Origin of the sequence: Clostridium septicum (assembly GCF_003606265.1) — a bacterium.
Classification (GTDB): Bacteria; Bacillota; Clostridia; order Clostridiales; family Clostridiaceae; genus Clostridium; species Clostridium septicum.
Genome location: NZ_CP023671.1, coordinates 3,171,931 through 3,229,601, shown reverse-complemented (window position 1 = coordinate 3,229,601; position 57,671 = coordinate 3,171,931). Strand labels below are relative to the sequence as shown.

The 57,671-nt window shown below is 27.8% G+C and carries 51 protein-coding genes, 1 pseudogene, 1 riboswitch and 1 other annotated feature (2 of these 54 only partly in view); of the genes and pseudogenes, 5 read left to right on the top strand and 47 right to left on the bottom strand.

The window, feature by feature from the left end; all coding sequences use genetic code 11:
• Positions 1–652, top strand: a pseudogene (locus CP523_RS14870) (IS1182 family transposase) (its annotated part extends 689 nt beyond the left edge of the window); the annotation flags it as partial.
• 156 nt (positions 653–808) lie between these two features.
• Here the strand turns inward: CP523_RS14870 and ychF are convergent.
• Positions 809–1,906, bottom strand: a complete 1,098-nt coding sequence (ychF, locus tag CP523_RS14865) for a redox-regulated ATPase YchF (protein WP_066676100.1) — start codon at positions 1,904–1,906, stop codon at positions 809–811.
• Positions 1,907–2,091: 185 nt separating this feature from the next.
• Between ychF and pdaA the strand changes: the two genes are divergently transcribed.
• Positions 2,092–2,880 carry a delta-lactam-biosynthetic de-N-acetylase gene (gene pdaA / locus CP523_RS14860; protein WP_066676101.1) on the top strand — a complete coding sequence of 263 codons (789 nt, stop codon included), beginning with the start codon at positions 2,092–2,094 and terminating at the stop codon, positions 2,878–2,880.
• Between the two features lie 42 nt (positions 2,881–2,922).
• Here the strand turns inward: pdaA and CP523_RS14855 are convergent, their stop codons facing one another.
• The 15 genes from CP523_RS14855 to hydA all read right to left on the bottom strand — a co-directional run bounded on the left by CP523_RS14855 (position 2,923) and on the right by hydA (position 17,341).
• Positions 2,923–3,570, bottom strand: a complete 648-nt coding sequence (locus CP523_RS14855) for a cyclodeaminase/cyclohydrolase family protein (protein WP_066676102.1) — start codon at positions 3,568–3,570, stop codon at positions 2,923–2,925.
• Positions 3,571–3,582: 12 nt separating this feature from the next.
• Positions 3,583–4,731, bottom strand: coding sequence for a glycosyltransferase (locus tag CP523_RS14850; protein ID WP_066676103.1), 1,149 nt, complete (start codon positions 4,729–4,731; stop codon positions 3,583–3,585).
• A gap of 6 nt (positions 4,732–4,737) precedes the next feature.
• The gene (locus CP523_RS14845; protein ID WP_066676105.1) at positions 4,738–6,015 is read right to left on the bottom strand and encodes a glycosyltransferase; all 1,278 of its coding nucleotides are present in this window, start codon (positions 6,013–6,015) and stop codon (positions 4,738–4,740) included.
• 8 nt (positions 6,016–6,023) lie between these two features.
• Positions 6,024–7,559 (bottom strand): murein biosynthesis integral membrane protein MurJ, encoded by a 1,536-nt coding sequence (gene murJ / locus CP523_RS14840; RefSeq protein ID WP_066676154.1) that lies wholly within the window; start codon positions 7,557–7,559, stop codon positions 6,024–6,026.
• Entirely contained in the window at positions 7,556–8,287 is a 732-nt protein-coding gene (locus tag CP523_RS14835) for a WecB/TagA/CpsF family glycosyltransferase (RefSeq protein ID WP_066676110.1), read from the bottom strand. Before CP523_RS14835 ends, murJ begins: the two co-directional genes overlap by 4 nt.
• A gap of 184 nt (positions 8,288–8,471) precedes the next feature.
• A complete protein-coding gene (locus CP523_RS14830) occupies positions 8,472–8,933 on the bottom strand; it encodes a DUF1097 domain-containing protein (protein WP_066676111.1) in 462 nt (153 codons plus the stop codon).
• Between the two features lie 124 nt (positions 8,934–9,057).
• Positions 9,058–10,293, bottom strand: coding sequence for an NAD-dependent dihydropyrimidine dehydrogenase subunit PreA (gene preA / locus CP523_RS14825; protein WP_066676112.1), 1,236 nt, complete (start codon positions 10,291–10,293; stop codon positions 9,058–9,060).
• Positions 10,293–11,546, bottom strand: a complete 1,254-nt coding sequence (locus CP523_RS14820; protein ID WP_066676117.1) for an FAD-dependent oxidoreductase — start codon at positions 11,544–11,546, stop codon at positions 10,293–10,295. The genes preA and CP523_RS14820 overlap by 1 nt, the downstream gene beginning before the upstream one ends.
• 272 nt (positions 11,547–11,818) lie before the next feature.
• A complete protein-coding gene (locus CP523_RS16090) occupies positions 11,819–11,992 on the bottom strand; it encodes a hypothetical protein (RefSeq protein ID WP_162926004.1) in 174 nt (57 codons plus the stop codon).
• A 144-nt stretch (positions 11,993–12,136) separates the two neighbouring features.
• A complete protein-coding gene (locus CP523_RS14815; protein WP_066676119.1) occupies positions 12,137–12,529 on the bottom strand; it encodes a hotdog fold domain-containing protein in 393 nt (130 codons plus the stop codon).
• 42 nt (positions 12,530–12,571) lie between these two features.
• Complete coding sequence (locus CP523_RS14810; protein ID WP_066676121.1) at positions 12,572–13,021, bottom strand: beta-alanyl-CoA:ammonia lyase; 450 nt, start codon at positions 13,019–13,021, stop codon at positions 12,572–12,574.
• Between the two features lie 54 nt (positions 13,022–13,075).
• Positions 13,076–14,266 carry a CaiB/BaiF CoA transferase family protein gene (locus CP523_RS14805; protein ID WP_066676123.1) on the bottom strand — a complete coding sequence of 397 codons (1,191 nt, stop codon included), beginning with the start codon at positions 14,264–14,266 and terminating at the stop codon, positions 13,076–13,078.
• A 52-nt stretch (positions 14,267–14,318) separates the two neighbouring features.
• Complete coding sequence (locus tag CP523_RS14800) at positions 14,319–15,458, bottom strand: acyl-CoA dehydrogenase family protein (RefSeq protein ID WP_066676125.1); 1,140 nt, start codon at positions 15,456–15,458, stop codon at positions 14,319–14,321.
• 28 nt (positions 15,459–15,486) lie between these two features.
• Entirely contained in the window at positions 15,487–15,945 is a 459-nt protein-coding gene (locus CP523_RS14795) for a DUF1097 domain-containing protein (RefSeq protein WP_066676127.1), read from the bottom strand.
• A gap of 10 nt (positions 15,946–15,955) precedes the next feature.
• Positions 15,956–17,341 (bottom strand): dihydropyrimidinase, encoded by a 1,386-nt coding sequence (gene hydA / locus CP523_RS14790; RefSeq protein WP_066676129.1) that lies wholly within the window; start codon positions 17,339–17,341, stop codon positions 15,956–15,958.
• Between the two features lie 198 nt (positions 17,342–17,539).
• Between hydA and CP523_RS14785 the strand changes: the two genes are divergently transcribed.
• Complete coding sequence (locus tag CP523_RS14785; protein WP_066676134.1) at positions 17,540–18,859, top strand: M20/M25/M40 family metallo-hydrolase; 1,320 nt, start codon at positions 17,540–17,542, stop codon at positions 18,857–18,859.
• A 166-nt stretch (positions 18,860–19,025) separates the two neighbouring features.
• Here CP523_RS14785 and CP523_RS14780 read toward each other — a convergent pair whose 3' ends face one another.
• The 10 genes from CP523_RS14780 to CP523_RS14740 all read right to left on the bottom strand — a co-directional run bounded on the left by CP523_RS14780 (position 19,026) and on the right by CP523_RS14740 (position 30,747).
• Positions 19,026–19,778, bottom strand: a complete 753-nt coding sequence (locus tag CP523_RS14780; protein ID WP_252655309.1) for a DegV family protein — start codon at positions 19,776–19,778, stop codon at positions 19,026–19,028.
• A gap of 107 nt (positions 19,779–19,885) precedes the next feature.
• Complete coding sequence (locus tag CP523_RS14775) at positions 19,886–20,926, bottom strand: galactose ABC transporter substrate-binding protein (protein WP_066676136.1); 1,041 nt, start codon at positions 20,924–20,926, stop codon at positions 19,886–19,888.
• A 26-nt stretch (positions 20,927–20,952) separates the two neighbouring features.
• Positions 20,953–21,930, bottom strand: coding sequence for a substrate-binding domain-containing protein (locus tag CP523_RS14770; protein WP_066676156.1), 978 nt, complete (start codon positions 21,928–21,930; stop codon positions 20,953–20,955).
• Positions 21,930–23,738, bottom strand: a complete 1,809-nt coding sequence (locus CP523_RS14765; protein ID WP_066676138.1) for a sensor histidine kinase — start codon at positions 23,736–23,738, stop codon at positions 21,930–21,932. Before CP523_RS14765 ends, CP523_RS14770 begins: the two co-directional genes overlap by 1 nt.
• 10 nt (positions 23,739–23,748) lie before the next feature.
• Positions 23,749–25,359 carry a response regulator gene (locus CP523_RS14760; RefSeq protein ID WP_066676140.1) on the bottom strand — a complete coding sequence of 537 codons (1,611 nt, stop codon included), beginning with the start codon at positions 25,357–25,359 and terminating at the stop codon, positions 23,749–23,751.
• 210 nt (positions 25,360–25,569) lie between these two features.
• Positions 25,570–25,716 (bottom strand): hypothetical protein, encoded by a 147-nt coding sequence (locus CP523_RS16085; protein WP_162926003.1) that lies wholly within the window; start codon positions 25,714–25,716, stop codon positions 25,570–25,572.
• Positions 25,717–25,735: 19 nt separating this feature from the next.
• A complete protein-coding gene (gene mglC / locus CP523_RS14755; RefSeq protein ID WP_066676142.1) occupies positions 25,736–26,758 on the bottom strand; it encodes a galactose/methyl galactoside ABC transporter permease MglC in 1,023 nt (340 codons plus the stop codon).
• 15 nt (positions 26,759–26,773) lie between these two features.
• A complete protein-coding gene (gene mglA, locus CP523_RS14750) occupies positions 26,774–28,273 on the bottom strand; it encodes a galactose/methyl galactoside ABC transporter ATP-binding protein MglA (protein ID WP_066676144.1) in 1,500 nt (499 codons plus the stop codon).
• A gap of 73 nt (positions 28,274–28,346) precedes the next feature.
• Positions 28,347–29,393 (bottom strand): galactose ABC transporter substrate-binding protein, encoded by a 1,047-nt coding sequence (locus tag CP523_RS14745; RefSeq protein WP_066676146.1) that lies wholly within the window; start codon positions 29,391–29,393, stop codon positions 28,347–28,349.
• A gap of 160 nt (positions 29,394–29,553) precedes the next feature.
• Positions 29,554–30,747: an acetate/propionate family kinase gene (locus CP523_RS14740; protein ID WP_066676148.1), complete on the bottom strand. Its 1,194-nt coding sequence runs from the start codon at positions 30,745–30,747 to the stop codon at positions 29,554–29,556.
• A gap of 124 nt (positions 30,748–30,871) precedes the next feature.
• Between CP523_RS14740 and CP523_RS14735 the strand changes: the two genes are divergently transcribed.
• Positions 30,872–31,885 carry an IS6 family transposase gene (locus CP523_RS14735; protein WP_120140999.1) on the top strand — a complete coding sequence of 338 codons (1,014 nt, stop codon included), beginning with the start codon at positions 30,872–30,874 and terminating at the stop codon, positions 31,883–31,885.
• 347 nt (positions 31,886–32,232) lie between these two features.
• Here the strand turns inward: CP523_RS14735 and CP523_RS14730 are convergent, their stop codons facing one another.
• From CP523_RS14730 to CP523_RS14660, 15 genes are all read right to left on the bottom strand, one after another.
• Positions 32,233–32,967, bottom strand: a complete 735-nt coding sequence (locus CP523_RS14730) for a hypothetical protein (RefSeq protein WP_066678846.1) — start codon at positions 32,965–32,967, stop codon at positions 32,233–32,235.
• Between the two features lie 161 nt (positions 32,968–33,128).
• Complete coding sequence (locus CP523_RS14725) at positions 33,129–34,217, bottom strand: ribose-phosphate pyrophosphokinase (protein WP_066678848.1); 1,089 nt, start codon at positions 34,215–34,217, stop codon at positions 33,129–33,131.
• Between the two features lie 224 nt (positions 34,218–34,441).
• Positions 34,442–35,131 (bottom strand): radical SAM protein, encoded by a 690-nt coding sequence (locus tag CP523_RS14720; RefSeq protein ID WP_066678850.1) that lies wholly within the window; start codon positions 35,129–35,131, stop codon positions 34,442–34,444.
• Between the two features lie 9 nt (positions 35,132–35,140).
• The gene (locus CP523_RS14715; RefSeq protein WP_066678852.1) at positions 35,141–35,707 is read right to left on the bottom strand and encodes an ECF transporter S component; all 567 of its coding nucleotides are present in this window, start codon (positions 35,705–35,707) and stop codon (positions 35,141–35,143) included.
• 20 nt (positions 35,708–35,727) lie between these two features.
• Positions 35,728–36,708, bottom strand: coding sequence for a nucleoside hydrolase (locus CP523_RS14710; protein WP_066678854.1), 981 nt, complete (start codon positions 36,706–36,708; stop codon positions 35,728–35,730).
• Positions 36,709–36,890: 182 nt separating this feature from the next.
• Positions 36,891–36,935: riboswitch (PreQ1 riboswitch) on the bottom strand.
• Positions 36,936–37,085: 150 nt separating this feature from the next.
• Positions 37,086–37,316, bottom strand: coding sequence for a hypothetical protein (locus tag CP523_RS14705; RefSeq protein ID WP_066678855.1), 231 nt, complete (start codon positions 37,314–37,316; stop codon positions 37,086–37,088).
• Positions 37,317–37,601: 285 nt separating this feature from the next.
• On the bottom strand, positions 37,602–38,696 hold the full coding sequence (locus CP523_RS14700; RefSeq protein WP_176712700.1) for a tetratricopeptide repeat protein: 1,095 nt from the start codon (positions 38,694–38,696) through the stop codon (positions 37,602–37,604).
• Between the two features lie 105 nt (positions 38,697–38,801).
• Entirely contained in the window at positions 38,802–40,529 is a 1,728-nt protein-coding gene (locus CP523_RS14695; protein ID WP_066678857.1) for a phospho-sugar mutase, read from the bottom strand.
• A 128-nt stretch (positions 40,530–40,657) separates the two neighbouring features.
• The gene (locus CP523_RS14690; RefSeq protein ID WP_066678858.1) at positions 40,658–41,242 is read right to left on the bottom strand and encodes a 50S ribosomal protein L25; all 585 of its coding nucleotides are present in this window, start codon (positions 41,240–41,242) and stop codon (positions 40,658–40,660) included.
• A gap of 249 nt (positions 41,243–41,491) precedes the next feature.
• Positions 41,492–42,661 (bottom strand): M15 family metallopeptidase, encoded by a 1,170-nt coding sequence (locus tag CP523_RS14685; RefSeq protein ID WP_227909515.1) that lies wholly within the window; start codon positions 42,659–42,661, stop codon positions 41,492–41,494.
• Between the two features lie 95 nt (positions 42,662–42,756).
• Positions 42,757–43,800 carry a hypothetical protein gene (locus CP523_RS14680; protein WP_066678862.1) on the bottom strand — a complete coding sequence of 348 codons (1,044 nt, stop codon included), beginning with the start codon at positions 43,798–43,800 and terminating at the stop codon, positions 42,757–42,759.
• Positions 43,778–44,251 carry a 2-thiouracil desulfurase family protein gene (locus CP523_RS14675; protein ID WP_066678863.1) on the bottom strand — a complete coding sequence of 158 codons (474 nt, stop codon included), beginning with the start codon at positions 44,249–44,251 and terminating at the stop codon, positions 43,778–43,780. Before CP523_RS14675 ends, CP523_RS14680 begins: the two co-directional genes overlap by 23 nt.
• A 73-nt stretch (positions 44,252–44,324) precedes the next feature.
• Positions 44,325–46,682 (bottom strand): endonuclease MutS2, encoded by a 2,358-nt coding sequence (locus tag CP523_RS14670; protein WP_066678864.1) that lies wholly within the window; start codon positions 46,680–46,682, stop codon positions 44,325–44,327.
• Positions 46,683–46,704: 22 nt separating this feature from the next.
• Positions 46,705–47,064: a hypothetical protein gene (locus CP523_RS14665; protein WP_120140998.1), complete on the bottom strand. Its 360-nt coding sequence runs from the start codon at positions 47,062–47,064 to the stop codon at positions 46,705–46,707.
• Between the two features lie 13 nt (positions 47,065–47,077).
• On the bottom strand, positions 47,078–49,426 hold the full coding sequence (locus CP523_RS14660) for a U32 family peptidase (protein WP_120140997.1): 2,349 nt from the start codon (positions 49,424–49,426) through the stop codon (positions 47,078–47,080).
• Between the two features lie 206 nt (positions 49,427–49,632).
• On the opposite strand from CP523_RS14660, the gene CP523_RS14655 reads away from it, so the two are divergent.
• Entirely contained in the window at positions 49,633–49,839 is a 207-nt protein-coding gene (locus tag CP523_RS14655; protein WP_120140996.1) for a hypothetical protein, read from the top strand.
• 501 nt (positions 49,840–50,340) lie between these two features.
• Here CP523_RS14655 and CP523_RS14650 read toward each other — a convergent pair.
• The 6 genes from CP523_RS14650 to CP523_RS14625 form a co-directional block, all read right to left on the bottom strand.
• Positions 50,341–51,579 carry an IS256 family transposase gene (locus CP523_RS14650; protein WP_120140384.1) on the bottom strand — a complete coding sequence of 413 codons (1,239 nt, stop codon included), beginning with the start codon at positions 51,577–51,579 and terminating at the stop codon, positions 50,341–50,343.
• A 129-nt stretch (positions 51,580–51,708) separates the two neighbouring features.
• Entirely contained in the window at positions 51,709–52,353 is a 645-nt protein-coding gene (locus tag CP523_RS14645) for a cell division protein ZapA (protein ID WP_066678659.1), read from the bottom strand.
• Positions 52,354–52,493: 140 nt separating this feature from the next.
• Positions 52,494–53,300: a DUF368 domain-containing protein gene (locus CP523_RS14640; protein WP_066678660.1), complete on the bottom strand. Its 807-nt coding sequence runs from the start codon at positions 53,298–53,300 to the stop codon at positions 52,494–52,496.
• A 184-nt stretch (positions 53,301–53,484) separates the two neighbouring features.
• Positions 53,485–55,863 (bottom strand): phenylalanine--tRNA ligase subunit beta, encoded by a 2,379-nt coding sequence (gene pheT, locus CP523_RS14635; protein ID WP_066678661.1) that lies wholly within the window; start codon positions 55,861–55,863, stop codon positions 53,485–53,487.
• Positions 55,864–55,878: 15 nt separating this feature from the next.
• Complete coding sequence (gene pheS, locus CP523_RS14630) at positions 55,879–56,898, bottom strand: phenylalanine--tRNA ligase subunit alpha (protein ID WP_066678666.1); 1,020 nt, start codon at positions 56,896–56,898, stop codon at positions 55,879–55,881.
• Between the two features lie 86 nt (positions 56,899–56,984).
• Positions 56,985–57,212 (bottom strand) — a binding site (T-box leader).
• Positions 57,213–57,279: 67 nt separating this feature from the next.
• On the bottom strand, positions 57,280–57,671 hold the 3' portion of the coding sequence (locus CP523_RS14625) for a TrmH family RNA methyltransferase (protein ID WP_066678668.1). The gene runs 391 nt beyond the window's last position; only the last 392 of its 783 coding nucleotides appear in the window; its start codon lies beyond the right edge, outside the window; it ends in the stop codon at positions 57,280–57,282.

Genomic DNA, 57,671 nt, shown 5'->3' with positions numbered 1-57,671 from the left:
AACTGTAGATAGTAAAAATAATATTATTATGGATGTACATGTTACCCCTGGTAATGTCAGCGATAGCGAGCCAATACTAAATAGAATAGATAGAATTAAAGAAGTATTTAGTATAAAGCCAAAATATCTTGGTTTAGATGCAGGATATTCAAGTAATCCTATTTTCAAGGGGATTGTAGATAGAGATATAACACCAGTAGTTGCATATAGACGTTCTCCTCATAAAAAAGGAATGTATACTAAGAATAAATATATTTATGACTATGATAAAGATATCTATATTTGCCCCAATAATGTTGCGTTAATATATAAAACTACGACTCGCGAAGGCTATAGAGAATATAGATGTTTTGAAGAAATTTGTATGTATTGCCCTCATAAAGATAAGTGTCTTGGAGAAAAAGCTAAATATAAAACAATTAGACGACATGTTTGGGAAAATCATAAAGATGATAATAAGAACTTTCTTAAAACTGAAAAAGGAAAGGGAATTTACAATAGAAGAAAAGAAACAGTTGAGCGAAGCTTCGCAGATTCAAAAAATTTGCATGGGCTTCGCTATGCTCGCTTCCGCGGACGCGAAAAAGTATCCGAGCAATGCCTACTAACTGCAGCAGTGCAGAATATGAAAAAGATAGCAACAAGACTATCTTTGCTACTTTTAGATTTTATTCGTATTATTTTGGATGATATTTTAAATATAAGTTTTATTCATAATTAATAATAGAAAAACCCTCTGTTTTTTAACAGAGGTTTTTCAACAAACTGAGAATTGGTTAAAAACCAATTCTCTAAATTTCTTTTAATTTTAAACATTAAATCTAAAGTTAACAACATCTCCATCTTTCATTATGTAGTCTTTTCCCTCTAATCTGTAAAGACCCTTTTCCTTTGCTGCTGCCTCTGAACCACACTCAATTAAATCATCATACGCAACAACCTCTGCTCTTATGAATCCTCTTTCAATATCTGAATGTATTTTTCCTGCTGCTTGTGGAGCCTTTGTACCTTGTTTTATTGTCCAAGCTCTTACCTCTTGAACACCTGCTGTTAAGTAACTCATAAGTCCTAATAACTTATAACTTGCTCTTATAAGTTTATCTAATCCTGATTCTGTAAGACCATATTCAGCTAACATCTCAGCCTTTTCTTCATCTTCAAGTCCTGATAACTCTTCTTCAAGCTTTGCACAAACAACAACTACTTCTGAATTTTCAGCTTCTGCATATTCTCTAACTTTTTGAACATATTCATTATTAACATTTCCACTCATCATATCATCTTCTGAAATATTACATGAATATAATACTGGCTTTGAAGTTATCATAAATAACCCTTTTACTAATTCTTCTTCGTCTTCATTAAACTCCATTGTTCTAATCGGAAGATTTTTTTCTAAATGAGCTTTAACTCTCTCCATTAACTCATATTCTTGCTTAGCTTTCTTATCACCTGATCTTACTTGCTTCATTGATCTTTCCATTCTTCTTTCTAAAACTTCTAAATCTGCAAATATAAGTTCTAAGTTTATAGTTTCAATATCTCTAATAGGATCAACTGAACCCTCTACATGAACAACATTTTCATCTTCAAAACATCTTACTGCGTGAACTATAGCTGAAACTTCTCTTATATGAGATAAAAATTTATTTCCTAACCCTTCACCTTTTGATGCACCTTTAACTAATCCTGCAATATCATAAAACTCTACTGATGTATAGATTTTTCTCTTTGTATTATATATTTTTTCTAAAACATCCAATCTCTTATCTGGAACACTAACAACTCCTACATTTGGCTCTATTGTACAGAATGGATAATTTGCTGATTCTGCTCCTGCTTTAGTTATAGCATTAAATAAAGTACTTTTACCTACATTAGGTAATCCAACAATTCCTAAATTCATCTATGTACATTCCTTTCTTTCCATAAATCATATCTTTAAAATTATACTCCACAATATTAATTATTTCAACATAGAATGACATAAGACAACTCCAATTTATACAAATGCTACTTTAAATTACTAAGTTTAATGTATCTATTTTTGTTAATAATAATTATGAATAATAAATAATAGGCGGTGATATAATGAAAAAACTAAAAATAATTATACCTTTATTTTTAGTAGCATTATTAATTTTTATGCCAAGCTTTACTGTAGCTAACGCATTAATTTCTGATGATGCAGAATTAAATTGGTACTTTGTTAATAGGAATGATGGTAAAACTCCTGAATGTCCAAAAGAATCTGCAGATTTTTTTGAAGACCTAGATGCATATTATGTAGGTGATACTAATAAAAAGGTATTATATCTTACTTTTGATGAAGGATATGAAAATGGAAACACTCCAAAAATATTAGATATTTTAAAGGAAGAAAAAGTTCCAGCTGCTTTCTTTGTAGTGAAACCTTATATAAAAGATTGTCCTGACATAGTAAAAAGAATGGAAGAAGAAGGACATTTAGTATGTAATCATACTTCTCATCACCCTTCTATGGCTAAAATAACAGATGCAGAGAAATTCAAAAAAGAATTTACTGATGTAGAAGATGAATTTAAAGAATTAACTGGAAAAGACATGCCAAAATTTTTTAGGCCACCAATGGGAAAATACTCAAAAAATTCTTTAAAGAAAACTAAAGATTTAGGATATAAAACCATCTTTTGGAGTTTTGCTTATAAAGATTGGCTTGTTGATAATCAACCATCTGAAGATGCTGCCATAAAGAAAATAACATCTGGCGCTCATAATGGATCTATTATGTTATTACACGCTGTGTCAGATACAAATGTAAAGGTGTTAAAAACAGTTATTGAACAATTAAAATCAGAAGGTTACGAATTTAAACCTCTTACTGAATTACCTGAACATTAAAAATAGACTACCTATGGGTAGTCTATTTTTAATAGTCTATTTTTAATTTGCATATATAACATTTTCTACTTCTAAAGTTAATTTAACTTTTTTATTTAAAGATTCTTTTATAATCTCATTACACTCTTTATCTATTACATAAAAAAACTCTTCGTTTCTTAATGAGTTCAAATTTATTTTCACATTCATTATAGCACTTTCTATTGCTGAATTTAAAAGTATAGCTGCTACACCTGCATCTGATATTAAATTTTTGTTTCCAAACTTTATAGCAAATTCAATATTATCATAAAACCTTAATGATTCTCTTGCTAGATTTAAAGGAATATTCATAGCCTTTATTGTATGTTCTTTTATTTTTTTATTTCTAGTTATTTTTTCTTCTTCTGTTTCTTTAGATAGCTTAAAAGCAGCCATTAACTCTACAAACTCTTGTCTATCTTTTTCCATAAACTCTTGTGAAATTTCAGTAAACTTATAAGCTTGTTTTTGAAAAAAAAGCATCTTCTCTTTTTTATCATTATCTAATTTATCAAAAGACTTTTTGTCAACTGTCAACGAATAAACCATTGAATTTAAACTTGATGCTAATGCTGAAACTAAAGCTGCCGTACTTCCACCACCTGGTGATGGATCATCTGATGATAATTCTTCAATAAATTGATTTATGCTATATTCTTTAAATAACATTACTACACCCCTTTATAAAGTTTTTAAAATTTCTTCATATACTTTTATTATTTCCTTTACTATTACTTTTTTACTAAATCTATTTTCACAACTTTTTCTTATTTCTTGTGAGTCGTATTTAGAAAGATTTTCTTTAATATATTTCATTGCATTTTCTAACTCTTCTATATTATCAACTTGAACAAGTAATCCATTGTCATTATTAATAATATCTTCTGCTCCACCATTAAATGTACCTATTATAGGCTTTCCTGAGGCTAAAGCTTCAATATAAACAACGCCAAAAGTTTCATATCTTGATGCTAAAACAAAAGCATTGCATTCAGACATTTTATTAGAAACTTCTTCTCTTGTTAAGGCTCCTAAAAACTCAACTTGACTATCAATACCAATATTTTTAGCTAAATTTATAAGACTTTCTTTTTGACTTCCTTCTCCTCCAATTTGTAATATACAGTTTTCTCCCTTAAAACCATTTCTAAATGATTTTATCAATGTATCCATTCCCTTTTCACCTTCCAAAAAGGCTAAAGAAAAGAATTTAAACTTTTCATTTATATTATTTTTACTTATTTTAAATAAATCAAAAGGAATTAAATTATGAATAACTACTATGTCATTTCTACCACTAAATTGTGAAATTTCCTTTTTTAATCCATTTCCTACAACAATTAATTTATCTGCTTGTTTATAAGATTCTTTAATACTAGGTTTATAGCTTTCTTTAATATATATCCCCTTCTTTATAGAAGAATGTTCTGTTATAATTAAAGGTATATTATATTTTTTAGCTACATAAGCTGCACTTATTCCACCCCAAAGTGATGATTGGGCATGTATTATATCTACTTTACCTTCTCTCTTAACAATTTCTTTATAAAGCTTTTCCATTCTTTTATTAAAAACCTTAAACATTAATGGGTTTTTAGGTATAAAATTATAATTTTTATATCTAAAAGTTTTTAGACCTTCTTCTACATTTATATTTAAGCCTTTTTTCTCATTAACCTTTCCAAGTAAAGTTAATGGCCATATTTCATTATATGCTATTGAAATTTTTATGCCTTCTTCTTGTAAGGCTAAAGCTTGCTCTTTAAAGAAACTACCATGAACCTTATTCCTAATATTATGATACCAAGAAGGTACAAACATTACATGCATAAATCACTACTCCTTTAAAATTTCATTTAATCTTTTCGAAATTTGTTTCCATTCATATTCCTCAACGGGAAATGTTTTTTCTCCTTTTTCAACTTTTAATGATAATTCCATTAAAAATTTTTCTATTTCGTTTTCATGGTTTAAAACCACTCTACATTTTTCTTTATTATTTACAACATTAATTATAGGATCCTTTTCATCTCCTAATATAACAAGAATATATCCGTAGCACCCAAAATAATCATATATTTTAGCTGGTATTTGCTTAGAATTTTTATTACCAAACAAAAGTAATATATCTCCATTAACCATATATTTCAATGCTTCCTTATATGGTATTCTGTCTGAAACCTTAGCTATAGATATATTTTTTAATTCTTCTTTTATATCATCATTATCTATATTCCCAAAAAACAATACATTTAATTTTTCATAAAAATTATTGTTATGTTCTTTTATTAAGTTCAAGGCCTTTATAAATGGTCGTATATCTCTAAGTTTTGTAAAAATTTCTCCAGTGTAAACTAAATTTATTTTATTGTCATTGATTAATTTAGGCTTTTCTTCTTTTTCTATTTCTTTATACGTCTTTTCATCATAACCTCTTGTAATTACAAAAGTCTTTTCTTTTTCTATATTGTAACTTTTTATATAATCATCTCTATTATCTTCTGTTACAAATATAAATTTATCTGATAATGATATAACTTTTTTTTCTAAGTTTGATTCTATACTTTTTCTTATAACACCAGAATCTTCTCTAGTAGAATCATTAAGCCAAGGATCACTCCAATATGTTATCCAAGGAACATTCCTATTTTTCTTTTTAATATTGTAAGCACAAATATGACTTGATGGTGGCTCATGCATAGAAAAAATAACATCAAAATTTTCTTTATCCATAAGAGCATTTCCATATTTAGATGCTTTTAACGCCCAATATAAATACATATCTGGAACAGCAAAAATCTTCTTTATATTTTTTAAAATACCTTTTAGCTTAGAAGAGTTTGATTTATTAATGTTTTTTTTATCTGCTATGATTTTTTTAGGCATAATTTTTTCAAATATTTTACCACCTGATATTATGTGAAGTTTAACTCTCTTATCTAACATATTAAAAATATATTCATCATAATATATTGAATTTGAAGGAAAATTTACAGTTAATAAATGTACTTCATTCTCTTTAATTTTCACCAAATTATTTAAATATTGAAGTGTTTCTATTGATGCTGAATTGTTTATAAGTGGTGAGTAACACGCAATAAATAATATTTTCATTTTTCCTCCTATTCCCTTCCTTTTATCAATCTATTTTTTATCATATAAAGCACCTCATTAAGTTCATCTATTTTAAGTATAATACACATACCTAAGAATATTAAAACCCCCACAAAAAAATCCATAATTATAATAAATAATGAATTATTTATATTTACATATATATTCATTATATATAATACAAAAACCATTATAAGTGAAGAGATTAATATCTTAAATAATTTTAACATCATTGAACTAATATTAAATTCACCTATTATCTTTTTTGTTGAGTTAAATAGTAATATAGAAGTAACTGCTGCTGAAATTGATGTAGCAATAGCTATTCCTAAAACCCCTATATACTTAGATAGAATTATACTTAATAATATATTTACACATACACCAATTACTCCATTTATAGTAGTTACCTTTGTTTTTTGCATTGAAAATAATGATGAATTTAACATATCTCTAATTCCAAAGAAAGGAAGTTGAATAGAATATCCTAATAAAGCTGCTGATGTTAATAAAACTGCTTCTTTATTAAAAGCTCCTCTAGAATAGAACACATTAATAATATCTCCTCTTAACAATAAAAACGCCATCATTATTGGTAATAAAAATAAACTTATAATAACTATTGACTTAGATAAATAATCTAAAAACCCTTTTTTATCTCCTGCATTTAATCTATTTGCCATAACAGGATAAATGACTGACACTATAGAAGTTGTAATTGCTGTGTTTGCAAAAACTATTATTTTTTGTGAATACTCTAAAGCTGAAATACTTCCTGACACTAATCCAGACGCTAAATTTTTATCTACTATCATATTTAAAGAATTTGCTCCGGCTCCAATAATTACAGGTATAATAAGTATAATCATTCTCTTTATTCGTTCATCATTTAAATCTATAAATAATGATATTCTGTACCCTTGTTTATATAAAGATGGGATCTGAACTAAAACTCTTAATATATTTCCAAGTACATTAGCTATAGTCAATCCTAAAATACTTACATTATTAAATAATAAAAGATATAAGATAATAGGCAAATTAAAAAATACTCCAAGTATTGACGGCATTATAAAATCTTCACAAACTTGAAGAATTGATAAAAAACAAACATTTACACATAAAAACAATAAATTAATTAAACTTATTCTTGTTAAAGAAATAGTTAATTGTATTTGTTCCGAATTAAATCCTGGCACAAAAACATTAACAATATTTTCTGTAAATACCATCCCTAAAAGAAATACTATTAAAGATAGTATTCCTAAAATTGTAATGATATTATTAGAAAGTTTAAACATTTCTTCTTTACTTTTTTTATGCTTAACTTCACTTAACATAGGAATAAAAGTAGTTGATATAGCAAGACCTATTATCATGAAAACAGAATCTGGTATTGCAACAGCTGCACTATATATATCATAAGTTTCACCTGCTCCAAAATGATATGCCGCTAAAATATCACGTCCAAACCCTAAAAATCTGCTTATTATAGTCATTATCATTACAATAAATGTTGCTTTAAATACCTTATTCTTATTCATTTTTTCACCTTTTTCTCTTTTATAACTAACCATAAAAATTTAGGAATACTTCCAAGTCTTTTTATTCTCCAAGGTTCTTTAGCTACACGATAAAACCATTCTAAACCTATTTTTATCATCCATTTTGGCGCTCTTTTAACCTTCTCACCAATAACATCAAAGCTACCACCTACTCCCATAAATACCTTTACATCTAAATAATTCATATATTTAGTTATAAATTCCTCTTGTCTTGGACATCCCATTGCAACAAATATGGCATATGGCTTATTTTTATTAATTTCTTCTAATACTTCTTTAGCATTATTCATATCAAAAAAACCATTTCTATATCCAACAATATTTAAAGCTGGATAGTTAGTTACTAAATTTGCAACACAGGCATTTAAACTCTCCTCTGATGCTCCAAGTAAATATATTCCTCTTTTATTTTTTTCACAATTTTTAATTATTGCTTTCATAAGCTCTATGCCTGCTATTTTTTCTGCAATATCTTTCTTTAGAATTTTAGCAGCTAATTGAGTGCCAACACCATCTGGTATAATTAAAGAGTTGTTAGATTTAAAATTATTAAGCAAAGCTTCATTATTTAATCCTGTATATAAAACCTCTGGATTCCCAGAAACTATATGAACCTTTGGAAAAGTTTCTATATATCTTAAACACTCCTTTAAAGTTTTCTTATAAATTCTATATCCTAAAATATCAACAAAATCTTTTTGTTTCATATATACTCCCTTAAATATCAAATAAATTCAATTTAAACTTTATATAATAATTATAATACCATATTTTTAATAATAACTGAAACAAATCTTATATTATGTAAAAATAACCTGTCTTAAATTTAGACAGGTTTCTTATTATGTATTTAATTAATTTTAAATAAATATATTATATATTTTAAGTATCCTATTTACTCTTTAAATGTTCTGATAGCTTATATAAATATTGGCCTCCCTTATCTGATAAATATCCTAGAACTGCACCGCATAATAAAGCAATAATTACTGCCTGCCACTCTCCTCCTGTACCAAAGATACAACAAGCTCCACAGAATGCACCTGGTATGAAGTCTAATTTTTTGTATTTTGCTTGAATACACATAACAAATGAAAAAACTCCTGTAAATATATATGACCAATAAGAAGCCTCAAATTGTGAAGAGCATATTATAATACACATTCCCCAAAATACACCTGTTATATTTGCATAAATAGATTTTTTAAATCCAACAAATTCTCCTCCTGATGCATAATAACTAGTACATCCTATAAACCCAACCCATGTAATAAGTCCTAAAGATGCACTTACAAATCCCCACACTCCTGATAATATACCTACACTTATAGATATCATTGTTAATAAATCCATTCTTATCCTCCTGAATATTAAGTAAATATTTAAAAAGCCATTTTGTAAATAAATTTTACGAAAACAATAAGAGCACCCTTAAGAGCACCCTTATTAATGGTAATTTATATGCTATACAATGAAATTAGAAAATTATTTTTTTCTCTTTTTCTCCATTTTTAAATTCTATTTCCCCCTTTGAAATACTTTCAGTTGGGCATACATTTGCACATAAATGACATCCTACACATTTATCTTTATTTAACATAGGCTTCCTATTTTCATTATTCCATTTAATAGCTTGATGTCCACCATCATAACATGATATATAACATCTTCCACACCCTACACATGTTTCTTCATTAAACTTAGGGTATATTATATATCCTCTATCTAAATCTTCTGCTGGAATTACATTTTTAACTGCTAATCCAACCATATCTTCAAGTTTGTCAAAACCCTTTTCATCCATAAAATGTGATAATCCACTTATCATATCTTCTACTATTCTATATCCATATTGCATAACTGCTGTAGTTACTTGAAGGTTACTTGATCCTAATAATATAAATTCAAGAGCATCTTCCCAAGTTTCAATACCACCTATACCGCTTATAGGAATGTTTTTCAATTTTTCATTCTTTCTTAATTCATATATGAATCTTAAAGCTATAGGTTTTACTGCTTTTCCTGAGTATCCTGATACCGATGACTTACCATTTATAATTGGAAGAGCTGTCATTTTATCAAAATCAATTTGAGTTATGCTCTTTATTGTATTTATAGTAGCAAGTCCATCTGCTCCACCTTCAATTGAGGCTATAGCAGGAACTGTCATGTCTCCTATATTAGGAGTCATCTTGGCTAATATAGGGAGATTAGTTCCCCTTCTTACTGCTTTACAATAAGATTTAACCAATTCCGGATTTTGTCCTACATCTGATCCCATATCATGGCTAGTCATTTGTGGACATGAAAAATTACATTCTATTATATCTGATCCTGCTTCTGTCACAAGTTTTGCAAGTTCTTCCCATTCTTTTTCATTTTGGCCCATTATTGATGCAACCACAACTTTAGTTGGATAATTTTCTTTAAGTTTCCTTAAAGCATCTAAATTTTCCTCTAAAGAATGTTCCGCTATTTGCTCCATATTTTTAAATCCAATAAAGGATGTAGATTCTTTTCTTAAATTTGTAAAACGAGGTGAAACTTCATTTGGTTTAAAGAATCCTATTGTTTTAAATACTACTCCTCCCCAACCTGTTTCAAATGCTTTTGCACACATTTCATAGCAATTTCCTACTGGTGATGATGATAGAAAAAATGGATTTTCACATTTTACTCCACAAAATTCTATTGATAAATCCTTTTTTTTCATTATTTGGCACCTTCCTTCCTACTATCTGCTTTTCTTAAATAATTATCTATAGCCTTAGCAGCTTCTTTTCCTTCTTTAAGTGCAAATACAACAGTTTTATCTCCTTCTGTTATATCTCCTGAAGCAAAAATGCCTTCTATATTTGTTTTATAGTCTTGTGTAACTATAACACCACTATCACTAATATTTAAATTCGCTATGCTATCTACATTTGTAGGCTCTTGACCTATTGCAAAAATAACATTATCTGCTGGAAGCTCTATTACTGAATCGTCAAACATACCAACAGCTTTAAATCTTTCAACCTTGTTTCCTTTTCCAATTATTTCCTTGGGTTTAAATCCTGTAAATATAGGAATATTTAAACTTTGAAGATATTCTACGCTAGCTCTATCTGCTGGCATCTTGTCTATAGTTCTTCTATATACTAATTTAACATCGCATCCTAAAATATTAGCAGTTGTTGCACAATCAATAGCAACATCACCACCACCAATAACAATAACTTTGTTTCCTAATCTATTTTTATTTAGAACTTTAACTTCGCTTAATAAATCTGTACCATTTATTACACCTTCTAAATTAGCACCAATAATATCTACTTTTCTATTTTTTTGCATTCCTACTGATACTAATATAGCTTTAAATCCTTCTTTTTTTAATTGTTCAATAGTTTTATCCCTACCTATTTTACAATTTGTTTTAAACTCTACCCCTAAATTTCTTATATAAGAAATTTCATTTTCTATAACCTCTTTAGGTAATCTTTCTTCTGGAATACCATAAGTTAACCAGCCTCCAAGCTTATCTTTTTCTTCAAAAACAGTAACATTATATCCTAAACTTACTAGCTTAGTTGCAGCACCTAACCCACTTGGTCCTGAACCAATAATTGCAACTTTTTCTTTGTTTAGATTAACTTTTTCTAATATTTGAAGACCTAACACCTTTTCATAATCTGTTAAATACCTTTGAATCTTTGCAATTTCTATTGGTCTATCAATTCCTGATCTACTACAAGCACCTTCACAATATTTAGCTGTTGGGCATACTCTTGCACATATACCCCCTAAAACATTATTCTCTCTTATAGTTTCTACTGCACCTTTTAAATTTCTAAATCTTAATGATCTAATAAATTTTGCTGGATCTGTTCCAACTGGACAAGCTTTTGAGCATGGAGCATCATGACATAATAAACATCTTGCTGATTCCTCAATAGCAAAATATGGTGTTAACATTTTCTCACTCATTTTTTACTCCCCCTAAAAAATTCCCATTCTTTTATACCAATACTAGTTTTGATTACGTTTACTGGCAAATTATATCATCATTTTTTAAATTTGTCTATATTTTACCCTATAAATCTACGATTTATTTATACAAATTTAGACTTTTATTTATTAATAATAAAAAAATATTATTAAATAGATTTCTTTTTTATATAAATTAATAATGTTTTTAAAATTTTAATATATTTTGTGTTAATTTTTATTTCCATTTTCATTAACTTTTCATAAATATACTATATTAAAATAGAAAATATAAGCAATATAATTCCAATTATTAAAATCCATCTATTATCCTCTACATGGCAAACTCCTGGTAGTAACAAAGCTTCCATTTTATTAATTCTATAATATCCTAAAATCCCCATAACAATTCCAGAGTAAAATAACCAATTAGATAATTTTTTCATATTAAAGCTAACTCCTTCTATAATAATCATTTTATATTAAATAAAATTATATATTATTAGAAATTAATTTTCCATATCACTAAAAAGATCCAAATAAAATCTTTATTTTTTATTTGGATCTTTACTGCTGGTTATATTTTGCTTTTACCTTGATTCAAAATATCCTACAAATGATGATGATAATGTAGGTTCTTCATATATTTCTATTGAACTTTTAAATTTAGGCTTTTCTGGTATAGCTGCAATTTTATAAGATCTACATTCTATTTTAGCAATCTTTTCATCAATTTCTACCACTCTACCTATAAATTCTATATAATCTCCTGCAAATACTGGCGCATGTAATCTAACATTTTCTAACTCTATACATCTACCAAAATTCCCATAAATCTTGCACATAAGTTTTTCAGCCACATCTCCAAGCAACGTGATTGAACGAGCTCCATTTACTATTCCTCCACCATAATAAACATCTCTTGATGACATTCTATAACGAATTTTTGTTTCATAATTTTTTTCTAGTTTTACAAAACTCATTTTATTTCCTCCTAAACCACTCTTATTTAAGCATTTAACTTATTAATATTGAATTTCTCTCCAAGGATTTTTAACAATACCATCTGGTTGAATTCCCCTTTGAACTTCCTTCTTAACTACTAATACAACATCTGCCTCACCAACCAATTTTGGAGTATCATAATAAATAATATCAGTAGACTTAGCATTTATAACACCTGCATTTTTAGCTGAAGTTGCAACTTTAAAAGTTTGAAGCTTACATTTACGTGATGTATTTCCTACTTTAACTAAAGTAGCCTTAAAATCTATTTGATCTCCACAATATATATCTTCATAAAATTTAACATTTGAATACCCTAAACATAATGATTCATCTCCATCATTTAATATCATAAGTTCTGTTTCAGCATCTCCCCACATATCAAACTGTCTTCCTATTGGAACTATTCCTCCTGGATTATTTGCATCTGCAGTAGTCATCTTATAGCTTAATACTGCTTCTTTTCTCATAAACTAACACTCCTTAAATTTCTATTTATTTTATAGTAATTATAAAATCTCTTTTTAAATTACTCCTTGTTTTCTTAATTTTTCTAACTTATTTTCATCAATTCCAAAATTCTTATAAACTTCACTATTATGCTGCCCTAAAGTAGGTGCTGGTGTATCTACACCTCCTGGTGTTCTTGATAATTTTATTGGAACACCTTGAAAGTACATGTCTCCAATAAGAGGGTGTTCCATATGAACCATCATTTCTCTCGCTTGAATTTGCGGATGCTCTATAGCCTCCTTCATATCTAAAACAGGGCCACATGGAATTCCTGCTTCTGCACATATATTTTCTATATCTTTTTTATTTCTATCTTTTGCCCAATCTCTAATTATATTTTGTAAATCTGGAAGATAATTTTTACATCTTAAATCATTTGTGGCATATTTTTCATCCTCCAAAAGATCTATTCTATTCATAACTTTACAGAATTTGCTCCATAATTTATCATTTCCTACGCCTATTGCAATATATCCATCTCTTGCCATATATATATCAAAAGGAGCTATTGACGGATCAATATTACCTTGTCTTTGCGGTATTACGTTTGTCATAGTATTTGTCACAATAGAATTCTCAAGTAATGTAAATATTGTATCTAACATAGCTACATCAACTGATTGTCCCATACCTGTTTTCTCTCTATTATACAAAGCTAATAGTACTCCTACACAAAGATAAATTCCTGTTACATTATCAGCTATTGATGGACCAACTTTAGTTGGTGGTGAATCAGGAAACCCTGTTAAATTAACCATTCCAGCCATAGACTGTGCTACAATATCATAACAAGGTCTGTTAGCTAATGGTCCGTATTGACCAAATCCTGATCCTGATGCATAAACTATATTAGGATTAATTTTTTTTAAAGTTTCATAATCAACTCCTAATTTTTTAGAAACTCCTCCCCTAAAATTTTCTACAACTACATCTGCTTCCCTAACCATCTTATAAAATATCTCTTTTCCTTCTTTTGTTTTCAAATTTAATGTTATTCCCTTTTTATTTCTATTTAAAAATGCATAAAATCCACTCTCACCACTTTTCTCATCGATAGGTCCCCAGGTTCTACATTGATCCCCTTGAGGTGGTTCTATTTTAATTACATCCGCACCATTATCTGCTAATAAAGTTGTGCAGAAAGGTCCATTATACGCATGGGTTAAATCTAATACTTTAATCCCTTTCAATGCCTTTGACATTTCACTATCTCTCCCATCTTATAATTTAATTATTTACTTTATAGATTCTCTCTTATTTAAATAATGTTCCACTAATAATTAACTTTTGAATTTCATTAGTTCCCTCATATATTTGAGTTATTTTAGCATCCCTAAACATTCTCTCAACATGATAATCTTTCATATAACCATATCCCCCAAGCATCTGAACTGCCTCAGTTGTTACCTTCATTGCTGTATTTGTACAACAAACCTTAGCTTTAGCTGCTGAAAGTCCGTATGGCTTTCCTTCCTGCTTATCCATTGCTGCCTTATAAAGAATATATTTAGACTGCTCTATTTCTATTTCTAACTCTGCCATCTTAAATGCAAGATATTGATTCTTAAACAAAGGCTTACCAAATTGTTTTCTTTCCTTCATATAGTTTTTTGCAATTTCAAAAGCCCCTTCTGCTATTCCTAATCCCTGTGCTGCTACTCCAATTCTTCCTCCATCTAAACTTGCTAATGCTATCTTTAACCCTTGTCCTTCTCTACCCAACATATTTTCAGCAGGTACTATACAATTATCCAGTAATATTTCACTTACTTGAGCTGATCTTATACCACATTTATTCTCAATATTACCTATTGATATACCCTTAAAATCCTTTTCCACTATAAAAGTTGATATTCCTTTAGGTCCTTTTGCTTTATCAGTTATTGCTACAATAACAAATATATCTGCAAGTGGAGCATTTGTTATAAATGTTTTAGTTCCATTTAATATATAATTATCTCCATTTTTAATTGCTACAGTTTGAAGACCGCTAGCATCTGAACCAGCATTACTCTCTGTTAAACCAAAACAACCAACTTTTCTTCCTTTAAGTAAATCTGGTAAATACTTTTTCTTTTGCTTCTCTGTTCCATTATTATATATTGCTCCTGAACACAATGAAGTTGTAACAGACTGTGCTATTCCTAAGGAAGCACAAATTTTAGAAACCTCTTCAATTGCAATAACGTATGATAAATAGTCTCCTCCTGCTCCAGAATATTCTCTTGGATAAGGTATTCCTATTAATCCTATTTCCCCCATTTTTTTATATATATTAATTGGAAATTCACCTTTTTCATCATAATTAATTACTACTGGCTTTATTTCTTTTTCTGTAAAATCTCTTGTTAATTGCCTTACTAGTTCTTGTTCTTTAGATAAATTAAAATCCATTGCATCCTCCTAATATGATTATTAAATTCTAGCATTCTTTTTTACTTAATTTTTCATATAACCGTTTACCTGTAGATTCACATAAAACTCCTAATACTGCTCCAAACACCATAGATGGTAAAACACTTTGCCAATTTCCATTAGCTGCACATGTTGTAAAACACCCCATGAAAGTCCCCGGAATAAAAGTAAAGTATTTTATTCTAGATTGATAACACATTGCAAATGTTACTATCCCCGTCATTATAGCTCCAGCATGAGAAATATTTAACAAAACTGAAAGCTTTATAATTATAACTGCCCAAAATATACCACTAACATTTGTAAATATAGCTGTTTTAAAACCTTCTTTTCTTCCCCCAGCTGCAAAGAAAGTTGTACACCCAGCAAATCCAGCAAATCCTATAAGTCCTGTGAAATCACAACCTAATGCCCACCCAAAACAAAGAATTGCTGTCATCAATGATAAAGTAAATATTTCACTCATAGCTTGCCTCCTATACTAATAGTGGAGCCCCTCTTTTTATAAATCTACCACTTCCTTCTTTTCCTAAATACTTTCCATCTTTAGCTATAATTTCACCTCTTAATAAGGTTAATTCTGGGTATCCCTTTAACTTAAATCCTTCATATGGTGTATAGTCTACATTTTCATTTAACATTGACTTAGTAACTACAGTTTCTTTATTGGGATCAAAAACTACTAAATCTGCATCACTTCCTACAACTATACTGCCTTTTTGTGGATACAATCCAAATATCTTTGCTGCATTTGTAGATGTTACTTCTACAAATCTTGATAAACTCATATTATTTTCTAAAACTCCATAAGTGTAAATAAGAGCCATTCTTAACTCCACTCCTGGTGCTCCATTTGGTATTTTAGTAAAATTATTTATTCCAAGCTTCTTTTGATTCATAAAAAATGGACAATGATCAGTAGCAATAACTTGTAAATTATCCTTCTTTAAAGCTTCCCACATATATTTCCAGTTTTCTTTATCTCTTAAAGGCGGAGACATAACATATTTAGCTCCATTGAAATTAGGTTCTTTATAATTATCTGTAGATAGCAATAAATATTGAGGACATGTTTCACCAATTACATGATATCCTTCTTCTCTAGCCCTCTTTATTTCAATAACTGATTTTTTACAACTATTATGAACTATATACAAAGGTGTTTTACAAAGTTCTGCCATCTTTATAGATCTAGAAACAGCCTCAGCTTCACATAAATCAGGACGTGATAAAGCATGATATAATGGTTCAGTTTTTCCTTCTGATAATAGCTTTTCTGTAAGATACTTTATAACATAATAATTTTCTGCATGAACACATGTTAAACCACCATTTTCTGAAACTTTTAAAAGTGTTTTCATTAATATTTCATCATCTATTCTCATACCTTCATATGTCATAAAAACCTTAAAGCTAGAATATCCCTTATTTATTACATCTGGAATTTCATTCATTATATTACCATTCATATCTGTTATAACTATATGAATTCCATAATCTATACAGGTTCTATTATCTGCTTTATCTCTCCATATCTTTGCAGTTTCATTTAATGTTTTCCCTGTAGGCTGTACTGCAAAATCTATAATTGTTGTTGTTCCTCCACATGCAGCAGCTTTAGTTCCCGTTATAAAGTCATCACTTGAAAAAGTTCCTCCAAAAGGCATTTCCATATGTGTATGTGGATCTATACCTCCAGGAAAAACATATTTACCAGTAGCATCAATAATATTTTGGGCATTATATTCTAATTCCTTACTAATAGCTAATATCTTCCCATCCTTTATTCCTATATCTCCCCTATAAACATCTGAAGCATTAACAATAGTTCCATTCTTAATTACAGAATCAAATAAACTCATAATATTCCCCCTATTTTATATTTTTAACCCCTAATTACCAACTGGCTGCTAATATCATTTATAGATTTTTTTCATTTTTTTATTCCTGTTTTATTTTTTTAATTTTTTTAAATTGTTTATAATATTTATAAAAATTAAATAATATATTATAAAGTAAAATGTTTTCACGAAATAAAAGCAAAAAGGAGATAATTTAATATGGTGAATTATGTAGAACAGATTACCCAACTAGGCAAAGAATTTCATAATGATGTTATAACTTTTACTCAAAAATTAATACAAACACCTAGTATAAGTTGTGACGAAAAAGGTGTAGCTGATTTATTGTTAGAAAAAATGAAAGAATTAGGCTACGATGAAGTCTTTAGAGATTCTATGGGAAATGTTGTTGGCATTGTAAAAGGAACTGAAGCAGGACCTACTATAATGTATAATGGTCATATGGACCATGTTAGCCCTGGAGATATTAATAATTGGGAAGGATATGATCCTTATGGTGGGAAATTAGATATCTGTGAAATAGATAACCAAGATAAAACAGCTAAAGATTTAGTTGAATGTATACATGGTCGTGCTGCTTCTGATGTTAAGGCTGGCTTAGCGGCTCAAGTTTATTCAGGAGGAATTTTAGTTAGACTAAAAAAAAATGGTTTTAGATTTAAAGGAAGTTATATGTTTACTGGCGTAGTAGAGGAAGAACCAGCTGAAACTGTTGGAATGACTCATTTAATCGATAAAACATTTGCTGAAAAAGGTATTACTTACGATGCAATGATATCTTGTGAAGCAACTTCCTTAAAATTATATTGTGGACATAGAGGTAGAACTGAAATGTTAGCTACAGTTCTAGGTAGAACCTCACATGGTAGTGCTCCATGGCTTGGAATTAACTCCATATATAAGTCTATTCCTTTAATTAATAAACTTAAAGATGAACTTTACCCTAGTTTACCTTCTGATGAAAAACTAGGTCAATCATCTATTTCCTTGAATATAATTGAATGTTCTCCAGGAGCTTTATCAATTGTTCCTGATAAGTGTATGCTATCTATAGATAGGAGAACTATTCCTGGGGAAGATGCTAAATTAGCTTTAAAACAAGTTAGAGATATAATTGATGAAATACAAAAAAAAGATTCTGAATTCAAAGCTGTAGTAGAAGTAAAAAACGGAATTCATAAATCCTATACAGGTGTTGAATACACAGTTCCTAAAGATATGATGCCTTGGAAAATAGCTGAAGACCATCCTTTTGTTATTGCTGCTGCTAAAGGGTTAACTGATGTTAACCAACCTGTTAAATATGGATATTGGGACTTTGGAACAGATGCAAGTAAAACCGCTGGTATAGACAGAAAGCCTACTATAGGATATTCTCCAATGCAAGAACAATATGCTCATACTCCTTACGATAAGGTTCGTACAGACTTTATTGATAAAGCAGTTATTGGTAATGTATCAATTTTTCTAAATGTTGTTGAATGCCATAAATCAGCTTACCACCCTTTAGTATGGTAACAAAATACAATTATTAAACTTCCTTAAAACATAAAATACCTAATACATCTCTTTCAAATGCATTAGGTATTTTATTATCTTTCTGTAAAATAAGCAAGACCTACTGCTCCTGGTTCAACATGCGCTCCTATAACAGGCCCTATTGGAATTATTTTAACATCTATATTTAAATCTTTTTTATCCTATTTGCAATTTCATTTCCTTCTTCTTCACAATTAATATGATGAACTATTACATCTCCTATACCTTTTTCATTTGTATCTTCTAAAAATAAGTTTAAAATTTTATCTATTTCTCTTCTTTTAGTTCTTACCTTTTCAACAACATCGGTTTTTCCATTATTTACAGTAAGTAATGAATTTATTTTAAGTATATTTCCTACTAATGCACTTCCTATTCTACCTACCATTTTTAAGTAATCTAATGTATCTGGAATAAATAGAAATCCGCTTTTAGACATAATATCTTTACATGAATCTATTACTTCTTCAAAATTTTTACCAGCTTTAGCACTTTTAGCAGCTTCTATCACTGCAAATCCCATTTGCATACAATTAGAGCGCGAGTCTATAATATGAATTTTTCTTTCAAGATATTTTTCATTCATCATTTCTTTTATTACATTAGCACTAAAATATGTACCACTCATATCTGATGATATAAATATTCCAATAATATCATTACCTTCAGATAAAATTCTATTAAACACTTCTTCTACTTCTCCAAAAATTGGTTGCGATGACTTTGGAAATTCATTATACTCATACATCATTTTATAAAAATCTTTATTTTCTAAATTAATTTCTTTAACATTTTTACCTCCTAAAGCAATATTTAAAGAAATAATAGTAATATCATATTTATCCAAAAATTCCTTCGGTATATAAGATGTACTATCAGTTAGAACTTTTATACTCATTTTCTTAAGCACTTATATAAATTTATATTATATTAACATAAATATAAAAATTAATGATCTAACTTACATCTTATCAAGTTAGATCATTATAATAACTAATTTACAAATTACTTTTCTAAATATAAATCCACATTATCAATTGTAATTTTGGTATGAGATGTTTTTATATATCTATTTTCATCTAATCCATCAATAGAATTTACATCTCCACCAGTTGATAAAATATATGCAATATTAAAAATGGCATTAGCTTGTGCTAAAGAATCACTTATAATTGTCCCTGTCATTTCTCCATTTTTAACCGCTTCTAAAGCATCTTTTATCCCATCTATACCAACTATTAACGGTTTATTAGTTAATATATTCATAGAGTTTAATGCATGTATAGCTCCTAATGCCATTTCATCATTATTACTAAATACGACTTCTATTTCATTGCCAAACTCATTAATCCATTGAGACATTTTTGTGCTACCTTGACCTCTTTGCCAATTAGCATTATCACTTGCCAACTTTTCTAATTCTATTCCATTTTCCATTATAACTTTTGTACAATATTCAGTTCTTAATGTAGTATCTTGATGCCCTGGTTCTCCTTCTAATATTACATATTGAATTTTACCATCTCCATTTTTATCTACATCAAGTGGATTTTTATTATATTCATCTACAATAATTTCACCTTGCATTTCTCCTGATTGCCTTGCTTTAGCTCCAACATAATATATTTTATCCCATCTATTCATATCCTCTTCTACTAATTCTCTATTAAAAAATATAATTGGTATATTAGCTCCCTTACATTTGTCTATAATAGTTGAAGCCGCTGTACGATCTACTAAATTAACACATATAACATCATAGCCTTGATTTATAAATTTATCTACCTGATTACCTTGATTTATAGGGCTACCTTTTGCATCTTCAAAATCAATAGTTATTTTAGAATTCTCACTACTCTCCTTATTCTTTCCTAACTCTTCAATATTTTTAGCTATATTTGATATAAAAGTATCATCCTGTTTATATAATGTTACTCCTATTCTTATTTCCTTATCTATTACCTTAGTATTTGTATTACATGAATATAATGAAGTAAGTATCAAAGTTATTGGCAAAAATCCTATAAACTTTTTAATTATTTTCATGTTCAATCCTCCTAAAGAATATATTTCTATCTAATGAATGGAAATAATAACCTTTGATTTTCATCTGAATACATGGTTCTTGTATTTATAATAGTTGAGTATATCGTTTTATTTTTTACATTATTCCCCTTAATTTCATCAACGGCTGTTTTTATTCCTAAATATCCTATATTGAAATCATTTTGTACTGCAATTGAATTTATAATATTTTCTTCTAAAAATGAAATACCCTTGCTTGTAATACCTGAACCATAAATTTCAATTCCAATATTCCTTTTCTTAGCATACATAAAATCTCTTTTAACTTTTCCCACAATTTCTAAAACATCTGGATCAAAAGTTACTATTACATCGGATAAATTATTTTCAATTATATTTTTTGCTTCATTATAAATAACTTCTTCATTTCCAGAAATATCAAGTAAATCATAAGTATTTTTACTTTTCTTTATTGCATCAGTAAAACCTTTATATCTATCTTTTATACTACTTGAATTTAAATTTCTTCCCATTATAGCAATTTTACTTCGTGTATTCCCCATTTTCATTAGTTCTTCTGCTAAATTTTCTCCTAACTCATAATTATTACAAGAAATATAGTGTATATCCTTTTTGGTATTAATTGTTGATTCAATTAATACAACTGGAACTTTTTTCATTGCTTCTTCAATTGGCTCTCTCATTTCTTCATAATCTACTGGTGATATTACAATTGCATCTGCTCCACTAATTATTTCCCTTTCTATAAGGTCTTTTTGATCTTTAACATTATTTTCATTAGATAATGTTATAAAACTTATATTAACATTCATCTCTGAGGCAGCTTGTTCTGCCCCCTGTTTCATAATCATCCAACTTTCACTATTTCCGCCCCTTACTATAATAGAAATATTGTAAACTTCTCTTTTTTCACCACTAATTAACAATTCACTTATTAAGAATAAGAAAGACAATATCAATAGTAAAAATATAATTATTAATATCTGTTTTTTCTTTTTTTTCACTATAGCTCCTTCTCCCTTTCTTTTATATTGTAAAAATCTATACATGGCATGTGAATTCTAATTGTAGTTCCTTCATCTAATTCACTATAAATTTCTAGCCCATAACTATTTCCAAAGTATAATTGAATTCTCTCGTGAACATTTTTAAGTCCTATTCCAGATCCCTTTCTTTTTTCCTTAGATACATTAGTTAAAAGTGAAGCTCTAACTTCCTCTAACATACCAAGTCCATTATCTATAACATCTATATATAACTCATTATTGTTTTTATATGCTTTTATTAAAATTTCACCCTCTCCACTCATGAATTCCATTCCATGATATATAGCATTTTCAATCAAAGGTTGAACTATTAATTTAATACTTGCAAAATTAAGCACTTCTTTATTTATATCTATTTCATAATTAAATTTATTCTTATATCTTATTTTCTGTATTGTTAAATAATGCCTTGCATGTTCAATTTCATCTTTAACAGTAATAATATTCTTTCCCTTACTTAAAGATATTCTAAAAAATCTAGCTAAAGCAGTTACCATTGTAATAGCTCCTTCATAATTTTCATTTTCCACCATCCATACAATAGAATCTAATGTATTATATAAAAAATGAGGATTAATTTGAGCTTGCAATGCATTTAATTCACTTTTTCTTTTAGACTCTTGCTCAATTACTATATTATCCATAAGAGTGTGCATTTGATTAACCATTGATTTTATAGCTTTTCCAAGATGCTGAACTTCATGTGAACCACTAATTGTAATATCTACATCTCTAATATCATTTTCTAATCTCTTTACTGATTCTTCTAAAGATCTTATTGGATTTGCTATTCTTGATGATACCATCATGTTAACAAAAGTAAGTAAAAATATCGCAAATAATATAATAAAGACTAAAAATACCCGTATTTGATAATAATCAGAAGTAATATCTGACATAGGAGTTATACCGATAATTTTCCACCCTGTATATCCAACGGTTTTCACTGTTACTAATCTTTCTTCTCCCTGAAATTTTTCCATATGAGTTCCATCTTCATAAGCTGATGACACCTTATTATTTTCTTCTATTAAATCAGAGTAAATTAACTGTTGTCTTGGATGATATATAATTTCTCCTTCTCTATTTATTAAATATATATATCCATTTTTACTAACATTAACATTTTTACATACCTGCTCAATTCCACTAAAATTCATATCTACAAGCAAAACTCCTTGACTAGTTTTTCCATTAATAGTTAACTCTACTGATCTACTTAAAGATACTACCCATCTATATTTATAATTAGGATCTACAAATAAATTTTGAACATGTGGCGTTGAAAAATGTAAATTTTCCTTTCTTAATACTGCATTAGAAAACCAATCATTATCTCTTGGCTCTATTTTATCTTTTAGCTTTGTTAATGGATAAGAAGCTAAAACATCTCCATATTCAGAAAATAAACAAATACTAATTAAAGAATCTTTATTTTCTTCATACAATAAATCCATTTCAGAATTAATATTATCTACAGCTAGGTCTTTCTTCTTTATAGCTTTATAATAAATAGTATCTGAAACTTTCATCATTTTTCTTAAATAACTATCTAAATTAAGATTTACCTGTTCAAGAATAAACCTACTATTTTCCGATATCATATCCTCTGTAGAATTTGTAAATCTTAAATAAAATGCTCCACCTACAATGATCATTCCTATCATAGCAATTATTGTAAATGATATAGATATTATATATTGTATACTTATATTTTTATAAAAATTTCTTATTGCTATTATTTTTGTTTTAATACCATTAAACATAAATAATCACTCAATTCTTTCTATACTTTGAAGGCGATACTCCAAAACTTTTTTTAAATACATAACTAAAATAATTTGCTTGAGAATATCCTACTTTAGTAGCAATTATATAAGTTTTATCATCTGTAGTATTTAAAAGATTAATTGCTTCTTCTAATCTTACTGATGTAAGATAATTAACAAAACTCGTACCCATTTCTCTTTTAAAAATAGTAGAAAAATATGTTGGGCTAACATGTAAATTAGAGCATAACTTTTCAACTGATAATTCACAGTCACTATAATTCTTACTTATATAGCTTTTTGCTTCTTCAATAAGAAGCTTAGATGAATTTATACGCTGACTTTTTATAGAATTATTTATTTTTTTACCAGTGTTTTTAAACCATTTCTTCATTTCTTCTAGAGAAGTAAATGTTTCTAGATAACTATAACAATTAAAATCCTCTCCAAATATCTCATTTATATTCAATTTATAAGTTTGTGCTAATTTTAATAAAGATATACTAATTTCCATTAAATAGATTCTATATTCATTTACTGGTAATACTGATTGTTCTATTTTTTTGAATATTGAATCTATTATTTCTATAATTTCTTCTTCTGAAGAAACTTTGATGGCATTTAACATTAATCTTTCTTCTTCTTCTTCAAACTCTAAATGAATTGAATTATCTGGCTCCACATCATCTATATATATAGCCTTTCCAGCTCCTAATACTAATCTATATCCTAATGCATCTTTAGCACTTTTATATGATAATCTTATTTTAGAAAAATCCTTATATATATGACCAATTCCTGCTGATATAATTATATCCATAACTCTTTTAAATCCTGTACAAACCTCATTTACTCCTTTAATAACAGAAATAACATCTTCCTTTTTATCAATACTGGATATTATAACTACCATATCAGAGTAAATAAAACTTATGTATTTACAATAATTGCCCATATTTTCATCTACAAAATTTTTAATTGATAAGTTTAACAGTGTTCTTTCTTCTTTTAAAGGATTTTCACTATTTTTTAAACTTGATATATCATCTAAATGAATAAGAGCAACTAGTATATTATTTTTTATAAAATCTAAACCTAACTTTATATGTTCTTCTTGCCATTGTTTTTTACTTATTTTTCCCTCTATTACTCCTACTAAAAATTGTTCTCTGATTACAGGCAAACTCTCAATATAATACTTTTTTAAAAGCTCCACATTTCTTTTCTCATTATATTCAAAATCTAATTTAGATTTTACTTTTCTTAAAACCTCTGTTAATTCAATAGAATTTACAGGTTTTAGCATGTATTCGATTACGTTTATTTTAATGGCTTTATGTGCATATTCAAAATCATCAGCTCCCGAAAATATTATTATTTTAGTTGATGGCATAATCTCTAAAAGCCTTTTTCCAAGCTCTAAACCATCCATAAAAGGCATTGATATATCTGTAATAATAATGTCTGGATGAAGCTTTTCTGCCTTTTCAAGTGCATCATTACCATTTTCAGCATCTCCTACTAAAATAAAACCATTTTCCTCCCAATTAATCTTTTTTATAATTCCAACTCTTACTTCTTCTTCATCATCTACAATCATTACCTTATATAGTCTCATTTGTAATCCTCCTAAATAAAAGCAAGTCTATAACTAATAAATATCTTTTAAGTTATTTATTTAAATCTTTGGTAAAAATAAACGATTATTCCAAACTTATTATAACATATTAATTCTATAATGTTTATTATCTATATATTAATATTATATAAAAAAATAGGTAACCTATTTTAATAGATTACCTATTTTCATTAAACTATTTTAAATTTATTACATTACAACGCCAAAAATAATTGATAATACTAATGCAACTAATAATACAGCAATTATATTATCCATAGTTTTAAGTGATACATTTATACGACCATACAAAGTATCCCTAACTGTTTTTTTCTTATTTTCACAGTTATTATCCATAACGTTTCTCCTAAATTAATTATTTTTTAGCTATATACTTTCTTACATCAAGAGATACTGCAACTATTATAATCAATCCTCTTATTATATATTGCCAATATGCATTAACCCCTATAAAGTTTAATCCATAATTAATAACTTGAAGTAAAACAGTACCAATTAAAACTCCAGGAATTGTTCCTACACCACCTGTAAATGATACACCACCAACAACACAAGCAGAAATTGCATCAAGTTCATAGTTAAAACCTGTAGCTGTTGTTGTTGAACCAGCTCTTGCAGCTTCTAGGAAACCAGCAAGACCATAAAGAACACCTGAAATAACAAATATAATCATAATATTTTTCACAAGATTTACACCTGAAACTGCTGCTGCTTCCGGATTACCACCTATTGCAAACATATTTTTACCAAGCTTAGTTTTGTTCCATATAAACCACATAATTAAAGCTACTATTGCAAGATAAAAAATTAAATACGGTATTTCTACTGCACCTAAATTTAAAGATCCTGTTACAAAATTTGTATAACGAGCATCAAGATTTGCAACTGGTTGTGCTCCTAGAGGAGGTCTATCTATGTATAAACATGACGCTCCATATGCAATAAGCTGAGTACCTAAAGTAATAATAAATGCATGAACTTTTAGCTTAGCTACTCCAAACCCATTAATAGCACCAAATATTGCACCTATAATAATAGCCGCTATAAGAGGAAGTATTAAAGGTAATTGTGGAAGATCTGGATACATTCTTGCCGCATAAGTTGTTGATTGTAATAATGAAGCTGATACTATTGCAGTAAGACCTAAAATACGTCCTGCTGAAAGGTCAGTTCCTTGTAATACAATAAGCCCTGCTACTCCAAGTGCCAATATACCACGAGTAGATGCTTGACTTAGTATATTTGTAAAATTCTTTAATGAAAGGAATCCTGGTTCCTTATAAACAAAAAATATAATCATCATAAATAAAACAATATATAATGCATAGTTTAACAAAAAGTTCTCTAATTTTTTCTTATCAAATTTGGTATTTTCCATAAATTACACCCCGCCCTAAATATATTTTGCTGCCATAGTCATAATATCTTCTTGTGATAATTCATCTGTATTTTCACAACCTGCTACTCTTCCATTAGACATAACAAGTATTCTATCACAAATTCCTAATAGCTCTGGCATTTCAGATGATACAACAATAACACCTTTACCCTTTTTAGCTAAATCAATTATTAATTGATATATTTCATATTTTGCTCCAACATCTATTCCTCTTGTTGGCTCATCAAGTAAAAGAATTTCAGGATTAGTTAATAGCCATCTTCCTATAATAACTTTTTGTTGATTTCCCCCTGATAAAGTTCTTATTGCTGTTTTTTGACTTGGGGTTTTAACTTTCATACTATCTATAGTCCATTTAGTATCCTCTGTCATTTTCTTATTGTTTAACACCCCAAACTTACTATACCCATCTATGTTAGCAATAATTGTGTTAAACTTTATTGATAATTGACCAAATATTCCTGTTGCTCTACGCTCTTCTGTTAATAAGGCAAATCCATTTTTTATGGCTTTCTGTGAAGTAGTATTTTCAACTAATTTACCATGTAAATAAATTTCACCTTCGCTATGATGCGCTATACCAAATATAGTTTCTAAAAGTTCTGTTCTCTTAGAACCAACAAGACCTGCCACACCTAAAATTTCTCCCTTTCTAAGTTCAAAAGAAACGTTTTGAATAGAAGGTTGATATGTTCCAGTTAAATTATTAACCTTTAATATTACATCATCTGGCTTATTTGTCTTTGGTGGAAAACGATTTGTTAAATCACGTCCAACCATAAGTTTTATAATCTTATCTGTTGTAAGATTTTTAGCCTCTATAGTATCTATCCACTTACCATCACGCATTATTGTAACGTCATCAGATATTTGAAGTATTTCTTCCATCTTATGAGATATATAGATTATTCCACAGCCCCTATCTCTAAGTTTATTTATTATTTTAAAAAGATGTGTAACCTCTTCTTGAGTTAATGATGATGTTGGTTCATCAAGTACTAATATTTTAGCATTATAAGATACTGCCTTTGCTATTTCTACCATTTGTCTTTGTGAAACAGATAATTTTGCCATCTTTATCTTTGGATTTACATCTATCTCTAATTCATCAAAAACCTTTTTAGTTTCGTCAAACATTTTTTTCGAATTAACTATTCCAGCATTTCCTGGATACCTTCCAAGCCATATATTATCCATAACATCTCTTTGGAGAACCTGATTTAACTCTTGATGTACCATAGCCACTCCATTTTCCATAGCTTGCTTTGGATTAGAAAAATTTATTTTTTTACCTTCAATAAAAATATCACCACTATCTTCAATATAAACTCCAAATAAACACTTCATTAGAGTTGATTTTCCAGCTCCATTTTCACCCATAAGAGCATGTACTGTTCCTGGTCTTACTTTTAATTTAGCTCCATCTAAAGCCTTAACCCCTGGGAAGTTTTTACATATATCAATCATTTCAAGAACGTATTTTGAGTCTCCCATAGCTTCTTTCACCACTTTTCTATTTATTTATAAACTGCATAGCAATACCTAAATTGCTATGCAGTTAAATTAATTATTTCTTAATATATTCTTGGTATGGAATACGAATTGATACTCCAGTGTCATCAAATTTATATTCTGTTCCTTCATTAGCTTTCTTACCACCTACTAAATTCATTCCTGATTCGTAAAGTGCTTTAGCCATAGCTGGAGCATCTTGAAGAACTGATCCTGTCATTTGACCTTTAGCTATTAAATCTTGTGCTGCTGCTGTTGCATCAACTCCAACAACTGGAATTGTCTTTGCTGGATCTCCATTGTTATAACCTTGAGCTTGTAAGGCTGCAATAGCACCTTGAGCCATACCATCATTATTTGCAATTACTACTTCTATCTTATCTCCATGTTTTGCAAACCATGCTTCCATAGCATTTTGAGCTAAAGCTTGATCCCAGTTACAAACTTGTTGAGCGAGTTCATCTGTTTTAATTCCTTTATCATTTATAGTTGAAACTGAGAATTTAGTTCTTGCAACTGCTTCTGGATTATCTGGTTCTCCTTGTAACATTACATATTGCATTACTCCATCACCATTTTTATCAATAGCTTTTGAATCCTTTTCCCATAAATCTGCAAGAATTTTTCCTTGTAATTCACCAGCTTCTTTTGCATTTGTTCCTACAAATACAGATTTTTCATAAGATTTTATAGCATCTGTTGTACTTGGTTCTCTATTAAATAAAACTACAGGTACATCAGATTTTTTAATCTTATCAACAACTGTTTGAGCTGCTCCTGTATCAACTAGGTTTACTAATAAAAGGTCTACATCCTTTTGAAGTAATGTATCTATACTATCATTTTGAGTAGCTTGGTCACCTTTTCCATCATAGAAAGTAAATTCAACTTTGTCTTTATTTTCCTTTTGAATTTCCTCTAAGCTCTGTCTTACAGTAGAAATATAAGTATCATCAAATTTGTATAAACATACACCTACTTTAACTTTATCTCCTGATGCTGTTTCCCCACCACCATCTTTCTTAGAACCACATGCAGTTAATGAAGTTGCCACCATAACAGTAGCCATAACCATTACTAATAATTTTTTTATCTTTTTCATTTTAATCCTCCCTTTTATAATAAACATAGTTTCAAGTTATCGTTTACAATTAAATTATAGTAATTTTTCACACTAATATCTATACAAAATTCTTAACACTTTTATCAAAATTCTTAGATAAATAAAAAAGCTAACATAAAATGTTAGCTTTTGAAATAAATTACTTTAATAATTCTTTAGTATCTCTTGCAATCATTAACTCTTCGTTAGTTGCTATTTCATATACTTTAACTTTTGAACCTTCATCTGAAATTTCTTGAACATCAGCTCTTACTTCATTCTTTTCTTCATTTATAGTAAAGCCTAAGAATTCTAAACCTTTCAAGCTTTCCTTTCTAGTTAAAGATGAATTTTCTCCTATACCAGCAGTAAATACTATAGCATCTACACCACCCATTATACCAGCATAAGCTGCAATTTGTGATCTTATCTTATAGTGGAATATGTCTAAAGCTAATTTAGCTCTTTCATTTCCCTCTGTATATGCTTCTCTTACGTCTCTAAAATCTGAAGATATTCCTGATACACCTAAAATTCCTGATTTTTTGTTTAATAACTCATCTATTTCTTTCATAGTATAGCCTTGTTCTTTAACTAAGAAACCTATAACTGATGGATCTATATTTCCTGATCTTGTTCCCATCATAACTCCAGCAAGTGGTGTAAAGCCCATTGATGTGTCTACTGATTTTCCACCTTTAACTGCTGTTATTGAACATCCATTTCCTAAATGACAAGTTATAATTTTTAAATCTTTAATATCTTTTCCCATAACTTCTGCTGCTTTATTTGCAACATACTTATGAGATGTTCCATGGAAACCATATTTTCTTATTCCATACTTTTCGTATAGCTCATATGGTACTGGGCATATATAAGCTTCCTTTGGCATTGTTTGGTGGAATGCTGTATCAAACACTACTACCATTGGAGTATTTGGCATTAATTCCATACAAGCTTCTATTCCTATTATATTTGGTGGATTGTGTAGTGGTGCAAGTGCTATACATTCTCTAATTGATTCTAAAACTTTATCTGTTATAATTACTGATTCTGAGTATTTTTCACCACCATGAACAACTCTATGACCTACTGCTGTAATTTCTTCCATTGATTTAATTACACCATGTTCTTTATCTATTATTGCTCCTAAAACTAATTTTATAGCAGCTTTATGATCCTTTATTTCAGTATTAATTATATACTTATCTCTACCCTCAACTTTTTGAACTAATACTGATCCTTCAATACCTATTCTTTCAACTAATCCTTGAACCATAGCTTCTTCTGTAGCCATATCGATTAATTGATACTTTAAAGATGAACTTCCACAATTAATTACTAAAACTTTCATATCTTTTCTCCTTTAATATACTTTCGATCTGTTAAGTTATATGAACATTGCTCTTCTCAACCCAAGGAAATACAATAGGTTTGCAAAACTAAATAATACCCCCTTCGAAAAGGAGAGAAGAACAATGAGCAAAACTAATATAAAATGCCCACGCTGTAATTCTGATAAACTATATAAGTTTGGTATGAATAAGCAGGCTAAACAAAAGTATCAATGTAAGCAGTGTAAGCGTCAATTCGTCCTAGTCGACGGTGACGGACGTACTAAACTAAATAATCCTAAATGCGGTAAGGGAACTTACTTACATCATGCATATAAACATTACAATCGCTATAAGTGCAATAACAAGAAGTGTAATCACATAATAGTAAAACATCACACCACCAATATTGATACAGCTTCTAGTGAATTAGTTAGTGGTTCCCTTTCAATGAAAGGAATGCGTTTTCCGCTACATGTAATACTAACTGCATTAACACTATATTTTTTAAATAATTCATCAACAAGAGCCATTTCTCAATTCTTGATGATTAACGCTGGTATTAAGGTATCCCATGTTACTATAGCAAGTTGGACTAATAAATTTGCACCTTTCTTTAAACAAAAGGCTGATAAATTTAAAGCTAGTTTAAACTTACAATCTGACGATTGGCACGCTAATGAAACAGTAGTATTTATTAATGGTGAAAGATACTACCTTTGGTTAGCTATTGATTCAGAAACTAGATTTATTTTAGCATTTCATTTAACTAAATCTAGAAGTTCTGATTCAGCATACACATTGGTAAATGAAGCTAAAAAAATTGGTGAACCAGCTAATTTTATAACTGATAGATTACCTTCATATAATGAAGCCGTGGCTACGCTATTGCCCAATACAACTCATATTCCTGTAGCTCCAATGTCTAGTGATACAAATAATAATTTAATTGAATCATTTAATAAAACATTTAAAACCTGGTATAAAACCAAGAAAGGATTCAACTCTTTTCAAAAAGCTAATAACCTTATATATTTATTTATCTTTCACTATAACTTTATTAGACCACATGGATCATTAAATAACTGTACTCCAGCAGAAGTTGCCGGCTTCGCCAGCGATAGCTTTGCTAAAAACTCTTGGTTTTCAGCATCTTAATTAAATTTAATACCTTTATTTAACCTGCAAAAATCAATTTTATTGCTGGTTTATTTTCCATACAATAAAATATTCAAACTTATATAATTTTCAAAGAGCGAGAAATTCTATGAAAAATCAAGCTATTTTTTCATATCAACTTAACAGATTCTATACTTTTAATATTTATTGCCTAGTTATATAATACAACAAAATAATTTATATTAAAAATGATTAATTATTCCATTTTATCTGAATATTCCAAAACATTCCTATGTAATATATAATTTTTAAATTGTATATAGTTTCACTTATCTTCTGATAAATTTTCTATAATATAATTATCTTTATTTAATTATATTATATTTTTACTGAAATTTATTTTTTATAAATTTCATCATATTTTCCTTCTTCTCTTCAAGCTGTATTAACCTATTTACATTTGCTCCAGATGGATGCGGAAATCCTCTTAGTATATTATCTCCATTAATAGTGTTTTCTTCTGATAATTTGTTTAATACCTCTTCAACTGCTTTTCCTAAAGGTATTATAATAACATTTTCTAATTCATTCAATTCACACAAAAAGTTTTCATATACATATGACATTAAAAACTTATTATTTATTAATTTAGGTGTATGTCCTGTATAATTTTTACCTTTTACAAAAACAGAGTATGGAATTAACGAAAAAGTATGCAATAAGTAATCTTTTTCATAAAAAAGTTCACTACAACTTTTTAAATTTAAAGCATGATTAAGTTTTATATAATCTAACATATTTATTATATTTTTTCTAAGACTTCCACTGAATCTTCCTTTTACTTTACATTTATATTGAATTACCTCTATATTTTCATTTTCTTCTAATAATATTCTAGCTTCTTTTATAGATGTACTCATTTGCTGGAATCCTGGAGTAATTCCTACTATAAATATTTTTGCTTTATAGTTTATATATTCATTATGAGGAGCATAGTAAACCTTTATATTATCACATTCATTTACTAAGAAATCTTCTATTAAAATATCTTCTTTTAAATACTTATCTTTTATAGGTAATTTTTTTATTGAATCTATATAATCATATATTGTTTTTTTCATAATATACATCACATCCTATACTTCTTTAAATAACCTATTATTAATTTTACTTATAAAATATTAAATTATCCAAAAATAATATATAAAAATCAGCATTTGATTAAATTATCAAATACTGATTTTAAATTTATAAATATATTATTAAAACAACTTGTTATATATTATTTTATTAACCTACGTATAACTTGTGTAGCATCCATATATTTAGCTATTGATTTACCATAATTTAATCTATTGATTATTCTTGATAAAAACTCTGACATATCCACAGCTTTAAACCATTCAGCTACCATTAAGTTGTCTGGTATATAAGTTAAATTAGTAGAATATACTTTTGTTATTATTCCTTTTTCATAATATTTATTAAATTTTTCTAATCCTTCTGTAAAGAAAGCAAATGTTGTTGCAATATAAACATTTCTTGCTTTTCTTGCTTTTAACTCTGTAGCTATATCTAAAACTGATTCCCCTGATGCTATCATATCATCTACTATTAATACATCTTTTCCTTCTACTTCTCTTCCCATGTATTCATGTTGAACTATAGGATTTTTACCATTTACAATTAAAGAATGATCTCTTCTTTTATAAAATAATCCTACATCAACTCCTAAAACACTTGAATAATATATAGCTCTATCCATAGCTCCTGTATCTGGACTAATTACCAATAGCTCTTCTTTATTTAATTCTAATGAATCTTCATTACATATAAGTGATTTTACTATATCATAAGTTGGATATATATTTTCAAATGATAATAAAGGAATAGCATTTTGAACATTAGGATCATGAACATCAAATGTAATAATTTCATCTACACCTAATCTTTCAAGTTCTTGAAGCGCTAATGCACAATCTAAAGATTCTCTTCCTTTACGTCTATGTTGTCTTGATTCATATAAAAGCGGCATTATAACTGTTATTCTTGCTGACTTACCTCTAATTGCTGAAACAGTTCTTTTTATGTCTTGAAAATGTTCATCTGGACCTTTGTGATTTGTAAATCCAAACATTTTATATGTACAACTATAATTTCCAATATCACAAAGAATGTATATATCTTTACCTCTAACAGTTTCTGAAATTTTAACTTTTCCTTCACCATTAGAGAATCTTATTTCATTAAGAGGGATTAAAAAGGAATCCTCACAATTTCTTTTGTTCTTAATATAAGCATCTACCATATTTCCTAATTCTTTACAACTTTCTAATGCTATTATCCCCAGTTCATGATTTAATTCACTCATTTATTTCTCTCCTTTAACTTTCAGTATATACTTAATTAATAACAGTATATACTAAAAATACTGTTATATAAATATCTTTTATATATAAAATACTAATTTTTCTAAAAATTTTTTAGAATAGTCATTATTATTAATATTATTTTTTTCACATTGTATATAAATGTAATTGTTTGTATATAAAAAGCCTAAAGATTTAATTGTAAATCTTTAGGCTTCAAAATAAATTAATCTCCAACGCCAAAATCTGTATTATGATAAAGAACTTCTATATTATTATAATCTTCCAAGAACTTATATTCTCTATAAAACCATTCTATTAATTCATTATCTCTTTTTATAGGTGTAGAATTTTCTATAAATACATTTATTGTTGCATAATTAAAATTCTTAAGCACTATATCTATATCTCTTTTTATCATTTCTTTAGTCTGTCCTTTTATTCCAACCATTATACAAACTGATTGAAAATACTTTTTTACTTCATCTTCACTTTTAAACTTTGCATTTTTATTTAGAACATTATTTCTAAAATCATTATCAAAAGTTTCTACACCTATTTTGAATATTATAGGTATGTTAAATAAACTTCTCATTTCATCTAACCTTTTCCTATAACACCAATGACTTTCTAAAAATAGCTTCTTGATTTTCTTTTTTTCTATTATTTTTTTTATATAATTTAAAGTTTCTTTAGGTAATTCAAAGCAACTTCCTGAGTTTATTACTTCTAAGACCCCAAATTCACCATCTATTTTATCTAATACTTCCTTATTTATTTTATTTGATTCTTCTTTATCTATGCCATTATCATGTATATAATCGCAAAATTTACACTTTCCCCATACACATGGAAAACCCTTTAAAAGTACTATCTCTCTTTGATTTTTCCCTCTAATTTTATTATATCTCTCCATTTTTTTCACCTAGCATATTTTAAATATTGAATATTTTTCTTTTATACTAACAGGAATTGTTTTTAAAATTCCTAATACTAATATTACAGCAACTGATTTATCTAAAATATCTGTTAATATTTGTGTAGAAAATACACTAGTAACTAAATTAACTCCAGCTTCTTTTAGATACATAACTATAATAGAACTACCTGATGAAGTTATACCTCCAAAAACAAAAGCTGCTATTACTGATGCAACAATTGATGAAATAACTGTTACTAATATTACTCCAACAGGTATAAACTTTCCTGCAAATAAATTCTTTTTATAAAAAACTCCTGCAAAATAACCAATTACTAATTGTACTGGTATAAAATATAAAGACATTGGATCAAATGATATTCCTGCAATTATAGCCGTGGCTCCACCAGTTAACATTCCACCTATAGGGCCAAATAGAAATGATGATAAAAAGGTTCCTATTGTATCTATATATATTGGTAATTTTAAAGCTACTGCTAAGAAACTTCCTAATATATTAAATACTACACATAAAGACATCATTATAATTTTAAATGTATTATTTTTTTTCATGCTAATCCTCACTTTCAACTTTATATTCCATATTTATTATTATTTAATATTAAATTTATATCATTTTTATTCTCTTTAAAAATCCTTTCTAAAAAGAATTTCATAAATTTCTTAGAATCTACTTCTGTCAAAACTAAGGCATTATGTTTCTTCTTATAAAACTCTCCTACATCAACTAAAGTTTGTCCTATGGCAGCTCCTTCTGTAACAACATCTATATATGAAGTAAATCCTATAGCTAATTTTCTATCTATAAAATAAGCTACTGCTAAAGGATCATTTATTACACATCCTAATGTTCTTTCTTGCTTCCAATGAAAATCAACATAAAATTTAGTAATATTCACTATAAATTCTGCTATTTCTCCACCAATTTGTTTTATAAGTTCTATGTAATTAGGAGTTAAAATAATTTCCCTTGTAACATCTAAGCCAACCATTGTAAAAGGAACTTCAATTTTATCAAACACATATTTAGCACCATGAGGATCTACCCAATAATTAAATTCTGCTACTTGCGAACAATTACCATGAGATTTGAAGGCTCCTCCCATAGACACAACTTCTAAAATATTATTAAATCCTTCTTTATCCTTTTCTATTGCTCTAGCTAAATTAGTTAATGGTCCTAAAGCTATAATGCTTAAATCTCCTTCTTTTGCCTTCTCTAATATAAAATCAACAGCACCGTAATTTATTTTTTCATCTGTATCTATATATTGATGACCAGCTTCTCCTAATCCATCACTTCCATGAGTATCCTCTGCTGTAATTAATTCTCTTATTAATGGCTTTTCTTCTCCTATGAATACTTTAATATCTTCTCTACCCATAAGTTTTAAAACCTTCATAGCATTTTTAGCCCCTTTATTAGCATTAACATTTCCTGAAACAATTGTTATACCTACAACCTCTAATTCTTCTGAAGTTAAGGCTAATATTAATGCCAATGAATCATCAATTCCAGGATCACAATCAATTATTACTTTTCTTTTCATTATAACTCTCCACTTCTTATTAAAATAAAAAGGATGGTAAAACCACCCTCTCTTTTATTTTAAAATTTAATATTTAAATCTATTAAAATTTATATTTAATAAAGCCTCTAGGATAATATTTACCTAGAGGCTTCTACAAAATACTAGATTAAGCATATTAAAGATTATAATAAATAAACATAAAAATATTCCTAGTTTTTTATAGAGGGATGGTTACGAACCTCTACCAGATTATTTTCTGGATTTATATTTATTTTTTAATTTCATAATTAGTATATACTATGAATAAATATATTTCAACAGTTAATTATATATAAAATCTAACTTTTTCTTTTAATCTTATAAAAGGAGATAACATTTAATGATATCTCCTTTTATATCTAAAGATTTAACATCTTAAGTATTTCTTTCATTACCTTCTTAGCCTTATCTGGTAATCTATCAATAGCCTTTTGTCTGCTTCTTTCATTATCCATTTGAGCTATTCTCATTACTTCTTGCTGTAAACCAGGTATATTATTAAGTTCTCCTTGTAACCTGTTAAACTTTTCTGCAAATCTTGGATCCTTCATTTTTTCTTGAAGCCTCATTATTAATTCGTATCCATTCATTAGAAAATCTTCCTCCTAGATATACTATATTTTTATAGTATTCATCTATATTTCAAATGTTCCATTGAAATATTTAAACAATTATAAACGAATAAATACATATATTGATTTTTATTATCATTAGTTGTAATATATTACTGTTTTTAACTTAATTCTATATATCACCATAAAATTACTACATAAAGGAGTTGTCTTAAGACAACTCCTTTATTATATTAACTAGAATGTTTTTACTACAAGCTATTCTACTTATTTATTAATCTAATATCCACTTTAACTTATAATTTAACTTTTCTTTTTCAAAATAGTTGCTAATTCTTTTACTATTTCATCTTCTGGATTTAATTTTTCAGCTATATCTAAATGTAATTTAGCTTCTTCAAACTTATTTAAATTCATATAACACATTACTATATTTGTGCATATTTCTACTTCTTTAGTTGCTTCAAAAGCCTTTTTAAAATATTTTATAGCTGCTTCAAAATCATTAATACATGCATAATTTACACCTAATTCTACTACAACTTCTAAAATACCACTTTCTTTCGATATACTTTCTGTTAAATAATATATAGCTTTTTCATAGTTTTCTAACTTTCTATAAGCTACTCCTAAATAATAATATATTAATGGATTATCTTCGAATTTTTCTAGTAAACCCAATAAAATCTCTATAGATTTAGCAGGATCATCTTTTAAATATTCTATTGCCTGTTCATAATCAGATATATTATTTATATCATTAATTATTATTTTTATATCTTCTGTTACTGTTCCTCCAAGATTTATATATTCATTAATCGAAACTCTAGCAGCCTTAAAATCCCCATCATCTTTTAATATAAGAGTTTTATATAGATAAGATTCCGGTATTTTCAAAAGTTTTTCTTCACAATAATCTATATCAGAAAGTATTATTTCCTTAAAGCCGCTATCTTTCTCTCTTATAGTTTCTCCAACTAATAATAATTTCTTCATAACATCCAAATCTTTATTATATCTATATAATCCCTTTAATAATAAATATGCTTCTACTAATTTATCATCTTTTATATTTTTAGAAATCATGCTTTTTATACAAATTTCCGCATCTTTTATATATGTAAGGATTGTTTCATAATCATCATTAAATCTTAAATTTTTGTCTGCACCTAATGCAAAAAACATTCCTTCTATAAAATAGTATATAGGTAAATTTTTCATCTTAATTTCATTATTTGCATTACTTGTTATATATTCTGAAGATACTGGTATATATAGTTCCCTATTTTTTAAGTTAACATAACTAGGCATTCCTATACTTTTTTTAAATCCCTCTTCATTTATTTCTAAAAACAACATCTTTCCAAGCTTTTCTTTAAATACTGAATTATAATCCAAGATAAAACCTCCTTGTTTTTACTTATCTTTTCATAGTACATTAATAAGTATAAATTTTCAAGAAAAAATATAAAAGGAACCCAGTATAACTGAGTTCCTAAAATATTATGCTAATTTTTCATTTATTAAAGAAACTACACTTTCTTTAAATTCTTCTAAATCTTTTTCAGCACCATTTAAGCTATTTCCTTTAACAGCAATATAAGCTTTCATTTTTGGCTCTGTACCTGATGGTCTTACAACAAAGTAAGATCCGTTTTCTAAAATAAACTTTAATACATTTGATTTAGGAAGATTTATTTCCTTCTTTTCTCCTGTAATCATATCTTCTTCAACACTTAACTTATAATCAAGTTTAGTTTTTACATTAACTCCATTAACTTCTTTTAATGTAGTATTTCTTAAAGAATCTATACATTTAGCTATTTTTTCTTGACCTTCTTTTCCTTTTAATCCAAAAGAAACTAAGCTTTCTTTAAAATACCCATATTTTTCGTATAATTCTATTAAACCATCATATAAGCTTTTACCTTGTTCTTTGTAATATAAAGTCATTTCCGCTATTAACATTGCTGCAATAACAGCATCTTTATCTCTTACAAAATCTCCTGCTAAATATCCATAACTTTCTTCAAACCCAAAAAGATAAGTTTTATTATTAGATTCTTTAAATTCTCTTATTTTTTCACCTATATATTTAAAACCTGTTAATACATCCATTATTTCAACGTTATAATCTTCAGCTATTTTTCTAGCTCCTTCAGTAGTAACTATAGTTTTAATCACCACTCCATTTTCCGGTAATTTATTTTCTTCTTTTAATGCATCTAATATATAGTGTGTTAATAATAATCCTGTTTGATTACCTGTTAATACCTTATATTCTCCTGTTTTGTCCTTAACAACAACCCCTATTCTATCAGCATCTGGATCTGTTGCAAATATAACATCAGGATTTTCTGTTTTAGCCATATCTAAAGCTAACTTAAATACTGCTGGTTCTTCTGGATTTGGATAAGATGCTGTTGGAAAGTTTCCATTTGGAGCTTCTTGTTCTTTAACAACTTTAACTCCAGTATATCCAAGTTCTTTTAAAACTCTTCTTACAGGAACATTTCCACTTCCATGTATTGGTGTATATATTACCTTTAAATCATTTGCTTTTTCTTTAACTAAGTTAGTTCTTATACTTAATCCCTTAACGGAATCTATATATGCTTTATCTACTTCTTCTCCAATATATACTAATAAATTCTTATTTAAAGCATCTTCTTCTTTAATATTTTTAATTTCATCAAAATCTTTTATGTTATTAACTTCATTTATTATTATACTTGCCTTTTCATCTGTAACTTGTCCACCAAACTCATCATAAACTTTATATCCATTATATTCTTTAGGATTATGTGAAGCAGTTATTACTATTCCACCTTTACAACTTAAATATCTGGTTGCAAATGAAAGCATTGGGGTTGGTCTTAAATCTTCAAAAAGATATACTTTTATATTATTTGCGCAAAGTGTTAATGCTGCTGACTTTGCAAATTCTTTAGACATGTTTCTTGAATCATATGCTATAGCTACTGATGGGTTTTCAAATCTATTATTTAAGTAATTAGCAAATCCTTGAGTAGCTTTAGAAACAGTGTATATATTCATTCTATTGCTACCTGCTCCTATTATTCCTCTTAATCCTCCAGTACCAAACTCAAGATCTTTATAGAATCTATCTTCTAACTCTTTTTCATCTTTTATATTTCTTAGCTCATTTTTCATATTTTCATCAATTACTGATGAATTTAACCAATGATGGTATTTTTCACTAAACAACATAATACCCCTCCTAAAAATAATAATCAGGTATTATTATACAATAAATAATATAATAATTAAATATTAATATTAAGAGTTATAATAATAAAATACTATAACCCTTAGTATAAATAAGCTTAACAAGCTTTTTACTCTTCTGATGCAACTTCCATATCATCTGCAACTGTTTTTCTTTCGTAACTAACAGATGCTATTACTGAATTTAAATCATCTACTATTGAAATTTCTGATGCAATCTCTAAATCTCCAAATTTATAGACTGAACCTACTCCCCCTCCATTTACTTTAATCTCCACATATTTAGGTAATGAATCTGCAGAGCACTCTACTCTTACACTATCCTTTTCCTTTTGAAGTACTACTCCTCTCTTTGTCAATAGCTCTTCTCCTACATAATGTATAGGTACTGAAGATATTATATTTTGATTTCCCTTTAACTCTTCTAAATCTAAATGTATTATCTTATGAGACACAGGATCTCTTTGAACATCTTTAACTAAAGCTTTGTGGTTTTCTCCTGTTAAATTAAAATTTAAAATACCATGTTCACCTTGACATGCAATTTCTCTTGCCAAATCTAATTCTCCAACTTCAAACATCATATTTTTCATTTTATTACCATATAAAACCCCTGGAACCATCCCAGATCTTCTTGCTTTTTTAGCACTATTTGAAATTGTATTATCTCTCTTATTAAATTCTAAATTTGCCACAGATAATTACCTCCTAAAAATTATGTTTTTTAACATTCTCCTTTGTATTATTTACATATCTACAAAATTCTATACATAATTCTATTTATTTGGATTATGATATTTTCAATTACATAAATGTATTTTATTGTCTAACTACTTGGTATTAAAAGTATATACATTAATATTCATAAAAGAAGACATCAAAACTTAATACCCATACTAAAACAGGGAACTTAGTTTAACTAAGTCCCCTGTTTTTATACATTTTTAAACTCCTAAATATTCTTCTAAAGTTAAATTACTATCTTTAAAATGTTTACTATGTTCTGGACCAATATATCTAAAATGCCATGACTCAAATACAAATCCTGTTTTCCATTCCTTTCCTTCGGGATATCTTAAAATAAATCCATATTTATAAGAATTATTCTTAAGCCATTCTGCTTCCTTGGTATTTTTAAAATCATCTTCTGCCCATAATGATCTATCTACTCCACCTATATCAAAAGCTAATCCAGTTTGATGTTCGCTAAAACCTGGTTTTGCTGAAAATGTATCTGTAGGATCTTCTCCATAATTAGATACATAATTCCAATATAAGCTATTTTGACTCCAATAACTTCTATATGTTGAAAAAGCATATAAGTATATTCCTTCTTTTGCTGCATCTGATTTCATTTTTTCAAATGCCTCTCTAGCCTCTTTATCTTCTCCACTTCCATATGAATCTGGAAGACCATATTCCTTGTTTACAAGAAGTATTCCATTTATATATTTAGGTTGCCTTAAACTTGGATCTTCACTTGATTTTTCATCATATGTTTCTTTTATTCTTCTTGCAGTAGCTTCTTTTTGTACATCATTTATATAGATATTCAAATTTGATAAAATTTCTCTTGCACTTTTATAGTGCCTTTCTTTAAATTCATTATCAAAATCATTTACATAACTCTGGACCTTTTTTATTTCTTCTCCATTAAAGCCTTTAAGCTTGTCTTCATTTATGTTATTAAAAGTATTCTGAAGTTCCATCTCATTAGATGCACTTATTTCACTGACCATATTAGTTAAATTTGAAATTAAATCTTCTAATTTTTCTGTTACTCCATTAGATAATTCACCTTCAATTTTGCTTATAACATTATTTATTTCTGAAATTTTATCTTCTGATGAATAGATATCATTAATATGACTCTTTATATACTTAAAAGCATTAATAGATTTCATTTTAGAGTCAAATCTCTCTGTTGCAGTTACTTGTCTTTCTAAAAGACTTTTATATTTAATTTCAATTGGAGTGTATATAACAACCCCTGCCACACTAACTGCAAATATAATTGATATAATCGTTTTTCTTATAAATATTTTTTTAAGAAGTTTCTTATGTAATTCTCTTACTTCAACAATATCTTTACTTCTATTTAAACCTCTTTTCACTAAAATATTTCCCCCAATCTATCCTTTAATTTATAGCCCTCAAATCATAAGAGGCAAAATATAATTTTAAAAATTTTATTTTACCTCTTTATAACTTACCCTTCACTAATTACTTGTTTTATTTCTTCTCTAATATATTTATCTAAAGAATATTCACTCCAATAATAAAGTTTACTATTTATATCACTATCTGTTTTTTCTAAGCTATAATAAGTAATAGCCGCTCTAACCTTACATTTTTCATTTATATCTTTTATATAAATTACTTTTTCTTCATTTTCTTCTAACCCCATAATTTCTTCTAAATTAATAGTTCCTTTTCCTAAAGCAACCATTTTTAAAAAATTTAAATGTCCAGGGGTATATTTTTCAGCTGCATTTATAAGGTGTAATAATGTATTATATCCATACTCTATATCACCATGTTTTACAAAACTTTTATAAAAATGCTGAATAAGCCCTATTACTTGATTATTAGATTTTATTTGAGACATAAATCCAAATATTTTAATCTTATTTTCATCATCAAAAGCCATTAAATTATTCATTGTTTTATTGACTATTCCTTCACAATCAACTCCATCTGCTGCTAATTTACATAATAGATTTATTGCTTTTAACCTTAAAGAAATATTAACTGATGAGTTTCTATAAGCTATTTTTGATAAATATTCTACGCCTTTCTCTTGATAACTAAACAAAATCATTAAAACTGCATTTTCAACAACCATTGGCCATTCATCTAACATATCATATTGTTCTCTTAAATTCTTAGGTCTAGGAAGTTTATCAATTAGATATTGAGGCATCAAATACATATACTCATCACCAATATTTTTAACTGCCTCACTAGCACTCTCTTTTAATTTTTCAAAATCATCATGATTTTCTATAACATTCAATATTTCATTTGTAATTAATTCATTTATTTCTTCAGGAGATAATTTTCTTACTCTTTCTTCTTTTTCTTGAATACTTTTCTCTTGTAATACTTCATTTTTTATACCTTCTGAAAATTCATACTCTATATCTACAGAAGATACTTTATGTTCTCCTGTATCTATTTCTTCTTCATAATTTTCTGCACTATCTTCATATTCCTCATTTATCTTTTTCTTAAATAGATTCCAAAACCCCACTTTTCTCTCCTCCTAAATTTACTTCACTTATAACTTTAAATCCATTTTTCTTCAATAAAAACGTTGTAAGTCCCATCCCATTTATTTTTTTTCCTGAAAAGCTCCCATCATATACAAAGTTTACTCCACAGGAAGGACTTCCTTCTTTTAAAATTATTCCTTCTACATTTAGAATCTTGGCAATATTTAAAACTTCTAAAGCACCCTTTTTAAAATTCTCTGTAACATCTACTCCTTCATCATTTAAAAGCTTATCTACTCCTTCAAATACACCATTAGCGGTTCCCTTTATCTCCGCTGGCCTTCTTGGAGTCGTAAGTCCTCCTAATTGCTCTGGACAAACTAAAATGGCTTTTCCTTCCTCTAGCAATTTAACACATTGTGGATTAATATTGTTTTTTCCATTGTACTTGCAATTTACCCCACACAAGCACCCACTTATTATATACACCTAAAGTCACCTCACTACAATAATATTATAGCACAAAAGAGACCCTAAACAATGGGTCTCTTTTATTAAAATATTATTTCAAAGTTACTATTGTAACTCCATCTCCACCTTCCCCATATACTCCTAATCTATAGGATTTAACATGTGGATGTCTTTTTAACATATCATTTATTGCTTTTCTAAGTACTCCAGTACCTTTTCCATGAACTATCACAACTTCACCTAAATTAGCCATATAAGCTTCATCTAAATATTTATCAGTTCTAAAACAAGCTTCTTCTGAATCCATACCCCTTAAATCTATTCTACTATCAATAGATTTTAAGTTTAATTTTACCTCTCTCTTCTTCTTCTCTTTCTTCTTTGGAGTTTCATTTACCTTTCTTAAATCTTTAAGCTTAACATTTATTTTCATTATACCTGCTTCTACTTGAACTTCACCTTTAGAATCTGGCATTGAAACAATTACTACCTTTTGATTTAATGATGGAAGAAATGCATCCATCCCTAAAGTTACTTTTTCTATAGATTCCCCTTGATTTTCTCTCATTTTAACAAGTGACGCTTCTCTTTCTTCAAGGGCTTCTTTTAATTTTCTTCTTTCCTCTTCTAATCTTTTTCGTCCACCTTGCTCTATTCCAAGCTTTTCAAGTTCTCTCATAGCTTTTAATATTTCATCAGCTTCATCTTTAGCCTTGCTAATTATATTCTTAGCATCTCTTCTTGCGTCTTCATAAGCCTTATCTCTTACTTCTTCTAATCTTTTAAGCTTTTCATTGTATTTCTTCTTTATTTCTTCTGCTTCATTCTTAATACGTTTAGCTTCTCGTGCATCTCTATTAGCAATTATACTCTTTTCTTGAAGTTCTCTTATTAAATCCTCAAATTGTAGATTCTCTTCTGAAATATAATTCTTAGCTTTTTCTATGACATCTTCCCTTAAACCTAGCCTTTTAGATATTTGAAAAGCGTTAGACTTTCCTGGTATTCCTATTAACAATCTATATGTAGGTCTTAAGGTCTCAACATCAAATTCAACAGATGCATTTTCTATGCCTGGTGTTTTTAAAGCATATCCTTTTAATTCACTATAATGTGTTGTTGCTATTTGTCTTGCTCCTTTATTCCTTAATGTGTCTAAAATAGCAACAGCTAAACCTGCTCCCTCTACTGGATCAGTTCCTGAACCTAATTCATCAAATAATACCAATGAATTTTCATCTATTTCCTGCATTATATTTACTATATTTGTCATATGAGATGAGAAAGTTGATAATGATTGTTCTATACTTTGTTCATCTCCTATATCTGCAAATATTTTAGTAAAAAATCCTATTACAGAGCCATCTTTTGCTGGAATTAATAGACCACTTAATGCCATTAAATGAAGTAATCCTACTGTTTTAAGTGTTACTGTTTTACCTCCTGTATTAGGACCTGTAATCATTAAAGTATTAAAATCTTTTCCTATATAAATATCTGATGGGACAACTACTTTAGGATCTATAAGAGGATGTCTTCCTTGTATAATATCAAAGTCTTTATTTTCATTTATTTCAGGACATATAGCATTTAATGCAGATGCATATTTTCCTTTTGCAAATATAAAATCTAGTTCTGATAATATTTTTCCATTACTTTTAGCATCTTCAATATTTAATAATACTCTCTCTGATAAATCCATTAATATTCTCTCAATTTCAGCTTGTTCCTTTAATTTCAATTCCCTTATTTCATTATTTAAATTAACAAGACTTATTGGTTCTATAAATAATGTTGCCCCTGTTGAACTTTGATCATGTACAAGCCCCTGAACAGCACCCTTATATTCAGCTTTTACAGGAAGAACATATCTATCCCCTCTCATTGTATATAAACTATCTTGAAGATACTTTGCATTTGCCCTAACAATACTATTAATTTTATCTCTAACTGATGAATTTTTTTCTTTTATATTTCTTCTTAAATTATATAATGTGCTACTTGCTTTATCACTTATTTCATCTTCAGATATTATAGCATTTTCTATTGCATCTTCTAATAATTTATTTGGTGTTAATATATATGCTAAATCTTCTAATTTAGGATATGAAATCTCTTCTTCACTTCTTGAAATATATTCCTTAAACCTTCTTGAACATTTAAACATTCCACCAATTCTAAGTAATTGACCTGGAGATAATACTCCACCTTTTTCAGCTCTTTCTAAAGCCTCTCTAACATCAAATAACCCTTCAAAAGGTGGTGCTCCTTTTCTAATTAATATATCTAATGCTTCACTACTTTCTTTTAACTTATTTCTAACTTCAAATGCAGTATTATAAGGCTTTAAGTTTTCTACAATCTCTTTTCCACTTGAAGTAACTACATAAAACTTTAATTTTTCTTTTATTTTATTAAATTCCAATACTCTTAGAGATTTATCGTTCATTTTTCTCTCCTTTTAACATAATCTATTTATAAATTTCATCCATTAATTTTGAAAAATTTCCTTTAAATTTATTATAACAGTATACAATATAAAATCCTGATCCAGCTACAAATGCTGATGATAATAAAATAATAGTCTTTAAAAACATATCTTCTGTTTTATCATTAACCATAAAAGTTATTAAATATAATGCTATTGCTACTGATGATATTATTATTTGTTTTTTCCATAAACTTTTTATAAGTCCTATTCCCTTTATTCTTTGTTCCTTTGTAGCTTTAACTATTCCTGGACATGACTTTAGTTTTATTGTTCCCAAAATAACCATTACTGTTAATATAAAAATTCCTATTAATAATAATTTTATTGTTGATATACTCATTTTTATCCCCCTATTACTCTATTCCTCTTCTATAGTGACCTTTTGTATAAATTTTATTATCAATATCTTTATTTCCATTTACCATATTTATTACATTCTTAACTTCATTATAGTCTTCATCTCTAAACTCAACTCTAAATGAATTAACACCAATATTTTTTAAATCATCTATTTCATCTATCATATTAAGAGGAACTGGATTTAAAATATAACTTCTACAGAATATATCAGTCATAACTCTAAACTTTTCATTAATTCTATCAATTAGTGTAAATTCATCTCTTGTGCATGCTAAATTACAATCATTTATAGCTGATTTTTCTCCAAAATTACTTCCAATTGGACAATGCTCACTTATCATAAGCTCTGTTTTACCATAAATAATTCCTTGAATATTACCTTTATTCTTTTTTAACATATTTTTTATTTCTTTTCTGTTTAATTCTAAACTTAAAGTTGGCATATCTATTATATTTTGATAAAATTTTAAGGCTTCCGAATTTATTATATTAAACTTGTAATCTCCAATTATATAAAGATCACTTTTATATTTATTAATAATACCTACATTTACAGTTACTATTCCTTTTATATAAGGCTTTACCTCTTCTATTATATCTATAACTTTATTAAATTCACTCTTTATTATATTAGGTACCTTTAAATAAATATTTACACTACTACTTTTAGCTAAATTTTTCAAATCTTGTATTCTCAAACCTTCTTTATGCCTGTTAAATATATCTATTGAGATATCCTTGGCACCTTCTTCAATAATAGCTTTAAGTTGTGATTTAGTTATACATTGATATAATAATTCTACTTTATCTTTAGAATAATTTATTTCTTCTTCCTTTAATTTATTTGGTCTCTTTCTTCTATGACTTTTACTTATATCTTTTTGAATGCCTTCTAAAGCTTCTCTTCTTAAATTATTTAAGTCTGAAATTCTTAAAAATCCATCTTCATAGTTATCAAAATTTATTTTTTCAAATTTAAAAGTACAATCTCCTGATTTTTGAAGTGATTCAATAATTCTCCTTTTATCTAATGGTCTCTTTTCAGCCTTTTGTACAATCTCACCTTTGAATTCATATTCTTTACCTCTATAAATTATTTTTAATGTAAGTGGCTCTGATACCTTAAATACTACATTTACATCTAATGTTATTTTTCTAGCATATGGTTTTATGTACGCCTCTAATTTGTCAAATAATTTTTTATCTAATGACTTAAATAATTCATCTCCCTTTTTATACATAGTGGGATATAGCTTAATTCGATCGCCTCTTTTAGCTTCATTTATTTCAATACCATTACTTATAATTTTATTTACATTAAAGCCTTTATCTCTAAATCTAAAACCATCTCCAATGCTTATATCTTCTTTTAAAATAATTTCTCCATTTCCTTCAACTATACCTAATGGAACTCCTGTATTTTTAGGATTTTTATAACTCATCATATCCTTACCTACATTTTTATGTAAATAAGCTTTAGAAAACCCGCTTCTATTAAATAACTGTAATAGCTCTCTTTTCCCTTCTACTACATCATATTTTTTCTTATATAACACCTTATCACATGCTTTTCTATAATTATCCACAACTCCTGCTACATACTCAGCTCTCTTCATTCTTCCTTCAATTTTTAAAGATGCTGTACCTGAATCTATGATTTCTTTCATATCTTCTATTGTACATGTATCTTTAGGACTTAATAAATATGCCTTTTTTTCCCCTGAAGTTTTTCCTTTTAAAGTGTATTCCATTCTACAAGGTTGTGCACACCTTCCTCTATTTCCACTTCTACCACCAATCATAGAACTCATTAAGCATTGTCCTGAATATGATATACAAAGTGCACCATGAACAAATATCTCCGTTTCTATGTCTAAATCCTTAGAAATATATTTAATTTCATCAATAGATAACTCCCTTGATAAAACAATTCTTTTAAATCCTTGCTCCTTAAAAAATAAAGCTCCTTCTCCATTATGTATAGTCATTTGAGTGGACGCATGTATTTCCATATCTGGATAATCCTCCTTAACTCTTTTAAAAAGCCCTAAATCTTGAATAATTATAGCATCTACTCCTATTTCATATAAAAAACCTGCATATCTTACAGCTTCTTCTATTTCATTTTCCTTAAGTATTGTGTTTATTGTTACATAAATCTTTACCCCATACCCGTGTGCATAATCTATTGCCTTTATCATATTATCATTATCAAAATTTGATGCATATGCTCTAGCCGAAAATTTATTTCCTCCTAAATAAACTGCATCTGCTCCTTTATTAATTGCTGCAAATAGGCTTTCCATACTTCCAGCTGGTGCTAATATCTCAACTCTATCCATAAAAATTCTCCTATGTTATTACAATATATAATTTCTACTATTAGTATTTTATATTCTACTAATTATATATAACATAAATTTTAATTTTTTTCTATGTTATTACATATTTACAGAACTTTTCTTTCATTTATTTATTTATTTACTTATTTTTTAAATTATGTATAATTAATCCATAAAATGTTTTGTTTATTATTTAGCAGGTCATTATGAAAAAGAGAATTAATCTACTAATTATAATTACTCTTTTAATTCTCCTTATATTTGTCTTTATTATTTATTTTAAACAACCTACTATAATTTTTGAAAATAAAAGTAAGGTTCAAACTGAATCTACACTTAAAACATTTTCTAACGAAGGAATCACTATAAAAGAAATAAATTTAAGTACTCTAAGAGATTCTTGTCTTAAATAATTAATTGAAAATAAATCAGCTAATTATGGAATATATAGATTCGAAATTGCAAAAGAAAATAAACAATATTTATTTTTAATGGTATATCTAACGCTTTTGCTGATTTAGAATTTAAAATAAATGATTCTAACTTAATTATCTCTGTAAAAAAAACTGAAGACCAATCAAATAATAATAATAATGAAAAACTACTTCTATTAGAGAAAACTGATATTTGTAATATAAGCTCTATACAAATTAACGTTAAAGATATTAAAAATGATACTTTAACAATATACGACTTCTAACAAAAAAGGTAGAAGAAATTCTCCTACCTTTTTTAAAGAGAGAATAGATAATTCTGTGTAATTATCATTTTTATTATTTTAATATTACTGGAAATTTTCATTTCCAGTAATATTTTTTTATATTTAAGAAATACTAATAATGTTTCTTATTACCTTTTTTAGTATTTCAAAAAAATCTAATAGTATGCATATAATTTATAAAAAGTACAAGCTTTTAAGCTAATTCATCTTTTAATTGATCTTCAAATATTATTGATAGCTCTGCTAACGTAGCACCCCAATTATGTATAGGCTGAGTCCATTTTTCTAGTATCTCCATCGTTGCTAAGTAAACACACTTATTTAAAGATTCATCAGTTGGGAATATGACTCTAACTTTAGTGAATTTACGTATTTGACGATTAAAACCTTCTAAGATATTTGTAGTATAAATCATCTTTCTTATAGTTGGAGAGAAGTCGAAAAATGTTGAAAGGTTACTCCAATTATTATACCAGGAATCTATTACTATTCCATATTTATCTCCCCATCTCTCCTTTAAATTATCTAGCTGTGCTAACGCAAGTTCCTCTGTTGTAGCCTTATAAACCTCCTTCAAATCTTTCATAAATGCTTTTTTATCTTTTGAAGCTATGTATTTTATTGAATTTCTTATTTGATGAACAATACATGTTTGAATATTTACTGATGGAAATACTGTTTTTATAGCTTGTGGAAGCCCTTTTAATCCATCCATACAAGCAATTAAAATTTCTTTTACACCTCTATTTTTTAAATCATTGCAAATTCCTAACCAGAATTTAGCACCTTCAGCTTCATCAACCCATATACCTAAAATATCTTTATATCCTTCCATAGTGTATCCTAAGCATATATAGACAGCCTTGTTAACTATCTTTCCATTACTTCTAACTTTAAAGTACATAGCATCTAAATAAACTATTGGATATATTTTATCTAATGCTCTATTTTGCCATTCGGCGGCGCTAGCAAGCACTTTATCAGTTATTTTAGATACCATCGATGGTGATATAGTTATTCCATATAAGTCTTCAATTTCAGCCTGAATATCAGATGTTGACATACCTTTAGCATATAAAGATATAATCTTTTTATCTAACTCAGTACACACAGTTTCATATTTTTTTATAATTTGTGGCTCAAATTCAGCATTTCTATCACGGGGTACGTCTAGGTCGACGTCACCGAAGGAACTTCTTAAATTTTTGCGACTATAACCATTCCTGTAGTTCTTCTTAGTTTGATCAACTGCTTCTACACGTTCATATTTATTTCTTCCTAGATGTTCTTCCATTTCACCTTCTAATATATTTTCAAGAACATCTTTAACTAATCTTTGTATTAATCCGTTTTTACCCATCACATCATCGATTGTTTTACATCTTTTAATTTCCTCGTTGTAATCAAAGTTGGTATCAATTTTTCTTGTCATAATAATTCCTCCTAATTTATATAGTATATTATTCCAAAACTTCCAACTGTTAATACAAAAAAACAGTAGATAGTTTTGTTTTTACACAAAACTATCTACTGTCTCTTTTTAAATATTCTAAATTAATAATTACTTTCTAAGTAATACATTTTTATTTTTTCTTTCCTTTGCTAATTCTATTTGTAAATCTACAAGTTTATTTTCTAAATCTAATACCTTATATTTAGAGTTTTGAAGTTGAAATTTTATATCCTTATTTCTTTCTTCCAAAAGCCGCTTTTGTTTAATATTTTTCTTTAACTCTTCTTCCATTATAACAACTTCTTGTCCAAGTTTTTCAAATTTTTCTTTATATTCATCATCGCTTTTTTTATCTTCAAGTACTTCCACTAATTTCTCTGCATTTTCTAGTCTTTCTTCCATTGAAGAAATTATGGCTTGTAATTTTTTTATTTCATCATCTTTTTCATTTATTATTTTATCATATTCGCTTTTTATTTCTTTTATTCGTTCACTAAAGATTATTTTTTTCTCTTCTAAAGTATTACGATCCTTAATTAAATTTTCTATTTCCATATCTGCTTTAAACAATTCATCTGCAATATTTAAAGAAACAAGGGTAGCTGCTGCGGTAGAACTAAGTTTTTTATTATTTCCCATAATATCTTTTACTTTTCCATCTACATATTCTGCGATTTGTAGTAAATACTTTTCGTTTTCTCTTCCTTTTAAATTATATTCTATTCCATTTATCTTAATCGTTACCGTATTCATATTACACCTCATAAATATTTTAAAACTGTACTTTTATTATATTTTACCATAAAAATAACATATATGAAATGATATCATATTTATTATTTCATAAAATGTAAAAAGGATAACTGAAAAATTTAGTTATCCTTTTTAATAATTTATTCTTTTTTTCCTAACATATATGATATTAAAAAACCTATTATAAAATCACTAATAGACACTAATATCATAAACCCATTTCCAATACCACTATATATTCCAAAAATAGAACCTAGTATAAGACCTAGTATTATAAAATATACTGTTTGTGGATATTTATTAAATAATGTTTCAATAACTTTAGTCATTGTAATAAAACCTAATAAAACTCCCACTGCAACTACTATTAAAACAGGAATATTAAATTCTTTTACAGCATTTACTATTGGATAATACATACCTATCATAATTAATATAAATGATCCACTAACTCCTGGCAAAATCATTGTTGCAGCTGCTACAAATCCAGCTATAAGTAATATTATTATAGTTCCAATTGAAAGTTCTGATACAACTTTAATAGCACCTTCTGCCTCTCCCACAATTCCCATTATAGCTAATAAAACAAATGCTATAACAAACCAAACATAGTTTGATTTGTTTACTTGGCTTTCTGTAGCCTTTTTAAATATTAAAGGTGCACTTCCTAATATAAGACCTATAAAAAATAGATTTGTTTGGGAAGGATAGTTATCTAATAAAAATGTTATTAAATTGCTAAATGCTAATATTCCAATAGCTGCTCCAATTGCTAATTCAGCTAAAAATAACCCATTTTTCTTCCAATCTTTGAAAAAGTTAATTACTGAAGATATAATTTTATCATATATCCCTAAAACTACTGCCATTGTTCCCCCACTCACTCCTGGTATTATATTAGAAATACCAATAGCCATCCCCTTTAACATGTTTATTAAATTTTTCATTAACTACTCTCCTTTATAATAAATAATATTTTATAATAAAATAAATCCGATTATAATTTTATCATATTTTGGAATTATTTTGCATATATTCATATAATATTTACTTAATTGAAATGTATATATATTAAAAAGAGAGAATTCTATTATCTAGAAATTCTCTCTTTTCATATTAATTATTAAATCTTTATCTTAAAGTTGCACCTAATTTATATTCAAGACTTCTTAATATTTTATCATGAACTTTATTTACATCTTTATCAGTTAATGTCTTTTTCTCATCTCTATATGCTATTGCATAAGCTATACTCTTTTTACCTTCTGGTATTTGAGCTCCTTTATAAATATCAAATAACTTTACTTTTTCAACTAGATTTCCTCCAGCTTTTCTTATTGTATCTTCTATTTCTTGAACTAAGACTTCATCATTAACCAATAACGCAATATCTCTTGTTACTGCCGGGAACTTTGGAAGAGGTTTATAACTCTTTGTAACTTCTGCATTGTCAAATAAAACATCTAAATCTAACTCAGCTATATAGCAATCTATATCTACCCCATATTCTTCAGTTACATCTGGATGAATTTCTCCTAAAACACCTGCTTTAGATTTTCCTACCATTAATGCTGCTGTCTTTCCTGGATGATAACTTGGATTTTCAGATTCTCTTACATATGAAACTTTAGTTACACCAAGTCCATCTATAACATTCTCTACTATTCCTTTAATGTGTAAATAATCACATTCACCATATATTCCTATAGTTAATACATTTCTTTCTTTAGGTAATTTAGTTTCATCTTCATTTGGAATATACACCTTTCCAACTTCAAATAATCTTACATAATCATTATTTCTTGAATAATTTCTACCTAAAGATTCCATCATAGAATGAATAGTTGTAGTTCTCATTACAGAGTAATCTTCTCCAAGTGGATTTTTAATTTTAACTACATTTCTAAGTTCACTATCCATAGGTAGCTTAATTTTATCAAAAACCTTTGGTGAAACAAATGAATAACTTATTGATTGATTAAGTCCACTTGAAATCATAGTATCTATTACATTTTCTGTTAATAATTCACTTTTATATTTAGGCTCTCTTTCTGTTGAAACCTTAAATATAGTTGTAGGAATGTTATCATATCCATATATTCTTGCTATTTCTTCTGCTATATCTTCTTTAATTGCTATATCAATTCTAAATGTTGGAATAGTTACAATTAGATTTTCTCCTTCTATAGCTGTATCTAAATCTAAAGAATCTAAGCATCTTTTCATTTCTTCCTTAGATATATCTGTTCCTAAGAAAGTATTTATCCAATTTGAATCTACTTTTATACTTCCAATTTCTTTTTTATTATTATATATATCAATTGTGCCTTCCATTATTTCACCGCACTCTAATTCTTCAATTAAAGCACAAGCTCTGTCTAAAGCTAAAGCAGCTAAGTTTGGATCTATATCTTTTTCAAATCTTGATGAACTTTCGGTTCTTAAATTTAATTTCTTTGCATTAACTCTTATATTAGTACCATCAAAGTTTGCACATTCAAATACAACCTCTTTAGTATCTTCCTTTATTTCTGAGTTTAATCCACCCATTATTCCAGCTAAAGCTATTGTATTATTATCATCTTTTATACATAAAAAGCTTTCATCTAATTCTCTTTCTATTTCATCTAAAGTTGTAAACTTTTCTCCTTGATTAGCTCTAGAAACAACTATCTTATTGCTTTTTATTTCTCTCTTGTCAAAAGCATGCATTGGTTCCCCTAATTCAAGCATAACGAAATTAGTTATGTCTACTATATTGTTTATAGGCCTAACTCCAGCTTCTAAAAGTCTTTCTTGCATCCATGATGGTGATGGAGCTACCTTTACATTCTTAACTCCTCTTGCCATATATCTTCTGCATAGGTCATCTTTAACTTCTACTTTTAATTCATCATTAATATTAGCTGAATTTTTAACAACATAAGTAAAGTTTGGCATCTTATAAGTGGATCTTATTGTAGCAGCTGTTTCTCTTGCCATTCCTAAAATACTTAAACAATCAGGTCTATTTGATGTTATTTCAAAATCTAAGATTGCCTTATTAAGGCCTAAATACTTTTTAATATCCATACCTACAGGAGCATCTTGTGGTAAAATCATTAAACCATGTACTGGTTCATCTCCAGCTATTCCAAGCTCCTCTTCTGAGCAGAACATACCATTTGAAACTATACCTCTTAGTTTGCCTTTTTTAATTTCTGTTCCATCTGCAAGTATTGACTTATGAAGAGCTACAGGTACTATATCCTGCTCCTTCATATTTGTTGCAGCTGTAACTATTTGTATAGTTTCTTCAGCTCCTATATCAACTTGGCATATCTTTAATTTATCTGCATCTGGATGCTGAGTTATATCTACAATTTTACAAGTTACAACATTTTGAATTGTATCTCCTTGTATTATTACCTCTTCTACTGCTGAACCTGATAAAGTTAATTTATCTCCTAATTCTTTTGCATCTATATTTACTTCTACATAATCTTTTAACCAATTAAATGGTACCTTCATCTTTTTTACCTCCTACTAAAATTGATTTAAGAATCTCATATCACTTTCGTATAATAATCTAATATCATCTATTCCATACTTAAGCATAACCATTCTATCTACACCAAATCCAAAAGCAAAACCACTATAAACCTCAGGATCTATTCCACAATTTCTTAAAACTTGAGGATGAACCATACCACAACCTAATAGTTCTATCCAACCACTACCTTTACATACTCTACAACCTTCACCTTGACATACAAAACATGTTGCATCCATTTCTGCTGAAGGTTCTGTAAATGGAAAGTGATGAGGTCTAAATTTAGTTTTAACCTTATCTCCGAACATTTTCTTTGCAAATAATTCTAAAGTACCTTTAAGATCTGCAAAAGTTACTCCCTTATCTATAACTAACCCTTCCATTTGATAGAAAATTGGTGAGTGTGTTGCATCAACGGCATCTGATCTATATACTTTACCTGGTGCAATCATCTTTATCGGCGGTTGTTGATCTTCCATTACTCTTATTTGAACCGGTGAAGTTTGAGTTCTTAATACTAAATTATCATTTATGTAGAAAGTATCTTGTTCACTTCTTGCTGGATGATTCTTAGGTATATTTAAAGCTTCAAAGTTATAATGATCTAGCTCTACTTCTGGACCTTCTTCTACTGTGAATCCCATTGAAATAAATATATTCTTCATACTTTCTAATGTTAAATCTAATGGATGTCTTTTACCTATAACATTTTTTTTACCTGGAAGAGATATATCTATTACCTCTGATGCTAACTTAGCATTCTTTTCTTTTTCCTTAATTCCTTTTGAAGTTTCTTCAATTTTATCCTCTACTTCTTTTTTAATAACATTTACAAGTTTACCTACAACTGGTCTTTCTTCAGCTGATAAAGCTCCCATGCCTCTTAATATAGTAGTTAATTCTCCCTTTTTACCTAAATACTTAACTCTAATTTCTTCAAGTACTACACTACTATTAACTTCTTGTAACTCTTTAAATGCAGCTTCTTTAATTGCTATTAGTTTTTCTTGCATTTTCATATCCTCCTTATTTATTAATTAATACTAAAAACAGTTTTAATTTAATAATTAATTTTGCGTATAAAAAAACTCCATCCCATAAAAGGGACGGAGTATCCGCGCTACCACCCTAATTAGTTTTAAAGATATACATGCTTTAAAACTCAACTTAATTAAAATAACGGTATTACCGCTAGCAACTACTCTAATTTCATAGCTAGAACTCCTGAGTGAACTTCAATATAAATCTATTTTGAAGTAGCTTTCAGTCTAAGACCACTTCTCCCTGAAAAATTCATTATATCTACTCTCTCATTCACTGTCTTTACATATTTATTTACAATTCATTATACAAATAAAGCTAATTAAATTCAATAGAAATTTTTATATAATCTATTATTGTAAGTTTTGTCTAACCTTTTCAAACAATATTATAGATGTGGCAACTGCAACATTTAACGATTCAGCACCACCAGGCATAGGAATTTTCACTTTCTTATCTGATAAAGAAAATATTTCTTCACTTATACCATTTCCTTCATTTCCAACTGATAAAATTACTTTTCCTCTTAAATCTTCCTTAAAAAAATCTTTTGATTCTTCTAAAGATGTTGAAACAAGACTAAAACCTTCATTTCTTAACTTATTTAAAAAATTTAAATTTTCATCTTCATATATTATTGGTACATAAAAGATAGAACCCATAGTTGATCTTATAGTTTTATCATTATATATATCTACTGTGCCTTTAGTTAATATTATTCCATCTACTCCTGCTGCATGAGCTG

Bases quoted from the DNA above. Each gene is read 5' to 3' on its own strand.
- ychF (WP_066676100.1), bottom strand. From the start codon at position 1,906: ATGAATTTAGGAATTGTTGGATTACCTAATGTAGGTAAAAGTACTTTA.
- pdaA (WP_066676101.1), top strand. From the start codon at position 2,092: ATGAAAAAACTAAAAATAATTATACCTTTATTTTTAGTAGCATTATTA.
- CP523_RS14855 (WP_066676102.1), bottom strand. From the start codon at position 3,570: ATGTTATTTAAAGAATATAGCATAAATCAATTTATTGAAGAATTATCA.
- CP523_RS14850 (WP_066676103.1), bottom strand. From the start codon at position 4,731: ATGCATGTAATGTTTGTACCTTCTTGGTATCATAATATTAGGAATAAG.
- CP523_RS14845 (WP_066676105.1), bottom strand. From the start codon at position 6,015: ATGAAAATATTATTTATTGCGTGTTACTCACCACTTATAAACAATTCA.
- murJ (WP_066676154.1), bottom strand. From the start codon at position 7,559: ATGAATAAGAATAAGGTATTTAAAGCAACATTTATTGTAATGATAATG.
- CP523_RS14835 (WP_066676110.1), bottom strand. From the start codon at position 8,287: ATGAAACAAAAAGATTTTGTTGATATTTTAGGATATAGAATTTATAAG.
- CP523_RS14830 (WP_066676111.1), bottom strand. From the start codon at position 8,933: ATGGATTTATTAACAATGATATCTATAAGTGTAGGTATATTATCAGGA.
- preA (WP_066676112.1), bottom strand. From the start codon at position 10,293: ATGAAAAAAAAGGATTTATCAATAGAATTTTGTGGAGTAAAATGTGAA.
- CP523_RS14820 (WP_066676117.1), bottom strand. From the start codon at position 11,546: ATGAGTGAGAAAATGTTAACACCATATTTTGCTATTGAGGAATCAGCA.
- CP523_RS16090 (WP_162926004.1), bottom strand. From the start codon at position 11,992: ATGAAAAAATTATCTAATTGGTTATTTTACTCTGGAATTGTTATGGGG.
- CP523_RS14815 (WP_066676119.1), bottom strand. From the start codon at position 12,529: ATGAGTTTTGTAAAACTAGAAAAAAATTATGAAACAAAAATTCGTTAT.
- CP523_RS14810 (WP_066676121.1), bottom strand. From the start codon at position 13,021: ATGAGAAAAGAAGCAGTATTAAGCTATAAGATGACTACTGCAGATGCA.
- CP523_RS14805 (WP_066676123.1), bottom strand. From the start codon at position 14,266: ATGTCAAAGGCATTGAAAGGGATTAAAGTATTAGATTTAACCCATGCG.
- CP523_RS14800 (WP_066676125.1), bottom strand. From the start codon at position 15,458: ATGGATTTTAATTTATCTAAAGAACAAGAACTAGTAAGGCAATTAACA.
- CP523_RS14795 (WP_066676127.1), bottom strand. From the start codon at position 15,945: ATGAGTGAAATATTTACTTTATCATTGATGACAGCAATTCTTTGTTTT.
- hydA (WP_066676129.1), bottom strand. From the start codon at position 17,341: ATGAGTTTATTTGATTCTGTAATTAAGAATGGAACTATTGTTAATGCT.
- CP523_RS14785 (WP_066676134.1), top strand. From the start codon at position 17,540: ATGGTGAATTATGTAGAACAGATTACCCAACTAGGCAAAGAATTTCAT.
- CP523_RS14780 (WP_252655309.1), bottom strand. From the start codon at position 19,778: ATGAGTATAAAAGTTCTAACTGATAGTACATCTTATATACCGAAGGAA.
- CP523_RS14775 (WP_066676136.1), bottom strand. From the start codon at position 20,926: ATGAAAATAATTAAAAAGTTTATAGGATTTTTGCCAATAACTTTGATA.
- CP523_RS14765 (WP_066676138.1), bottom strand. From the start codon at position 23,738: ATGTTTAATGGTATTAAAACAAAAATAATAGCAATAAGAAATTTTTAT.
- CP523_RS14760 (WP_066676140.1), bottom strand. From the start codon at position 25,359: ATGAGACTATATAAGGTAATGATTGTAGATGATGAAGAAGAAGTAAGA.
- CP523_RS16085 (WP_162926003.1), bottom strand. From the start codon at position 25,716: ATGGATAATAACTGTGAAAATAAGAAAAAAACAGTTAGGGATACTTTG.
- mglC (WP_066676142.1), bottom strand. From the start codon at position 26,758: ATGGAAAATACCAAATTTGATAAGAAAAAATTAGAGAACTTTTTGTTA.
- mglA (WP_066676144.1), bottom strand. From the start codon at position 28,273: ATGGGAGACTCAAAATACGTTCTTGAAATGATTGATATATGTAAAAAC.
- CP523_RS14745 (WP_066676146.1), bottom strand. From the start codon at position 29,393: ATGAAAAAGATAAAAAAATTATTAGTAATGGTTATGGCTACTGTTATG.
- CP523_RS14740 (WP_066676148.1), bottom strand. From the start codon at position 30,747: ATGAAAGTTTTAGTAATTAATTGTGGAAGTTCATCTTTAAAGTATCAA.
- CP523_RS14735 (WP_120140999.1), top strand. From the start codon at position 30,872: ATGAGCAAAACTAATATAAAATGCCCACGCTGTAATTCTGATAAACTA.
- CP523_RS14730 (WP_066678846.1), bottom strand. From the start codon at position 32,967: ATGAAAAAAACAATATATGATTATATAGATTCAATAAAAAAATTACCT.
- CP523_RS14725 (WP_066678848.1), bottom strand. From the start codon at position 34,217: ATGAGTGAATTAAATCATGAACTGGGGATAATAGCATTAGAAAGTTGT.
- CP523_RS14720 (WP_066678850.1), bottom strand. From the start codon at position 35,131: ATGGAGAGATATAATAAAATTAGAGGGAAAAATCAAAGAGAGATAGTA.
- CP523_RS14715 (WP_066678852.1), bottom strand. From the start codon at position 35,707: ATGAAAAAAAATAATACATTTAAAATTATAATGATGTCTTTATGTGTA.
- CP523_RS14705 (WP_066678855.1), bottom strand. From the start codon at position 37,316: ATGAATGGATACGAATTAATAATGAGGCTTCAAGAAAAAATGAAGGAT.
- CP523_RS14695 (WP_066678857.1), bottom strand. From the start codon at position 40,529: ATGTTGTTTAGTGAAAAATACCATCATTGGTTAAATTCATCAGTAATT.
- CP523_RS14670 (WP_066678864.1), bottom strand. From the start codon at position 46,682: ATGAACGATAAATCTCTAAGAGTATTGGAATTTAATAAAATAAAAGAA.
- CP523_RS14665 (WP_120140998.1), bottom strand. From the start codon at position 47,064: ATGAGTATATCAACAATAAAATTATTATTAATAGGAATTTTTATATTA.
- CP523_RS14660 (WP_120140997.1), bottom strand. From the start codon at position 49,426: ATGGATAGAGTTGAGATATTAGCACCAGCTGGAAGTATGGAAAGCCTA.
- CP523_RS14655 (WP_120140996.1), top strand. From the start codon at position 49,633: ATGAAAAAGAGAATTAATCTACTAATTATAATTACTCTTTTAATTCTC.
- CP523_RS14650 (WP_120140384.1), bottom strand. From the start codon at position 51,579: ATGACAAGAAAAATTGATACCAACTTTGATTACAACGAGGAAATTAAA.
- CP523_RS14645 (WP_066678659.1), bottom strand. From the start codon at position 52,353: ATGAATACGGTAACGATTAAGATAAATGGAATAGAATATAATTTAAAA.
- CP523_RS14640 (WP_066678660.1), bottom strand. From the start codon at position 53,300: ATGAAAAATTTAATAAACATGTTAAAGGGGATGGCTATTGGTATTTCT.
- pheT (WP_066678661.1), bottom strand. From the start codon at position 55,863: ATGAAGGTACCATTTAATTGGTTAAAAGATTATGTAGAAGTAAATATA.
- pheS (WP_066678666.1), bottom strand. From the start codon at position 56,898: ATGCAAGAAAAACTAATAGCAATTAAAGAAGCTGCATTTAAAGAGTTA.